Below are 57,671 nucleotides of genomic sequence, written 5' to 3' on the forward strand. Positions count from 1 at the left end.
GGAATCGGTTTCTTGGTGAGTGGGCGGTGTTGACGCGCCAGACGCTGCGGGCGGACACCCCCGTCCCGTCCCCTTGCCGCCGTGGGCGGGTGCGGGTACTCGGCTCGGCCATGGCTTCGATGCCGCTGTGTCAGTCCCTTCCTCTACGGTCTGGCCATGACTCCTGAGATGTGGGACCAGTTACGTCCGTTCCGTGACGAGGCGGTCTCGCGGGGCATACCCGTCGACGACGTGGAGCGATGGCTGGGCACCTGCCGCCCTTGCGCGACGTTGACGCGGGACGGGGACGGCGCGGTCGTGGGTCGGTTCGGCGGTCCGCTCCTGCTTCCGGCTGATGTCCCGGACCCCGCCCACCCGTTCGTCGCTTCCATCGACCTCGCGGCCCTCCCCGCCGACGCGACCGACCTGCCCCTGCCTCCCGACGGCCACCTGCTGCTGTTCGCCTTCCCCGAGACCGCCGAGGACTACGAGACTGCCGGCAGCGTGGTGTACGTCCCCGTCGACGCGGACGTGGCGGAACGGGACAAGAACGCCTGGAACTCCTTCGACTTCGACGATGAGCAGGCGATGTTCGAGGAGTTCCCGCAGGGCCCGCTGCGGGCGACGGCCGGCGTGTCGCTGCCCTACCACCACGCGGTCGAATTCCTCGGGGAGCCGGGGAGCGGGCCGCTTCCGGGGCATCCCCGCTCCGAGGAACTCGTCAAGGTCTGGAAGAGCACCCAGGACGCCATCGCCCCCGAGGGGCCGCTGCAGATCGGGGGATACGCCTGGGAGGAGGCCATCTACACCGATCCGATCGCCCGTGCCGCGTCCAGAGCCGTGAAAGCAGCGGAAGCGGGCCGGTGGGACGGACCGGTTTCGAGTGACGTGTCGGACTGGGTGCTCCTGGCCGACTGGTATGCGGGTATGGACGTACAGGGCTGGGAGAGCGCCAGCGTCCACTGGGTGATCCAACGCGAGGACCTGGCCGCGCGACGCTTCGACCGTGCGTTCACCGACGTCTTCTGGAATCCGTGATCTGTGTCCGGGTGTGTCGTTGGCTGACGCGCAGTGGGCGAGCGCTAGTTGGTGCAGCCGGGGACAGCGCCGGCGGATTGACAGTTGTTGGGGGTGTTGGCCGTCACGGAGCCGCGCACCAGGGTGACCGTGCCGGAGTTCTCGTAGATGCCGCCCGCGTTGGCCGCGCTGTTGCCCGACACGGAGCTGTTGGTGAGAGTCGCCGTGCCGGAGAAGTTGGACAGCCCGCCACCCAGGGAGCCGGCTTTGTTGCCCTTGAGAGTGGAGTCGTTGACGTTGATCGTGCCGCTGTTGGTGATCCCGCCGCCGATGGTGGCGGTGTTGTCGTTCACCGAGCTGCTGTTCAGGGTCACGGTGCCGAAGTTGATGATGCCGCCTCCGAAGGGGCCGGCGGAGTTGTTGCTGATGTGACTGCTCTGCACGGTGAGGGTGGCGCCGCCCAAGTTGCCGATGCCGCCCCCGTCGAACCTGGAGGTGTTGCCCTGCACATAGCTGGCCCGGATGGTCATGTTGCTGGGGCTTTCGTTGCCGATGCCGCCGCCGAAGTCGGCTTCGTTGCCCGAGATGATGGTGGAGACGATCGTGGTGCTCTTGCCGAAGGCGTAGATGCCGCCGCCGGCCCTGGCGTGGTTGTCCCTGAGGGTGCTGGCGGTGATCGTGGCGGTGCCGTTGCTGCGGATGGCGCCGCCGCCCGTCGCGGCGGTGTTGTTGGCCAGGATGCTGGACCTGACCGTCAGGACGCGGTCGTCATGCACGTAGATGGCGCCGCCCTCGCCGCCGCCGGCCAGGTTGCCGTTGCGCAAGGTGACCCGGTTGAGGGTGAGTTCGCCGTTGGTGCCGCCGACCTCGAAGATGCGGAATTCCGGGGTGCCCGGCACGGTGGAGCGTTCGATGACGGAATTGGTGCCGTTGATCGTGATGTCCTCGCGGATCACTGGCAACCCGTTCGGTCCCTTGCCTCCCTCGGCAGGAGTGATCTCCGCGAGGGTGTAGACGCAGTTCGCGGCCAGGTCGATGGTGCCCCCGCCCGCATCATTGGCTGCTTCGATGGCGGACACGAGGACCGCTTCGTCACAGGCGATCGGGGCGGCGGCGTGGGCCGGGGCGGAGAGAGTGGCCGGCCCGAGGGCCAGCGTGAGGGCGCCGAGCGCGCCGCCCGCTGTGGATCTGAATCGCACCGAGACTCCTTGATGTTGTGAGGGAGCCCGGTCGATCACCACCGAGATCCGGTACGACGATTCCCCCGGAAGGGGCGGGTGTCTCACCGGTTCCACTACTTGGAGTAATGAACTGCAGGCAGATGGTGGCGCGGCCATCCTTCCGGTTGCGAAAGGCGCGGATCGGCGGATCGGCGTCCACCCGTTGCCCCCCTTGACCTTGACACGGTGACAAGGTCTTCGCTGTGTCAGGGAGGTGGTCCCGATGACCCTCGCGACATGCTCATCCAGCAGCCGGGACACCTCGTCGGCCCCCGGCGTCGAGGACAGCCTCCACAGCGGCAAGGGGCATAGCGATCTCGCGGAGCTGACGCAGCACGGTCGCCCGCGCTACCTGGTCAGCGCTGTAATAGCGGTAGCCCGAGATCGGGTCGACCTCGGCGGGCTTCAGCAGCCCGGAGTCGGCGTAGAACGGCAACGCGCTGGAGGTCAGACCACTGCGTTGAGCGAAGACCCCGATCGGCATCAACTCAGAATTTGGCACCTCGCCATCATTGAGCTTCAACCAACTCGAAGGTCAACACCAACGAGCAGCGCCATCAACTCATGACCAGCAACAACTGGTGCCGCATCAAGCAATGTTCGCCTGTCGACCACGGCTCATATCCGCTCATCGTCAGCGTGACGGTCTCGCCAGATGATGTAGCGGCGGATCGTGCTGCCCTGCTCCTTGCGGCCGGCATGGTCGGTAGCGTCGAGGATGAAGTAGCGCGGGCCTTGGCCGGCGCGCCCCCGCCCTATCCGGCGCGGGTGATCGTGAACATGTAGCAGCCCCAGGCGACGTTGCGGCTGTGGACCTGCACAACGTCGGGCTCCGCGAGCAGCTCGGCGATGGCTCCCTCTGGATCCTGACCGTCGTGCGCTCTGGTCGCGTCATGGATCCACCCGCGAGCATCGTACGCACGCAGTACCTGCGGACGTCCGCGCCAGTTCGGCGGGTAGCTGTCGACGTCGACGGGCCCCGCGCAGGGGGCAGCGTGTGCGAGTACGGCGCCGACCTCACAGTAGGGGCTGGCCGGGAGCGGCGGCTGGTAGCCGAAGAGCGGCAGGTCTTCGCCGGACTCGGCGTTGCGCAGACAACAGCGGAGGGGATCGCCCCCCTCGGCGGTGAGCGCTCCACACCCTTCCCGAACGCGTCGACTCCTCTGGCACGCACCCTGTCCAGCACCTCAGCGGGCAACGCACGGACGCGGAAGACGACCGTCGATGCCGTAGTCATGCACCCAGATTCTCGACTCGGCAATGACCGCGCTGGCGGATATCAGACGTCACGTTCAATGCAGGACGCGCAACCCCGCCCAAGAGAGCAAAGGTTGCCTGACGCGGCACTTACGGTTCTCGGCCGCATTCACCGCGGTTCTCCGCTGTTCCCGATCGATCTGGTGCGCTTATCGTGCGGTTTTGAGTACACCAGGGGCTGTTGGCACCTCAGCGCGCACACGATGTGCCCGTTTTCGCAGCTTGGCCACGCATCTGCGAATTTCTTCGTAAAGTTGGCAAGCCATCACTGACCAAGGGGGATCTGTGAGCTCAGCCAGCGAACCGTCCGCTATTCCGGAGCTGCCGTTCTGGGTGTCGTCCGACGATCAACTCGGCGACGAGGGCGACTCCATGAGCCTGTTCGGCGGAGGGGATGGGCAGGTACGGCTGAGGAAGGTGCCCCTCGGGCCGTTGCGCAAGAACCTCACTGAAGCCGTTGACGCCTTGCAGCAGGTCTTCACCGAGGCTGCCGCGCGCGGAGGACCTTTGCCACTGCGAGAGGCGCACCTTTCCTTCCAGGTAACTGCGAATGGCGGCATCCAGTTCATCGGTAGCGCGCAGGTGCAGCGGAGCCATGGCATCGTACTGATCTTCAAGCAGTGACCGGGTTATGGGGCGGTACAGAGCGTTGCTCATTGGGGCCAGTGACTACGAAATGCGCGGCGTCTCGGCACTGCCCTTCATCCCTGATGATCTCGCCCGTCTCGGATCGGCACTCCAGACCAGGGAGTTTGACGAGGTCCAGGTCCTGGCCGGGCGGGAAGGCGGAAAGCAGGTCTCGGCAAATTATGTGAACGGCCGCGTGAACGGGTTCCTCAAACGTGCGCGCGCCAACGACACGTTATTCATCCTTCTGAGCGGACACGGTGTCCACGCCAAAGGCGTTGACTACCTCGTGCCGGAGGACATCGACGAGGACACTCACCCTTTCGAATCGGGGTGCGTGGCCATCGATTGGCGTGCTCGTCTGGATGAGACCCACGCTCAACACGTCGTCTTCCTGATCGATGCCTGCAGGGAGGGAATCGACCAGGAGTCGATGGGGCTCGCGAGCGTCAAGCAGTGGAGCCAGCAGAAGGTCAACGCCGCGCTGCGCCGCAAAGTGGCTTATGTCTATGCCTGCTCACCAGCACAGCTCGCACTGTTCGTTCGCCCGCACGATGCGCTCGTCGACCCCTTGAGGGGTGTCCACCCCGGCGAGTCGTTCAGCATCTTCTCTCGGTCAGTGTCGGACGTCATCACAGCCCACCCTGAGAGTGCGGCGCTCACCCTGGCGAAGTTCAAGGAGGCAGTGCAGGAACGGATGACACAGCTGCACCAGGCCTACCGCAAGCACGGGCAGTCCCAGACTCTACGGATCGTCACCGACATCGAACTGGACGACTTCGCATTCCTGCCCCCACCCGCCACGCGGCCGACCCAAGCCCCGCAGCCCCTCTCCGCCGGGGAGCGGACGGCCAGGTTCGAGAACACGGCTATGAACATCGGTGCGCCCACACCGACGCGTCCGTCCCGCAGCATCCGGCACCCGTCCAGTCAACGCAGCCGTCAGCCAAACCAGGCGTCGAGGCCGACGGCACCAGACAAAGCCGCCACCTCACACGAAGACACTGGCCTGGGCAGCGCACCGGTCCGGACCGGCAACCGACAACACACCCCCGAGCGAATCCTTCGAGACCTGGAGCGGAGCAACAAGAAACTTGACCAGGCGATGCGTGGCCTGCACCGTCCCGGCATCCGCTTGGCACGGATCGCCCTGTTGATCGTCACCGCATCAGCCGTCATCGGCGGGATGGGGTACGCACTCTGGGCTTCCCGGACCGAGGGAAACCAACGAGCCGACAGGTCCCCCACCGCGTCCGCATCAGCGCAAACCAGCAGCCGGGAGACCATGCCACCCCCGCGTCAAGACACGTTGCCCGATCTAGGCGATCAGGCCGTTAACACGACGACCATCATGCGCATGCCCAGCTGCGTGGACACCGATTCCCTGGTACCCGTAACACTGCAATTGAAGTCCGAGCGCAACAGCTACGGCTCGAAGGGCACCCCGATCCTCACTCTCAAAATCAAGAGCACATCCGAGTGCAGGATCAACGCATCTCCCAAGCTGGTCAGGCTCACCATCGCACTCGCCAGTGAAGACAAACCACTGTGGCACTCGGCATCCTGCACTCCCCCGCCTCCGGACCGATGGGTGGCCGTATCTCCCAGCGCCCCAGCCACCGTCACCTACCGATGGAACCGCCGCCCCAACACCTCTTGCACCGACACAAAGGCGGCTCCCATCGGCACCTACCTCGCCACCGGTTCCTTCAGCTCCATGTTTGTGCCAGATGCAAAGGCCAGCTTTGTCCTCAACTCGGATGCAACGGTGGCAAGTTCGAGACATGACTCACCGTTGATGCCGCTGCTGTAGCCGCTCTGGAATCACCACCACTCCCCCCGCACAACCAGCCGCCCTACGTCACACGCCCCACCCCCTCCCCCCACAGCCGTGATCAATCCGCAACCAATTCCGGTCTTGACCGAGACCCATCAATCGCGCCCGGGATTACGCTCGCGCTCATGGCCGACTCCCCAGCCTCCGCAAGCCCCGCGGAGCCGACGCACGACGCGACGACCGCAGCGACGACCCACGCGGAACAACGCCCCGTGTACGTCATCGGCGGCGGGCCCGGCGGGCTCGCCACCGCGTACGCCCTGCGCGCCCGGGGCATACGTGCCGTCGTGCTGGAGAGGTCCGACCGTGTCGGGGAGTCCTGGCGGCGCCACTACGACCGGCTGCACCTGCACACCACCCGTCGGCTGTCGGCCCTGCCCGGGCTGCCGATGCCGCGCCGGTTCGGGCGCTGGGTTGCCCGGGACGACGTGGTGCGGTATCTGGAGAAGTACGCCGAGGTCCACGAGCTGGAGATCGTCCCCGGGGTCGAGGTGTCCCGGGTGGAGCGCTCCCCCGACGGTGCCGGCTGGCTGCTGCACGCCACCGGCGGACGGGAGTTGACCGGCGCGGCGGTGGTCGTCGCGACCGGGTACAACCACACGCCCCGGGTGCCTGACTGGCCGGGCCGCGACGCCTACACCGGCGAGTTCCTGCACGCCGGTGACTACCGCGACCCGAAGCCCTTCGCGGGCCGTGACGTCCTGGTCGTCGGCGTCGGCAACACCGGTGCCGAGATCGCCGTCGACCTGGTGGAGGGCGGCGCCTCGCGGGTACGGCTGTCCGTGCGCACCGTCCCGCACATCGTGCGCCGCTCGACGGCCGGCTGGCCCGCCCAGTACAGCGGCATCGCCGTCCGCCGTCTGCCGGTCGGGCTCGTCGACCGGCTCTGCGCGATGCTGGCCAAGGTGAGCATCCCCGATCTGACGACGCACGGGCTGCCCCGCCCCGACACCGGCCTCTACAGCCGGGCCAAGGAGGGCGCGATCCCCGTACAGGACGTCGGTCTCGTCGACGCCGTGCGCAAGGGGCGGGTCGAAGTCGTGGCCGCCGTCGAGGGCTTCGAGGACGGCGAGGCGATCCTCGCCGACGGCACCCGCGTCGCACCGGACGCCGTGATCGCGGCCACCGGCTACGTCCGTGCCCTGGAGGAACTCGTCGGCCACCTCGATGTCCTCGGCGCGGACGGCAACCCGGTCGTCAACGGCGCCCGCGCCCCGCAGACCGCGCCCGGCCTGTACTTCACCGGCTTCGTCACCCCCATCAGCGGCACGTTCCGCGAACTGGCCATCAACGCCGAGAAGATCGCTAAGAGCATCGCCAAGAACACCGCACGTCAGGCCTCCCGGCTGCCTGACTGAGGCGCAGCCGACGGTGCGTCCGGCTGTGCGTCCGGCTGTGCGTCCGACGGCACGTCCAACGGTGCGTCCGGCCTAGACGCCCATCAACTCTCCTACGTAGAACTCTTGTTACTTGTGGGTCAGATGTGACGGGAGAGCTGTACGCCGCCACCGCACGGGGCCAGAATGTGAGCACTGTTCACCTTTCCAGCTCCACCCCCACCTCTCGCTACGACGGAGGATGCACGTGGCACGCGAAAGACAGCACTCCCCGCGCCCCCAGCTCTCCCGGCTCTCCCGGCGCTCCCTGCTCGGCGGTGCCGCCGCGGCTGCGGGCGCCGCGACCCTCACCGCCACCGCCGCCGGTACGGCCGCCGCGGCCACCCGCAGTGTGGACGTCGCCGTCGTCGGCGGCGGCCTCGCCGGGCTCACCGCGGCCCGGGACCTGATCGCCGCCGGCAAGACCGTGGTCGTCCTGGAGGCCCGCGACCGGGTCGGCGGCCGGGTGGTGAACCTGCCGCTGGGCAACGGCCAAGTCACCGAGGGCGGCGGCGAGTTCATCGGCCCCACCCAGGACCGCATCAAGGCGCTCGCCGACTCCCTGGGCGTGGCGACCTTCCCCACCTTCAACACCGGCAAGAACCTCCTCAACAAGGACGGCAAGAAGACCCCCTACGCCACCGACGGACTGCTCGGTTCCGTCCCGCCGATCGACGCGGCCGGCCTCGCCAACGCGGCGATCGTGCAGGCCTCGCTCGACGACATGGCCAAGCAGATCCCGGTGACCGCGCCCTGGACCGCCGCGAAGGCCGAGGAGTGGGACCGGCAGACCTTCGAGAGCTGGCTGCGCGCCAACGCGGTCATCCCGTCCGCCAAGTTCCTCCTGGACGTGGCCTGTACGTCGATCTTCTCGGCCGAACCCCGGGAACTCTCCCTGCTGTTCGTCCTCTTCTACATCGCCGCCGCGGGCAACGAGTCCACCGTCGGCACCCTGGAACGCCTCACCGAGACCGCGAACGGAGCCCAGGAGCTGCGCTTCGTCGGCGGCTCCCAGCTGGTGCCGATCAAGCTCGCCGCCACGCTCGGCGACCGGGTGGTGCTGAACGCCCCGGTGCGCACGATCGCCCGGTCCGGCGGGAACTACGTCGTGACGGCCGACGGCATCACCGTCACCGCCAAGAAGGTCGTCGTCGCCCTGCCCCCGCCCCTCGCGGCCCGCATCTCGTACGCTCCTCTCCTCCCCGCCGCCCGCGACCAGCTCACCCAGCGGCTGCCGATGGCCTCGGTGGGCAAGGCGATCGCGATCTACGACACCCCCTTCTGGCGTGCCGACGGGCTCAACGGCCAGGTCGTCAGCGACACCGGGGTGGTCAGCTCCACCTTCGACAACTCCCCGCCCGACGCCTCGTACGGCGCGCTGATGGGCTTCATCGAGGCCGACGAGGCGCGGGCGCTGGACGCGGCCAGCGAGGCGGAGGTCCGGGCGGCCGTGCTGAAGGACTACGTGACGTACTTCGGCGAGAAAGCGGCCTCCCCCACGTCCTTCGTGCTGCAACGCTGGAACAACGAGGCCTACACCCGGGGCGGCCCCGTCTCCATCGCCGCGCCCGGCGTCCTGACCCAGTACGGCCCCGCCCTGCGCGCGCCTGTGGGCGGCATCCACTGGGCCGGGACGGAGACGTCCACCTACTGGATGGGCTTCATGGACGGTGCGGTGCGGTCGGGCGAGCGGGTGGCGAAGGAGGTGGTGGCGGCGCTGTAGGCGCCTGTGGGCGCTGTGGGCGCTGTGGGCGCTGTGGGAGTCCTTCGCCGGTCCGCCGGGCATTGCCGCGTCAGGTGTCCCTCGTCGAGGAGTCCTCGCCGGGAAACCCGGTCATCCTTTGCGTGCAGGGCCATTCCTGACATCCCGTCAGGTCTGTAATCTGACAGAGCGTCAGTTACTTGCCAGTCACTCAGGAGCGGGCGGACCGATGCTTGGATCAACCCACGGCACCCTCACCACCGACTCCCGCCGGGCCCGGGTCATCGCTTGCGGCGAGCAACCCGGGCCCGCCGTACACGGCCGGCCCGCCGAGGTGGACGACCTCGACGTCAGCGGCCGGCCGCTGTACGCCGCCGTCCCCGATCTGGACCGCTTCTTCCGACCGGAGTCCGTCGCCGTGATCGGCGCCTCGGACACCGAGGGCCGGCCGAACACCGGGGTCACCCGGCAACTGCTCGCCTGGTCCGAGCGGGTCGGGGCCCGGCTGCACCCGGTGCACCCCACCCGTCCGTCCGTCTTCGGCATCCCCTGCTCCCCCTCCGTCGCCGACCTGCCCGAGCGGGTCGATCTCGCCGTACTGCTGGTCTCCGACCCTCTTCCCGTGATCGAGGAACTGGCCGAGACCAAGGTGAGGTTCGCGGTCGTCTTCGCGTCCGGGTTCGCCGAGACGGGCGAGGCGGGAGCGGCCGCCCAGGCCCGGCTCACCGCCGCCGTCGAACGGTCCGGGATGCGGCTGCTCGGCCCCAACACCAACCTCAACGCCTTCGAGGAGTTCCGGGACGACCTGGACGGGCCGGCCATCGCCCTGATCACCCAGTCCGGCCACCAGGGCCGCCCCGTCTTCGCCCTCCAGGAACTCGGCATCCGCCTCTCCCACTGGGCGCCCACCGGCAACGAGGCCGACCTGGAGACCGCCGACTTCCTGTCCTACTTCGCCGAGCGGCCCGAGGTGGGCGCCATCGCCTGCTATGTCGAGGGGCTCAGGGACGGCCGTTCCTTCCTGCTCGCCGCCGACCGGGCCGCCCGGCGCGGGGTGCCCGTGGTCGCGGTCAAGGTGGGCCGCACCGAGACCGGCGCCCGCACGGCCGCCTCACACACCGGCAAACTGACCGGCGCCGACGCGGTGGTGGACGCGGCGATGCGGCAGTACGGGGTGATCCGGGTCGACGGCCTGGACGAACTCCAGGACACCGCCACCCTGTTGGCCCGCGCCCGGCCGCCGCGCGCCGACGGAGTCGTCGTCTACTCGATCTCGGGCGGCACCGGCGCGCACTTCGCCGACTTGGCCACCGAGGCGGGCCTGAGGCTGCCGGAGCTGTCGCAGGGCAAGCAGGCCGAGCTGCACCAGTGGATACCCGAGTACCTGAGCGTGGCCAACCCGGTCGACAACGGCGGTCACCCGGTCGGGGACTGGCGCGGCCGGAAGATCATCGACGCGATCCTCGACGACCCGGCGGTGGGCGTCCTGATCTGCCCGGTCACCGGGCCCTTCCCGCCGCTCAGCGACCGGCTGGTGCGGGACCTGGTGGACGCGGCCGAGCGGACGGACAAGCTGGTGTGCGTGGTGTGGGGCTCCCCGGTCGGCACCGAGCCGGCGTACCGGGAGGTCCTGCTCGGCTCCTCCCGGGTGGCCACCTTCCGCACGGTCGCCAACTGCATCACGGCCGTCCGCGCCCATCTCGACCACCACCGGTTCGCCACCGGCTACCGCTCCCCCTTCGACTCCGCGGCCCGCACCCTCTCGCCCTCCTTCCGCAAGGCGCGGGCGCTGATGCGGCCGGGACAGCAGCTGAGCGAACACGCGGCGAAGCAGTTGCTTCGGGCGTACGGCATTCGCGTACCGCGTGAGCAGTTGGTGACCAGTGCGGCGGCGGCCGTGCGCGCGGCGGGGCTGGTGGGCTACCCGGTGGTGATGAAGGCGTCTGGCGCGCGGATCGCCCACAAGACCGAGCTCGGTCTTGTGAAGATCGAGCTGACCTCGGCCAGCCAGGTCCGGGACGCCTACCGGGAGTTGACCGACATCGCGCGCTACGAGGACGTGCCGCTGGACGGTGTCCTCGTGTGCCAGATGGTCGAGCGGGGCGTCGAGATGGTCGTCGGTGTCGCTCACGACGAGCTGTTCGGGCCGACCGTGACCGTGGGGCTCGGCGGGGTGCTGGTGGAGGTGCTGCGCGACACCGCCGTACGCGTGCCGCCGTTCGGCGAGGAGCAGGCCCGGGACATGTGCGCCGAACTGCGCGGGCGGGCCCTCCTCGACGGGGTCCGGGGGCGTCCGCCGGCGGATCTCGACGCGTTGGTCGAGGTCGTGCTGCGGGTGGAGCGCATGGCCCTGGAGCTCGGGGACGACCTCGCGGAGCTCGACATCAATCCGCTGATGGTGCTGCCCAGGGGGCAGGGAGCGGTGGCGCTGGACGCGCTGGCGGTGTGCCGGTGACGGGGGACGCGGGGGAGTCGGGGGTGACGGGGGTGACGGGGGTGCTGCAGGAGATCGGTGGTCAGGTCTCGCACATCACGTTGAACCGGCCCGAAGCCCTGAACGCCCTTACGGCCCAACTGCGGGACCAGGTCATCGGGTTGCTGTCGGACGCCTCGGCCGATCCGGACGTACGGGCCGTGGTGATCACCGGCTCGGGCCGCGGGTTCTGCGCGGGCGCGGACCTCCGCAAGGCGTCCACCGCCGGGGAACCGGTCGCCGGTGACGTCGCCCGCACGATCCGGCTCGGCGCGCAGCGTCTGATCGCGGCCGTCCTCGACTGCGAGAAGCCGGTGATCGCGGCGGTGAACGGCACGGCGGCGGGCCTCGGCGCGCATCTCGCGTTCGCCTGCGACCTCGTACTCGCCGCCGAATCGGCGAGGTTCATCGAGGTGTTCGTACGACGGGGCCTCGTCCCCGACGGCGGCGGCGCGTACCTCCTCCCCCGCATCGTCGGCCCGCACCGCGCCAAGGAGCTGATGTTCTTCGGCGACGCGCTCTCCGCGCCCGACGCCGCAGGTCTGGGCCTGGTCAACCGTGTCGTACCGGACGCGGAGTTGGACAAGACGGCCCGCGAGTGGGCCGCGCGTCTCGCCACCGGCCCGACCCGCGCCCTCGCCCTCACCAAGCAGCTGGTCAACGCCTCCCTCGACACCGACCGCGCCACCGCCTTCGCCGCCGAGGCCGCCGCGCAGGAGATCAACATGACGACGGCGGACGCACGGGAGGGCGTGCGGAGCTTCGTGGAGCGCAGGAGCCCGGAGTACGGGGGGCGCTAGCGGGGGGTTGCGGAACAGCCATTTCAGATCGTGCCCGGTTGCTCCCAGAGGCTCGCCAGGTGGGCGTGGAGGACGTCGTGTGCCTCTTGCGGGGTGAGGTGGCCGATGAGGACGTGCGCGGTGAGGCCGTCCGCGAGCGCGAGGAGGGTGCGGGCCTCGCGTTGCGGATCGCGGGGCCCGGCGCGGTCAGGGCCCTCGCCGGCTTCCGAGATGAGGCGGGTGAACGCCTCCTGCAGGGTTGCGTAGCTCGCCTTCAACGTCCTTGCGAGCGCCTTGCTGACCGCCGCCTGGGCGACGAAGGCGAGCCAGACCCTGGCGTCGGCGCGGTGCTCTTCCCGGAGCAGTGAGATCTCGGTGGCCGCGTGACCCAGGGCGGTGCCGGCCGACTGGGCCGGGCTCCTGACGAGGCGGGCCTGTACGCGCTCACTGATCCGCTCGCCGATGTGCGCGAGAGCGAACACGAGCATCTCTTCCTTGGTACGGAAGCAACGCTGGACGGCGCCCATCGACACCTGCGCGCGGGCCGCGACGTCGCGAAGGGTCACGCCCTCCAGTCCGCGTTCGTCGGCGAGGTGGCAGACGGCCTCGGCGATGAGGCGGCGTCGGCTCACGTGATCCACCTGCCTGGGCATGCCCGGCCGCCTCCCTGCCTCCCAGCGCCCTGCGTCCCAGCGCACTTTATGCGATGCGCTCGCATCGGTTCCAAGGGTACGGTTCCGATGCAAGCGCATTGGTACGTGGGTGGGGAGGGATGAGCCATGCAGGACGCCCTGTGGAAGATGCCGGCCGCCGCGCAGGCGGAGGCCGTGCGCGGCGCGGAAGTCTCGGCCGTCGAACTGGTCGACAGTCACCTGGATCGCATCGCCGAGGTGAACCCCCGAGTGAACGCGGTCACGCAGCTCCTGGCTGAGCGCGCACGCGAGGCCGCGGCACAGATGGACCGTCGGCGGGCCGCCGGCGAAACGCTGGGGCCGCTCGCGGGCGTGCCCTTCACGGTGAAGGAGAGCACCGCCATCGAAGGCGTGCCGACCACGTTCGGCACTGAGCGCTTCCGCGATGTGGTGGCGCAGGCGGACGCGCCCCCGGTGGCACGGCTGCGCGCAGCCGGTGCCATCCCCATCGGGCACAGCAACATCCCCACCCTGATCCTGGCGGGGATGCACACGCGCAGCGAGCTGTTCGGCGACACGGTCAACCCGTGGGACAGCAGCCGGACTCCGGGCGGCTCCAGCGGAGGCGACGCGGTGGCCGTCGCCACGGGCATGGCAGCGCTCGGGCTCGGCAACGACTCCGGTGGATCGGTACGTATCCCGGCCCAGTTCTGCGGCGTGGCCGGGCTGAAGCCCTCCATGGGCCGCTTTCCCGCCGACCACCGCTTTCTCGGCCCGGACGACCCCGGCCCGGCGTCCCAGATACTGGTCACCGACGGCCCGCTGGCCAGGACCGTGGCCGACCTACGACTGGCTTACGAGGTGCTGGCCGGCACCGATCCGCGAGACCCACGGGCCGTGCCCGTGCCCGCCTACGGCGAACCGCTCGCCGGGCCGGTGAAGGTCGCGGTCGTGGCGGACCCTGGCGGGTACGGCGTCCACCCCACGGTTGGCCAAGCCATCGCGATCGCGACCGATGCGCTCCGCGACGCCGGCTACGACGTGTGCGAGGTGCGGGACGTACCGCGGATGGACGAGGCCCTCGATGCGTACGGCCGGATCACTGTGACCGAGTTCGCCCCGACCTGGCCGGTGGTGCGCAAGCTGCTCGGCAAGGGCGGGGACCGTTATATCGAGATGACGATGGCGCGGACCCCGCCCGCGAGCGTGGACGAGTTCATGAAGTTGATGGGCACCTGGATGAACATCCGCCGCTCATGGGCCGAATTCCTCGATGAATACCCCCTGTTGCTCGGCCCGGTCTTCACCGAGCCACCGGTCGAGCCGGGACTGGAGTCGCGTGACAGGGCGGGCAGGGAGCGGGTCGGGTCGGGAATGCGTCTGTGCACCGTGACCAGCTTCGTGGGCGTACCCGGTGTGGCCGTACCGACCGGGATGATCGACGGGCTCCCCTCCGGAGTGCAGATCGTCGGGCGGGCGTTCCGGGAGGACCTGTGCCTGGGCGCGGCCCAGGCGATCGAGGACCGGGTCGGCGTTCTCACACCGGTCGACCCGCGCGCGGGAGGCCGGGTTGATGGAGCCCATGGGCCGTAGCGGGCACGCACCCTGGCAGCGGCCCTTCGGCCAGGCGTCCATCTGACATGGGTGGTCCTCAAGCCTCTGGACCATCCCTTCCTATCTGACACACCGTCAGCTTCAATGGGAGACATGATGGGACAAGCAGGGATGGCCGAAGCCGCCGTCCGCTACCTCAGGTCGACCGGGACCGAGCCGCTCGCGCGACCCGTCGACGCGCTGCCGCGACCGGAGCTGCGGTGCGTCCGGGAGAACGACCGAGCGCCCCTCGACCAGACCGAGTTCCGTCGCGTACTGGGCACCTTCGCGACCGGCGTGACCGTCGTCACGGCACCCCCCGCCGGTCCCGGCACCTCCCCCGCCGGCTTCGCCTGCCAGTCCTTCTCCTCCCTCTCCCTCGACCCGCCCCTGGTCGCCTTCATGGTCGGCCGCACCTCGACGACGTGGCCGCGCATCGCCCGTGCCGGGGTCTTCTGCGTGAACGTCCTGAGTGCCGGGCAGGGCGAGCTGTGCCGCGCGTTCGCGGTGCGCGGCGCGGACAAGTTCGCGGGCGTCGAGTACACCCCGGCCCCCGTCTCCGGCTCCCCCCGCCTCACCGGCGCCCTCGCCTGGATCGACTGCGCGATCCACGCGGTGCACACCGGGGGCGACCACCTCATCGTCGTAGGCCGGGTCGACGCGCTGGGCGCGGGCGACGACGAGGACGCGGCACCCCTGCTGTTCCACAAAGGGCGCTTCCTCTAGGCCGCGGGGCCGCTGGTGCTGCGACCTCTCCGGTCACGGCACTAGGAGGCGCGCTCCTCGTCGTCGAGGCGGTTGTTGTCCTCGATCCGCGGCATGTTCTCCTCGGCCCAGGTGCGCAGGTGGGCGAGTGGGCCTTCGAGTGACCGGCCCAGTTCGGTGAGCTGGTAGTACACGCTCGGTGGCACCGTCGGCTGTACACGGCGGGCCACCAGTCCGTCGCGGACGAGGCTGCGCAGGGTGGTGGAGAGCATCTTCTGCGAGATGCCCGGAATGCGGCGTCGAAGGTCGGCGAAGCGGACCTCGTCCGGGGCGGCTTCGGCCAGCACCTTGACCGCCATCGATGTCCATTTCGTGCCTATACGGTCCAGCAGTTGGCGGGTCGGACAGTCCGGAGCGAACAAGTCACCGCGGCGGGCCCTGGTCACCTGGAGCTCACCACCTGAGGAGAAAGTGCGTTCTTGGCCCCGAAAGGCTAGTTACCTAGCGTGGGCTTGTCACTTCTGGTCACCTCGGGAGATTCCGTGATCGAGCTCCGCCGCATTCCCGTCAATGGTGTCGACCTCAACGTGGCCGTGACCGGCCAGGGGCCGCCCGTCCTGCTCCTGCACGGCTTCCCGCACACCTGGGAGCTGTGGACCGACGTCATGGCCGGGCTGTCCGGCCAATACCGGCTGATCGCACCGGACCTGCGCGGGTTCGGCGCCAGCGGCCGGACCGAGGGCGGCTACGACGCCGGTTCCCTCGCCGACGACGCCGCCGGCCTGCTGGAGGCGCTGGACGCGGGCCCGGCCGCGGTGATCGGCATCGACGCGGGCACCCCGCCCGCCTTCCTCCTCGCGCTGCGCCGCCCCGACCTCGTGCGACGGCTGGTCGTCATGGAGTCCCTGCTGGGCACACTGCCCGGCGCCGAGGACTTCCTCGCGAACGGTGCTCCGTGGTGGTTCGGATTCCATTCCGTGCCCGGCCTGGCGGAGAGCGTGATCGAGGGTCACGAGGACCGTTATGTCGACTGGTTCCTCGACACCGGCACCCAGGGCGACGGGGTGCGACCGGAGATCCGGGACGCGTTCGTCCGCGCCTACACCGGCCGGGAAGCGCTGCGCTGCGCCTTCTCCTACTACCGGGCCATGCCCATCAGCGCCGAGCAGATCCGGCGGGCCACCGCCTCGGCGCGGCTCACGGTGCCGACGATGGCCGTCGGCGCCCATCCCGTCGGCACCGCGCTGGAGCGACAGCTGCGCCCGCTCACCGACGACCTCACCGGCCATCTCCTGGAGGACTGCGGCCACATCATCCCGCTGCACAGGCCGAACGCCCTGCTCGCCCTGCTCCACCCGTTCCTGGAAGACGCCTCCGATGGACAGCTGAGCCGCTAGCCCGCCGCCGGCACCGGCGCCGGCGTGGTCGTCGGCATCCGCCGGATCACCAGCGATCGTTCTGCGCCCTCCACAACGACGCCCGTTTCACTGGGCATGGCACGAGCCGTGGTTCTCCCCTCGACGTCGGCCGTCGCCCTGCGGACCCTGCGCCATTCGTGTACACCACGTGCTGACACAACTGCCGTGAGCTGGGGGAATACGACGTTCGCCCTGAAGGGCCTATGTCGTCGACCGCCTCATGGTGAAGGCTCCCGTGAGCCAAGCCAAAGCCCACGAGAGGCAGGAAAAACGTGGTATACCCGCGCCGTAGCCGACACGCCAGAGCGGTGATCGGCACCGCAGTGGTTGCCGGAGCCGTGTTCTGCGGTGCTCCCGCAGCACACGCTCAACCGCCCATCCCCGGAATCTCGGGCAGCCTGATCCGCCCGACCATCCCAAGGGCCCCGTTCCTTGCGGGTCCGGAGACCAGCCCGGGATTCCGCCCGGTCATCGTCATCCCGAACGTTCCGTTCCTCCCGGGCACGGGCGGAGGCGGCGGCACGGGCGGAGGCGGCGGCGGTGGCGGCGGCCCCGCGTAGGGGCCGTGGACTCGGCGGCCTGACCGCCGCGCGATGACCGGGGCACTCCACGCCCACGGGGATCGGACCACGACTGCGCATGGTCCGATCCCCGTCATCCGCACACCACGCACCACGCACCCGCCGACGGCGCCGGGGCCGGGGCCGGGGCCGTCAGGCCACCGGAGCCGCTAGCCCGCCGCCGGCACCGGCACCGGCGTGGTCGTCGGCATCCGTCGGATCACCAGCGACATCAGCGCCGCCACCGCGCACAGCGCGCCCGACGCGTACCAGACCATGTCGTACTTCCCGAAGACGTCCCGCACGACTCCGCCGAGGAAGGCCACCAGCGCGGCGCCGACCTGGTGGGAGGCCAGTACCCAGCCGAAGACGATCGCGCTGTCCTCGCCGTACTGCTCCCGGCACAGCGCCACGGTGGGCGGGACGGTGGCGACCCAGTCGAGGCCGTAGAAGACGATGAAGAAGATCATCGGCGGGTGGATGCCCCCGAGCGCGAGCAGCATGGGGAGGAACAGCAGGGAGACACCCCGCAGCGCGTAGTACACCGCCAGCAGCCGGCGGGGGTCGAAGCGGTCGGTGAACCAGCCGGACGCCACCGTGCCGACCACGTCGAACACGCCGATCACCGCGAGCAGCGAGGCCGCCGCCTGGACGGGTATGCCGTGGTCGTGGGCCGCGGGCACGAAGTGGGTCTGGATCAGGCCGTTGGTGGAGGCACCGCAGATCGCGAAGGTGCCGGCGAGCAGCCAGAAGGGGCCGGTGCGGGCGGCCGAGAACAGGACCCGCAGGGTGCGGCGCGCGGCGCCCTGCACCGGAGGCGGCTTCGGTACGAACTCCCGTGCCCCGTACGGCTTCAGGCCCACGTCGGCCGGGTGGTCGCGCAGCAGCAGCCAGACGAAGGGGACGACCGCGAGGGCGGCAAGCGCCACGGTCACGGCCGCCGGGCGCCAGTCGTGGGTCTCCACCATCCAGGACAGAACCGGCAGGAAGATCAGCTGGCCGGAGGCCGAGGCGGCGGTGAGGATGCCGGTGACCAGTCCGCGTCGCTCCGTGAACCAGCGGTTGGTGACCGTCGCGGCGAAGGCCAGCGCCATCGAGCCGGAGCCCAGGCCGACCAACAGGCCCCAACACAGCAGCAGTTGCCAGGCCGCCGTCATCCACACCGTCAGCCCCGAGCCGATCGCGATCACGGTCAGCGCGACCGCGACCACCCGCCGGATACCGAAGCGGTCCATGAGCGCGGCGGCGAAGGGAGCGGTCAGCCCGTACAGCGCGAGGTTGACCGAGACCGCGGCACCGATCGTGCCGCGCGACCAGCCGTACTCCGCGTGCAGCGGATCGATGAGCAGGCCGGGGAGCGAGCGGAAGGCCGCCGCGCCGATGATCGTCACGAAGGTGACGGCGGCGACGAACCACGCGCGATGGATGCGGGGCTTCCTGTCCGACGGGGTGCTCTCTGCGGCGGCTGCGGCTTCGGCTTCGGCTTCGGTTGTCTGGGTCACGGGATCGAGCTTCCGTTACGGAGCGGCCCCGAACGAGTGGCCCGAAGGACAGCATTCGTTAGGATCGGGCCATGCCTCTGAGTCGTGAGCCGGAGTTCCGCCCGCACCGCGTCGTCGTTCTCGCCCTCGACGGCCTGCTCCCCTTCGAACTGGGCATCCCGCACCGCATCTTCGGTCGCCCCAAGGACCTCGAGGGCCGGCCCCTGTACGAGATCGTCACCTGCTCGGTCCGTCCGCCCGGCCCGGTCGAGACCGACGCCGACTTCGTCATCCAGGTCGCCCACGGCCCGGAGGCCCTCGCCACCGCCGACACCGTCGTCATCCCGGCATCGTACGAACTCGGCCCGGTCTTCGACGAGGGCGTACTGACCGACGAACTGGCCGCCGCCCTCGACCACATCCGGCCCGGCACCCGGCTCGCCGCCATCTGCACCGGCGGATACGTCCTGGCCGCGGCCGGCTACCTGGACGGCCGCCGTGCCGCCACGCACTGGTCCCAGGCGGAACACTTCCAGCGGTTGTTCCCGCGCATCGAGGTCGACGCGGACGTCCTGTTCGTCGACGACGGCGACATCCTGACGTCGGCGGGCGTGGCGGCCGGGATCGACCTGTGCCTGCACATGGTGCGCCGCGACCACGGCACGGCGGTCGCCAACGAGGTGGCCCGCCGTACGGTCGTACCGCCGCACCGCGACGGCGGACAGGCGCAGTACATCCACCGGCCCGTGCCCGATCCGCAGTTGGCGTCCACGACCGCCGCCCGCGCCTGGGCACTGGGCCGCCTCCACGAGCCGATCCAACTGCGGGACATGGCCGAGCAGGACGCCATGTCCGTACGCACCTTCACCCGCCGTTTCCGCGAGGAGGTCGGCGTCAGCCCCGGCCAGTGGCTCACCCAGCAGCGGGTCGAACGGGCCCGGTACCTGCTGGAGTCCACCGACCTGCCCGTCGACCTGGTGGCCCGCGACGCCGGCTTCGGCACGGCCCAGTCGATGCGGCAGCACCTACAGACGGCTCTCGGGGTCACTCCGACCGCTTACCGCCGCACCTTCCGGGCCAGCGTCGACGGGTCCGGCGTCAACGGGTCCGGCGTCGACGGGTCCGGCCGAGGCGCTGCCGGCGCCCTGCGCTGAGCGGCTCTCGTACCGCACCTCGCCCCACCACCCGACCGCCGTCAGCACCAGCGTCAGGCCCACGCCGGCCAGGATGGCGGTGGACGGTGCCGCCACCCGCAGCAGGGCGCCCGCGAGCGAACCGGCCGCCGCGTACCCCGCGCCGGCCGCGGCGTACATGACCGAGTAGCCCGCGGCCAGGACGTTCGCCGGAAGCGCCGCGCGCAGGGACAGGTTGCGGGTGATCAGCGCGCCCGACTGGAGCAGACCGCCCACCGCCAGCCCGGCGGCGATCGCGGCCCGGCCCGGTATCAGCGCGACGAGTGTCATACAGACGGACATCCCGCACATCAGCACCGCACTGCGGGTGCGCAGCCGCCCGGGCCAGGCCCTCAGGCCGTAGAGGAAGGCGCCCAGTCCCGCGGCCACCGCCATGCCGGCGAGCAGCGGGCCGGACCAGCCGACCGCGATGCCGCGCTGTTCGAGGAGGGCGGGCAGGACGAGTTCGGCCAGCCCGAGCAGGGTGAGGCTCGCCGCGCCCGTGACGTACACGGGCCACGCGTCCACCAGAAGTCGCAGCCGCGCGCCGCCCGTCCGCTCCGTGCCCTGCGCGTCGTCCGCGTTCCACCCGGCCGGGAGCAGCCACAGGCCCGCGACCGAGGTCGCCATCAGGGCGGCCGCGAGGAGCAGCGGGCCCCGTGGTGCGACGCCGAGGGCGAGAGAGGCGACGGCGACCGGGGAGACGGCCCAGACGCCCGACATCAGTATGGATTCGACGGATAACGCCTGTGCCGCGGCCCGCTCCGGGACCAGGTCGGTGAGCAGCGCGCGCAACCCGCCGGTGGCCGCGCCCGGAGCGGCGCCGGCGAGGAACGCGAACCCCGCGAGCAGCGGCACCGGGGCATCCGGAAGAACCCCGAGACCCGCGAATCCGGCCGCCCCGGCGGCGAGGCCGACGGCCAGCTGCGGCCGGGCCCGCTCGGGACGCATCCGCATGCCGAGGACCGGGGCGCCGACGATCTCACCGATCACATAGGCCGCCGCGAGAACCGCGCCCAGGGCATAGCCACCGGGGCGCTCCCGCACCAGGAAGACCAGGGCCAGCGGGGCCATGGCCACCGGCATGCGGGCACCCACGGCGGTGCAGGCCCAGACCAGGACCTGCTTCGAGGCGACGTCGCGGTAGCTCATGGGACGACGCTAAGGGCCCGCACTGACAACGCCCCAGGGGTTTTCCGGCACCTGTGGAAAACTCCCGCGTTCAGAAGGTCAGCACCCCGCGTGCCACCCGCCCCGCCTCCGCGTCCGCCACCGCCTTCTCGAAGTCCTCGACCGGATACGTCCTGGTCACCAGCTCGTCGAGGAGCAGCCGGCCCTCCCGGTACAGCTCGGCGTACAGCGCGATGTCCCGCTGCGGACGGGACGATCCGTAGCGGCAGCCCAGGATCGACTTGTCCAGGAACATCGACGAGACGAGGAAGGACGCCTGAGCCGTGGCGGGCGGGACGCCGAGCAGGATCGCCTGCCCGTGCCGGTCCAGCGAGTCGATCGCCGCCCGGATCAACTCGACCCGGCCGACGCACTCGAAGGCGTGGTCCGCCCCCGTCGGCAGCACATCCCGCACGCTGTCCGTGGAGGTCAGGAAGTGAGTCGCGCCGAACCGCCGGGCCACCTCCTCCTTCGCCGGGTTCGCGTCCACGGCGACGATCCGCAGCGCGCCCGCGATCCGCGCCCCCTGCAGGACGTTCAGCCCGATCCCGCCCGTGCCGATGACCAGCACGCTGTCCCCGCGGTCCACCTTCGCCCGGTTGAGCACGGCGCCGACGCCGGTCAGCACCCCGCACCCGATGAGCGCGGCGGACGGCAGCGGAATGTCCTCGGGGATCCGGACCGCCTGCACGGCCTTCACGACGGTCCGTTCCGCGAACGCGGAGTTGGCCGCGAACTGGAACACCGGTCGCCCGTCCCGCGCGAACGGCTGCCCCGGCCGCCCGATCGACTGTCGGCACATCGTCGGCCGTCCCCGGTCGCACTGCGCGCACGTACCGCAGTTGGCGAGCGTGGACAGGGCCACGTGATCGCCGGGGCGCACATGCGTGACACCGGCGCCCACCGCCGCCACCACGCCCGCCCCCTCATGGCCGAGCACCACGGGAACGGGGAACGGTATGGTCCCGTCCACCACGGACAGGTCGCTGTGGCACAGCCCCGCCGCCGCCACGGCCACCTGCACCTCGCCCGGCCCCGGGTCCCGTACGACGAGATCGTCCACGACCTCGACCCGCTTGCCGTCGAACAGCACGCCTCGCATCACACGGCCCCCTGTCGGCCCTTGGGTTCCCTCGGCAGGCCGAGCACCCGCTCGGCGATGATCGTGCGCTGGATCTGGTCCGAGCCGCCGTAGATCGTGTCGGCCCGGGAGAAGAGGAACAGGTGCTGCGACACGTCGAGTTCGTACGGCGCCGCGGCCGACCACTCCACCGGCCCCACGGCCGCCGCCGCGCCCCGCACCCGCATCGCCAGCTCCCCCAGCCGCTGATGCCAGCCGGCCCACAGCAGCTTGGACACGCTCGGCGCACCCGCGTCGGCCGAACCCCCCAGGGTGCGCAGGGCGTTCCAGCGCATCACGCGCAACTCGGCCCACTGACGCACCAGTCGCTCCCGTACGACGGGGTCGTGCACCGCGCCGGTGGCCACCGCCGTCGCCACGACCCTGCCCAACTCCTGGGCGAAACCGATTTGTTGGGCGAGGGTCGACACCCCGCGTTCGAAGCCGAGCAGCCCCATCGCGACCCGCCAGCCGTCGCCCTCCGCGCCCACGACATGCTCCACGCGCGCGCGTGCCCCGTCGAAGAACACCTCGTTGAACTCGCTCGTGCCGGTCAGCTGACGGATCGGGCGGACCTCGACGCGGCCCGGTTGGTCCATGGGCACGAGCAGGAACGTCAGCCCGTGGTGGCGCCGGGAGCCGGGTTCGGTACGGGCGAGCACGAAGCACCAGTTGGCCTCGTGCGCGAGCGAGGTCCAGATCTTCTGGCCGGTGATCCGGTAGTACGTCCCCTCCGGTTCGCGTACGGCCGCGGTGCGCACGCCGGCCAGGTCCGAACCTGCGCCGGGTTCGCTGTAGCCCTGGCACCAGAGTTCCTCGCCGGCGGCGATCGGGGGCAGGAAGCGGGCCTTCTGTTCCTCGGTGCCGTGGGCCAGGATGGTGGGGGCGAGGAGGTTCTCGCCGATGTGTCCGGAGCGCGGGGGTGCGGGCGACCGGGCGTACTCCTCGGCCCAGGCGACCTGTTGAGTGAGGGTGGCGGCGCGGTTGCCGTAGCCCTCCTGGGACCAGCCGAGCCCTATCCAGCCGGCTTTGCCGAGGGTGCGTTCCCAGGTACGGCGGTCCTGCGTGCCGTCGGCGTGAGCGGCGAGCCATCCCCTCGCCTCGGCGCGGAAGGCATCGTCCTGCGAGGTGAATGCGAAGTCCATGGGTAGGCCTTCCTGGAAGGTGGCTGGAGCTGGGGCGGGGGGTGGTGCCGGGGGGGGTCGGTGCCGGGGGTTGGTCGGGTTGGGCCACGCGCCCGGCGGTCGCGCATCCCGACGCGTCACGCATCCAGGTGCGTTGACCCCGTGGGCCGGGCCACCCGGTGCTCGGCCCGGTGGATCACGCAGTCGAGTGCTTACGGGCCGGCTGCCGCCTGCCGCCAACCGCCCGACAACACGGGGCCGCCAACCGCCCGGCCGCAGCCCTACGCGTTCGGTCGGCCCCCCTCCCGCGCCGCCCGTTCCATCGCCGCCACCCGCTCCAGCAGCGGCATCGGGTCCATCCCCACCGTCCCCGGCAGGAAGTCCGCGATCCGCTCCGGTGTCCAGGAGCCGTCCGCGTACGCCGCCCGCAGTTCTCTCGGCTGGGCCCAGACCGCGATCTTGGGGCCGGCGATCGTGTACACCTGGCCCGTGATCCCCTGCTCCCGCGCCTTCTGGGACAGCAGGTAGACCACCATCGCGGCCACGTCCTCCGGCTCGCCGATCTCCGTGAGTTCCATGGGGACGTTCGCCGACATCCGGGTACGGGCCACCGGGGCCACCGCGTTGGCGGTCACCCCGTACTTGTGCAGCCCGAGGGCCGCGCTGCGGACGAGCGAGATGATCCCGCCCTTCGCCGCGCTGTAGTTGGCCTGCGACACCGAGCCCTGGTGGTTTCCGCTGGTGAAGCCGATCAGCGTGCCGGACTTCTGCTGCCGCATCACCGCCGACGCCGCCCGGAACACGGTGAACGTGCCCTTGAGGTGGGTCGCCACGACGGGGTCCCACTCCTCCTCGGCCATGTTGAACAGCATCCGTTCGCGCAGGATCCCGGCGACGCACACGACCCCGTCGAGCCGTCCGTACGAGGCCAGCGCCACGTCGACCACCCGCTGACCGCCGGCCATCGTGGAGATGTCGTCGGCCACGGCGACCGCGTCGCCGCCCGCCGCCTCGATCTCCTTGACCACGGACTCGGCGACCTCGCTCGTCGGCGAGGCGCCGTCCATGGCGACGCCGTGGTCGTTGACGACGACCCGCGCGCCCTCGGCCGCCGCGGCCAGCGCCACCGCCCGGCCGATCCCCCGCCCGGCGCCGGTCACGGCGACCACCTTGTCTGCCAAGAAGTTCCCCACGCCGGCCCCTTCCCGCGGTTTCTGACGGTCCGTTAGATTTTTGCCCCGTCGGACAGTCGGAGACAAGCCCCGGGGAGGACGGATGTCACCGCCCGCGCTCCATCCCGCGTTCCACGACATCGCCAAGCGCGTGAACAACTGGGGCCGTTGGGGGGCGGACGACGAGATCGGCACCCTCAACCTGATCACCGACGAGGTGGTACGCCAGGCGGCGACAGAGGTCCGCACCGGCCGCCGCGTCCCTCTCGCGCTCCCCCTGCGACAGGACGGCGTACAGACCGGACTGATCCCCGGGCGGGTCAATCCACTGCACGCCATGGTGCAGATCAACCAGGAGATCTTCGGCCCGGGAACGGTGGCGTGCAGCGACGACGCCGTGACCATGGGACTCCAGGCGGCCACCCACTGGGACGCACTCACCCATGTCTCGCACTCGGGCCGCCTCTACAACGGCCGCCCGGCCGGCACCATCACCCCGCACGGCGGCGCCGAGTTCAGCGGGATCGACAAGGCACGGCACATCGTCTCGCGCGGGGTGCTGCTCGACGTGGCCCGGGCGCACGGCAAAGACCGTCTCGACGGTTCGTACGCCGTCACCCCCGAGGACCTCGACGCCGCCGAGGAACTCGCCGGCACGCGGGTGCGCGCGGGGGACATCGTGCTCGTACGGACCGGGCAGGTGCAGGTGTACCTGGCGGGCGACAGGGAGGGGTACGGCTATCCGTCGCCGGGCCTGTCGATCCGTACACCGGAGTGGTTCCACGCACGCGATGTCGCCGCGGTCGCGAACGACACCCTCACCTTCGAGGTGTTCCCGCCCGAGATCGAGGATCTGTGGCTGCCCGTACACGCGCTCGACCTGGTGGAGATGGGGATGCTTCAGGGCCAGAACTGGAATCTCGAAAAGTTGTCCACAGCCTGTGGACAAGAAAGCCGGTACGCGTTCCTGCTGTCGGCGATGCCCGAACCCTTCGTCGGCGCGACGGGAACTCCGGTGGCGCCCGTGGCGATCCTCTGAGGGAGGCCGATTCACCGGACCGCCCCAGCCCCCGACCGTCGGATGGCGGTGCGCGACACCCGCCCCGAGCACGGCATCGCGCACCGCCGTCCGCCTCCGGCGTACCCGCCCCGGTCCTCCCGGCCCTGAGGGAACCGACGCCGAATCACGACCCACACTCGTCGAGGGCTCCCGTCACCTGAGCCCTCGGCGTCCCCTCGCGGCGAATCGCTGACCACAATCGTGATCAAACGGTCACGTGGCGTCAACACCCGTTCGGGGATTTATTACTTATGCACCATTAGCCGTGGGCGCGCACAGAAGCATGTCCCGGCGCACGGACGCAGCGTCAGTCAAGGGCTCCAGCGCATTCTGCGACCGTGCACCCACCGCGTTCCGCGACCGTGCACCACGGCGTTCCGCGACCACGCACCACCGCGTTACGCCACCACCGCGTTACGCGACCACGCACCCTCAGACCGCCTCGAACGCCAGCCCCTCGTACGCCGACGCACCACCGCCGCAGGCCGCCGCGGTGGACCGCGACTGCGCGTACCGGTCCAGTTCGCACCAGATGCGCTTGCCGGCCCCTTCCGGGTTCCAGCCCCAGCGGTCGGCGAGCCCGTCCACGAGGGCGAGGCCCCGGCCACCCGTCTCGTCGCCGTCCGCACAACGCGGCACGGGAGCGCGGTCGCTGCGGTCGGCCACCTCCAGGCGGACCGTGGCCGCCTCGGCCGCCGCGGCCGGCAGGGAGAGCCGCAGCACGGCCGCACAGCCGGTGTGCACCACGGCGTTGGTGACGAGCTCGGAGACGAGCAGGATCAGGGTCTCGGCGAGCGACTCATCGGCCGCTATCCCGGACCCTGCCAGGCGGGAGCGGGCCCAGCTGCGGGCTCGCCCAACCTCTGCGGGGTCGGGTCGGATCTCCAGCTGCACTTGAAGCACCTGCACCGCTCACACCATCCGAACCGGCGGACACATAACCTCGCGCCTCACGAGGGCCACGATCGTAGCCATTCTTTGCATGACCAGAACAACGGCAACAGTCAGGGTCACCGAACGTGACTCCCTTGTGAGACAGCATGGTTGACCGACAGTCACGCCAACAAGCGCTTCGGGCATATTCCAGCGGGAAGGAGTACCCGTGCGGCATACTGTGCGACGCTCGTCTCCAGGGGTCGAACAAGCAGGGATGACACCGGCATGACTGGCGCTCGGGACCGCTCGCATCTCACACAAGGTACCGGAGCGGACGACCGACTCCGGGACTGACGAGTCACGCGCAGGACACAACCCGATATCAACGCTCCGTGATACCGGTATGCCACGATCCGTGACATCCATCCCGGGCGCTCCGGTGACGTCCCAGCCCAGCGGCGTTCGCGGCCCTCAGTCCACGAGTTCGGCGGCGAGGCTCTCCTCACTCTCCGTATCGCCCCCGCCACGTTGTGCCCGTACCCAGACCCGCTTGAGATGCAGGTGTACCTCGCTCTCCCAGGTGAACCCCATGCCGCCGTGTACCTGCAGGCAGTCCCGCGTGCTACGCAGTGCGGCCTCGTCGGCCAGCAGCCGGGCCGCCGCGATGTCGAGGGGGTCGGCGGTGACGGCGGCGGCGTACACGGCCGCACGGGCCGTCTCCGCCCGCACCAGCATGTCGGCGCAGAGGTGCTTGATCGCCTGGAAGGCGCCGATCGCCTGCCCGAACTGCTCGCGGGTCCGCGCGTGTTGTACGGCCAACTCGCACGCGCGTGTGGCCGTGCCGAGCTGCTCGGCGGCGGTGAGGAGGACGGCGACGGGGTCCGGGGGCCACGCCGCCGCGCCGGTCCACCGGTGCAGCGGCGTCAGCGGGTCCACCGACCGCAGCGGCACCGCCCCTTCCGGCTCTTCGGACTCTTCCGGCTCTTCCGGTCCCGGCAGCGGGACCCCGCCCCCGCGCACGACGTCCGCGTCCGCCAGCCACTCCACCAGTCCGCCGTCGATGTCCGCCACGACCGTCTCTCCGGCCGCCGCCCCCGGTACGCTCCCCGCCGCGAGGTGCGTGGCGATCAGCGGCCCGGGCAGCAGGGCGCGCCCCGCCTCCTCGAACGCCAACACCGCCTCGGGAAGCCCGAGTCCCACCCCGCCGTCCGCCTCGGGCAGCCGCAGCGCGAAGAACCCGGCCTCCCCCAACTGCCGCCACAGCGCACGGTCGAGCCCCGGGCGCTCCACGGCGGCGCGCAGGGCCTCGGCGTCGAAGCGCCGCGCCAGCAGCTCCCGTACGCCCGCCCGTAAGGCGCGCTGGTCCTCCGACAGTTGAAAACGCACGTCAGCGCCCCTTCGGCAGGCCCAGGATCCGCTCGGCCACGATGTTGTGCTGGATCTGCGAGGTACCGGCCGCGATGGTGTACGACAGCGAGGAGAGGCGGTCGAGCACCCAGGGCCGGTCGAGGTCGAGTGCCGCGTCGCCCAGGACGGCGGCGGCGGCGTCGTACAGCTCCTGACGCGCGTGTGAGTACCTCAGTTTGAAAACCGAACCCCCTACGCCGGGCACCCCGCCCGACGCCTGAGCCTCGCTCACGTTCCACTGGGTCAGCCGCCACAGCGCGCGGAACTCGGCGTTCAGCCGCCCGAGGCGCCGACGCAGCACCGGATCGTCCCAGCCGCCGTTTTGCCGCGCCTCCCGGGCGAGTTCGCCCAGCACCCGCCGGCAGGCCACGACCTCGCCCACGAAGGCCGTGCCGCGCTCGAAGGACAGGGTCACCATGGTCACGCGCCAGCCGTCGTTCTCGTCGCCGACCCGGTTGGCGACCGGGACGCGCACCTCGTCGAGGAACACCTCGGCGAACTCCGCCGACCCGGCGAGGGTCCGCAGGGGCCGTACGGTGATGCCGGGCGCGTCCATGGGCAGGGCGAGCCAGGTGATGCCCCGGTGTTTCGCGGCGGCCGGGTCGGTCCGCACCAACAGCTCGCACCAGTCGGCCACTTCGGCGTGCGAGGTCCAGATCTTGGACCCGCTCACCACGTAGTCGTCGCCGTCCCGCCACGCGCGGGTGCGCAGTGCCGCGAGGTCGGATCCGGCGTCCGGTTCGCTGAAGCCCTGGCACCACACCTCCTCGCCGCGCAGGATCGGCGGCAGCCAGCGCGCCCGCTGCCCGGCCGTCCCCTCGGCGGCGATGGTGGGTCCCGCGTGCAGCAGTCCGACGAAGCCCGCCCCCACATAGGGCGCGCCCGCCTTCTCCGTCTCCTCCAGGAAGATCAGGTGCTGGGCGGGGGTGGCGCCCCGGCCGCCCGCGTCGGCGGGCCAGTGCAGCCCCGCGTACCCGGCGTCGTACAGCATCCGCTGCCAGCCGAGGTCATGGGCGCGGCGGCCCGGCCAGTTATCCGGGGACGGCTTCGGCGGCAGCGTGGGGAGCACTTTGGCCAGCCACTCCCGCAGGCGCGCCCGGAACTCCTCCTCCTCGGGTGTGTCGGCGAGGTCCACTAGCGGTCCAGGTCGAGGCCCAGCATGCGGATGGCGTTGCCCCGCATCAGCTTGTACACCGTCTCGTCGTCGAGGCCCTTCACATGGTCGAGGGCGACGTCCTTGGTGTGCGGGAAGGTCGAGTCGACGTGCGGGTAGTCGGTCTCGAAGGTCGCGTTGTCCCGGCCGACGACGTCCAGCGAGGCGACCCCGTGCTTGTCGCGGAAGAAGCAGCAGAACATCTGCCGGTAGTAGTACGTCGACGGCGGCTCCGGGATCGTGTCGCGGACGCCGCCCCACGCGCGGTGCTCCTCCCAGACGTCGTCGGCGCGTTCGAGGGCGTACGGGATCCAGCCCATCTGCCCTTCGGAGTACGCGAGTTTGAGCCGCGGGAACCGCACCAGGACGCCGCTGAAGAGGAAGTCCATCATCGAGGCCATGGCGTTGTTGAAGCTGAGCGCGGCCTGCACGGCGGGCGGGGCGTCGGGGGAGGCGGCCGGCATCTGGGAGCTGCTGCCGATGTGCATGTTGACGACCGTCCCGGTGTCCTGGCAGACCGCGAAGAACGGGTCCCAGTAGCCGGAGTGGATGGACGGCAGGCCCAGGTGGGTGGGGATCTCGGAGAAGGTCACGGCCCGTACCCCGCGGGCCGCGTTGCGCCGGATCTCCTCGACCGCGAGCTCGATGTCCCACAGCGGGATCAGGCACAGCGGGATCAGCCGGCCGCCGCTGTCCCCGCACCACTCCTCGACCATCCAGTCGTTGTAGGCGCGCACACAGGCCAGCGCGACCTCCTTGTCGTGCGCCTCGGCGAAGGTCTGCCCGCAGAAGCGGGGGAAGGAGGGGAAGCAGAGGGACGCCTCGACATGGTTGAGGTCCATGTCCGCGAGCCGCGCGACGGGATCCCAGCAGCCCCGCCGCATCTCCTCCCGGGTGATCCCCTCCAGGGTCATCTCGTCCCGGTCGAAGCCGACGGCGGCGATGTTGCGCTTGTACGGGAACTTCAGGTCCTCGTAGATCCACCAGTCGGTCTGCTGGCCGTCCGGGTCCATCGTGATCTGGTACTTGCCGCCGACGTAGGCGAGTTCGCCGATACCGGCGGTGAGGGCCTTGGGGCCGCGGTCCCGGTACTTCTGCGGCAGCCAGGTCTCGAAGAGGTGCGCGGGCTCGATCACATGGTCGTCGACGCTGATGATGCGGGGCAGTTCGGTCATGGGGTCCCCTCCGCCTGGCACACGGTCACCTGACAGCACAGTTCAGTTCAGTTATCTGATGGATCGTCAGATTTAGCTTGCCCAGCAGGCTAGTCGCGCACCCCTGGACCGACAAGGCGCCGAGCCCTACGCTCTGCCCACCATCTGACTGTCCGTCAGCTACACAGGGGGCCGCCGTGACCGACACCGCCCACGCGCTCAGCACCTCCCGCACCCTCTGGGACCTTCTGGCCCGCCGCGCCGACCTCACCCCCGACCGCCCCGTACTCCTCCAGGACAGCCGCTCCCTGACCTTCGGCGAGCTGCGCGGGCGGGCCGAGCGGGTCGCGGCGGGGCTGTACGACATGGGCGTCCGGCCCGGCACGGTCGTCGCCTGGCAGCTGCCCACCCGGATCGAGACGGCCCTGCTGTCCTTCGCGCTGGTCCGCCTGGGCGCCGTACAGACCCCGGTCATCCCGTTCTACCGGGACCGCGAAGTCGGCTTCGCACTGCGCGAGTCGAAGGCGGAGTACTTCGCGGTGCCGGGCGAGTGGCGCGGCTTCGACCACACGGCGATGGCCCGGCGGCTGGGCGCGAAGGGCGTCTTCGAGGCGTACGACCTGCTGCCCGACGGCGATCCGTCCATCCTCCCCGCCCCGCCCTCCGAGGGCACCTCGGTGCGCTGGATCTACTGGACCTCCGGAACCACCTCCGCCCCCAAGGGCGTTCTGCACACGGACCGTTCGCTGATCGCGGGCGGTTCGTGTCTCGCCCACGCGTTGCGTCTGTCGGCGGACGACGTGGGCTCGATGGCCTTCCCGTACGCGCACATCGCCGGCCCCGACTACACGGTGATGCTGCTGCTGTACGGCTTCCCCGCGGTGATGTTCGAGCAGTTCGCGCTGCCGGGCGCGCTGGAGGGGTACCGCCGGCACGGGGTGACGGTGGCGGGCGGGTCCACGGCGTTCTACTCGATGTTCCTCGCCGAGCAGCGCAAGCAGCCGGGGGTGCCGGTCATTCCCTCGCTACGGCTGCTCGCGGGCGGCGGGGCGCCCAAGCCGCCGGAGGTCTACCACGCCGTCGTACGGGAGATGGGCGTGCAACTGACGCACGGGTACGGCATGACCGAGGTGCCGATGATCACGATGGGGGCGCCCGACGACACCCCGGAGAACCTGGCCACGACGGAGGGGCGACCGCCCGAGGGCATGGAGATTCGGATCGTGGACGGGGAGGTGCGGCTGCGCGGGGAGGCCGTCTGCCAGGGGTACCTGGATCCGGCACAGACGGCGGAGGCGTTCGACGCGGACGGGTTCCTGCGCACCGGGGACCTCGGGCACGTCACCGGCAGCGGGCATCTGGTGCTGACCGGACGGCTGAAGGACGTGATCATCCGCAAGGGCGAGAACATCTCGGCGAAGGAGATCGAGGACCTGCTGCACGCGCTCCCGGCCGTCGGGGACGTGGCCGTGATCGGGCTGCCGGACGCGGAGCGCGGGGAGCGGGTGTGCGCGGTGGTGGAGCGGGCGCCGGGGGCCGAGGGGCCGACCCTGGAGGCGTTGACGTCGTATCTCCGCACGGAAGGGCTGTCGACACACAAGCTGCCGGAGCAGCTGGAGGTGGTGGACGCCCTTCCACGGGGCGAGACGCTGCGGAAGGTGCTCAAGTACCAGCTGCGGGAGCGGTATTCGGGGGCGTAGGGGCGGGTCGGGTCGGTCGGGTCGGTCGGGTCGGTCGGGTCAGGGGGCCGGGGCGCTCTCGGAGGGGCCGTGCGGGGACGGATTCACTCGGGGACGGTGAAGTAGCGCGCGAAGGCCGTCACGATCTCCGTCTCGCCGACCTTGCCGTCCGTGTCCGTGTCGAGGGCGGCGGCGGCCGAGCGGGCGGCCTCCTCGCTCGCGCCGAGGGCCTTCAGTACCCGTGCGGTGTCCTCGACGGTGGCCCGGCCGTCCGCGTCGGCGTCCGCCACGGCGAGGGCCGCGTGCAGGAAGGGGCGGGCGATCTCGGCGAACCGCTCCGGGTTGTCGCGCAGGCGCTTGACCGCGCCGTTCACGAACTCCTCGCGGGTGATCCGCTGATCCCCGTCCCGGTCCGCGATGCCGGCCATGCCCTGCCAGAACGCCTCGGCGCCGATGTACAGGGCCTGCCCCTTGTCGGAACGGGCCGTGGTGCCGAACTCCGCGAGCAGCGCCTTGGCCGCCACGTTGAAGTCCGCACGGTCGATATAGCCGTTGCCGTCCTGGTCGAAGGTGGCGAACCGGGCGGCGATCCTGCGCTCGTACTCGCTGCTGACCATGTCTGTTCGGACCGCCTCACGTCACGTCGGGTGCATCTGCCACGGAGCGTACGACGGGAAGGCCTGTCCGGGCGCGCGAAAGCGACGCTTGTGCCAAGACCGAGGGAATTTCGGGACAACGGTGTGGCACTCACCTCGCCCGGACCCGGACGAACCGGGTACCGCTCACGTCGACTCGCGTCCGGCTCACGCCGAGAGCGGGTCCGCGTCCTCCCGTACGGCCGACGCCACGTCCGGGTGGACGTCGAACAGCCGGCGGACCCCCAGCGCGCCCAGTACCCGGTTGACGTGGGAGCCGTCCTCCGCGCCCTTGGCCGGGAGAATCAGGCGCAGCCGGCCCTGGCAGGAGCTCATGAGGCGGCGGGAGGCGATCAGCACGCCGACGCCGCTGGAATCACAGAAGAACACATCGGAGAGATCGAGGACGAGACTGTGGCGGCCCTCGGCCACCTCGTCGTGCACCCGCTGACGCAGCACCGGGGACGTCACCAGGTCCAGCTCGCCCGACACCTGGAGCACGGCCCAATCGCCCTGCCCGTTGCCGGTCACATTGAACGCCACCACCATGCCCTTCGTTCGCCGGAAAGCAAACGGAAGCCTTCCCTACGCTTCCTTGCAGCGCGGCTGCCCAGCGCCCGTTCCCTGAAACACGGGCCGAAAAACGGATGACGATCGGGAGAGGCTTGTTTTAGTCACCTTCGATCCTGTTCGATCGAGTCTGGCCGGCAAGTGGACGGGTAGCCGCACGCCCACTACCACCCTTGGCTCCGCGGGGGGCGCACATTGCGACAAAGGGGCGTGCGCCGTCAGAGGTGCCGACTACATTCGAGAAGCAGGTGGGCACAGGCTTGACAAGGACACGGGCCGGGACAAGGGCAGGCTGAGGGGGCCGCATGGTGAAGAAGGACGCACCGCCCCGCTGGGACCGCAAGATGCAGCAGCGGCTCGCACGCGGTGAGGCGGCCGCCCTCGGTGAGCTCTACGACCGTTTCGCTTCACTCGTGCACGGTCTCGCCCACCGCGTGCTCGGCGACGAACGCGCGGCCGACGGCATCACCCGCGAGGTCTTCGCCCATGTCTGGGAGCACCCGGACGCCTACGACCCCAAGCAGGGCCCGCTGCGTTCCTGGGTCGCCACCCTGACCCACCACCTCGCCGTGCAGCGGCTGCGCGCCACCGAGACCGCCGCCCTCGCCGCGGAGGGCCACGGCACCACCGAGGACCTGGAGCGCAAGGTCCGCCACGCCTCGGTCGCCGCCCGCGCCGACTACATCGTCCAGTCCATGCCCGCGCCACTGCGTGCCGCCCTGGAGCTGGCCTATTTCCAGCGCCGCGACTACCGCCAGACCGCCGTCGACCTCGGCGTCACCGAGGACGAGGCCCGCCGCCGCCTCCGTCTGGGCCTGCAACTGCTGTCCACGGCCCACGACGTCGCCCCACCCGGGGCTCCGCCCGGATACGGGGGTGCGGCGTGAACGACCCCGAGCGCTTCGAGGCCCACGACGACGGGGACGACAAGAGAGACCAGGGTGACGCTGACGGTAGCTGGGACGGCGGCTCGGAAGGTGGCTCGGACGGCGGCTCGTTCGGCAACCGCCGCCCCGGCGGCAACGGCGAACCCTCACCGCCCCGCATCCCCATGCCCCGCGCCTCCGTCGAGGACGGCGGGCGCCCTCTGCCCGCGCTGGGGGACCTGGGTGACCTGACGCCCCCGCCCCCGCCCGTGCCCCTGCCCGCTCCGCTGGTCCTGGAGCACCACGTCCTGAAGTCGATGCTCGGGGCGTGGGCGCTGGCCGCCTGCTCGTCGGCGGAGACGGCGGCCGTCGAGGAACACCTGGGCGACTGCGGAACCTGCGCGGACGAGGCACTGCGGCTGCGCGAGGCGGTCGGCCTGCTGCACCGGCCGGAGAGCCTCGACGTGGACCCCGGTCTGCGTACCCGGGTCCTGGAGAGCTGCCTCGACCGGCGCCCGCCGCGCATCCCGGTGCCCAGGTGGGCGACGCCGTACGACGCGGAGACCGCCCGGCTCGACGCCCTCCTCCAGGACATAGGCGACGCCGAGTGGCACGCGCCTGTGCGGCTGCGCTGGTTCGAGGGCGACGGCGCGACAAGCCGTCGTACGACGGTCGCCGGGGTCATCGCGCATCTGCTCACGGTCGACGGCCTGGTCGCGGTCGCGCTCGGCCTCGACGACCCGCTGGGCGAGGTGGCCGTCCAGGCGCCGACGCCGACCGCGCGCACCGAGGCGTACTGGCGGGCCTCGCACTTCCCGCCCACCCGCGGGGTGCGGGCCCCTTGGCGGGAGCAGAGCCACGACCTGGTGCGCACGGTGTCCTTCACGGGCGACGGTACCGGGGGTCTGGCCGTGCCCTACGGCGACTTCGAGCTGCCGCTGCACGACGCGATGCTGGACCGTGCCTTCGAGTGCTGGGTGCATGCGGAGGACATCGCCGAGGCGGTGGACTACCCGTACGAGCCGCCCGCCCCGCGCCACCTGAACCGGATGATCGACCTCGCGGCCCGCACGTTGCCGGCTGTCCTGGCCGGGCGACGACAGAAGGGGCTGGCCTCGCCTGCGCATGGCCGCCACCTGGTCTCCGCGGGCGGCCCTGGGCGCAGCCTGCGGCTGGAGATCGAGGGGCTGGGCGGAGGCGAGTGGCTGATCCCCCTGGACTCGCCCGCCGCGGTGGGCTCCGCGGACCACGAGGTGGCCCATGTCGCCCTGGACGGCGTGGAGTTCTGCCGCCTGGCCGCAGGCCATGTGTCTCCGACGGAGGCGGCGGCCGGGCAGGTGGGTGACCGCGAGGCAATCAGGGACGTACTGTTCGCGGCGGCGTCCTTGAGCCGGATGTAGGGACGGGTCGCGGTTTCGCGGGCGGCTGCGGGTCCGCGGGGGCTGGTCGCGCAGTTCCCCGCGCCCCTAAAAAGTTCGGGTCCGTGGGAGCCGTTTCGCGCAGTTCCCCGCGCCCCTAAAAACGCCGGTCCACCGCACGTACCTCAGGGGCGCGGGGAACTGCGCGAACAACCACGACGATCCCGCACCCGCCCGACGGACAGAACCCACCCCAGGGGCGCGGGGAACTGCGCGAACAACCCCCACAGACCCGCACCCAACCGACGGACAGAACCCACCCCAGGGGCGCGGGGAACTGCGCGACCAGCCCCCACAGACCCGCACCCACCCGCCGGCGGAGCCCCCCGCGCTAGGCGAACACGACCGTCCGTCGACCGTTCAGCAGGATCCGACGCTCGGCATGCCACTTCACGGCCCGCGCCAGCGCCTGGCACTCGACATCCCGCCCGATCGCGACCAGCTGGTTCGGCGTGACGTCATGCTCGACCCGCTCGACCTCCTGCTCGATGATCGGCCCCTCGTCGAGGTCGGCGGTGACATAGTGCGCGGTCGCCCCGATCAGCTTCACGCCCCGCGCGTGCGCCTGGTGGTACGGCTTCGCGCCCTTGAAGCTCGGCAGGAAGGAGTGGTGGATGTTGATGATCCGCCCGCTGAGCTGCTTGCACAGGTCGTCGGAGATGACCTGCATGTAGCGGGCGAGCACGACCAGCTCGACGCCCAGCTCGCGCACCAGCTCCAGCAGCCGCGCCTCGGCCTCCGACTTGGTGTCCTTCGTCACCGGGATGTGGTGGAAGGGAATGTCGTACGACCCCACGAGCTCGGCGAAGTCCGTGTGGTTGGACACCACGGCCGCGATCTCCACCGGCAGCGCGCCTATCCGCGCACGGAACAGCAGGTCGTTCAGGCAGTGGCCGAACTTGCTGACCATCAGGACGATGCGCATCTTCTCGTCGGCCCGGTGGATCTGCCAGTCCATCTGGAAGGCGTCACCGATCGCCGCGAAGCTCGCCCGCAGCTTGTCCACGGTCACCGGAGGCTCCGCCGAGAAGTGGACGCGCATGAAGAACAGTCCCGTGTCGTGGTCGCCGAACTGCTGACTGTCCTCGATGTTGCAGCCCGTCATGAACAGGTAGCTCGACACGGCGTGCACGATGCCCTGCTTGTCGGGGCAGGAGAGCGTGAGGACGTACTGGTCAGCGGGGGCGGCGGCGCGCGTGGACGGCTCGTTCATGCAGGACAGGGTCCCATATGCGGGAGCGGGGCCGTCCTGCCGTCTCGCTACGCAGACCGCGTCAGGATCCGCAGCACCTCCAGCGTGCGCGGCGGCGCGTCCGGGTCCTCCCCGTCGGCCACCGCCAGCCGTACGTGCGCGTCGCGCGCCGCCCGTACCGCGTCCGGCCACCCCTGGTGGTCGACGTATGTGGAGACCGGGGCGTCCGGCCCGACCTGGTGCATGATCCGCAGCACCCGCAGGACGGCGGTGTCGACGAGCGCCGCCTCCTGGGAGTCCCGGAAGAGCGTGCCGATGTACTTCTCGGCGGACCAGTTGTCCAGCCAGGTGTCCTCGACGAGGCGGTACACGGCGTCGGTGACGTCTCCGTACCCCTCCACGCCCGCCAGCCAGACATCCCTCTGGAACACCGGGTCGGAGAGCATGTGCAGCGCGGAGCGCACATTGGTGCGCCAGCGCCACCACGGCATGTCGTTCTGTGGCATGTCACCCATGGTGGACGAGTGACGGCCGCGACGGGAAGAGTTCTCCGAACCTTGCACGGTCATCGATCGTACGTTCCGTCTGTCGGGCGTCTCACCACCCCCCGCTGTTCACCCTCACGACACCAGCCAATAACCAAGGGTCAGGGCCTGGTTAGTGCTGTGGCGGAAGCGTGTCCGACATGACCGGCAGGCGACACTTCCGCAGCACCGTCCTCCCCACGTGCACCCGGCCCGACAGAGCAACCGCCGTTTCGGCGGCGGCCCTGGTGGCGTGTGTGTCGCTCATCGCCGGCTGCGGGGTCATCCCCGGGGTCACGGGGGGCTCCGGGGATGACCCGATCAAGGTCATGACCTGGGCCCCGGAGAACACCAACGCCACCAACAAGGCGGGCATGCCCGCCTTCGCGAAGGCCTACGCCCGCTGGGTGAACGCCCAGGGCGGCCTCAACGGCCACAAGATCACCGTCCTGACCTGCAACGACCGTAACGACAGCGTGGCAGCGGCGAGGTGCGCCCAGCGCGCGGTCTCCGAGGGCGTCGTCGCGGTCGTCGGCTCCTACAGCCAGTACGCCGACTCCTTCCTCCCCCCGCTGGAGGGCGCCGGCATCCCCTACATAGGCGGCTACGGCGTCACCTCCGACGAGTTCACCAGCCCGCTCTCCTACCCCGTCAACGGCGGACAGCCCACCCTCCTGGCCGGCCTCGGCAAGGCCCTCTCCGACTGCGGGCCCGTCACGCTCGTCCGCCCCGACACCGTCGCGGGCGACGAACTCTCCCCCCTGCTCGACTCCGGCCTGACCGCCGGCGGACACTCGGCCACCAAGGACCTGCGGGCACCGGAGGACGCGACCGAGTACTCGAGGCAGTCCGAGCGGGCACTCCAGCAGACGACCACCGACCCGGCCACGAAGGGCTGCGTGGTGCCCGCGCTCGGCGACCGCACCGACACCTTCATGGACTCCTTCCGGCGCGCCCGCGACACCTATCCCACGGTCCGGACCGCCATGGTGCTCGGCAACGTCGACCAGACGGAGATCAACGCCTCCGGCGGGCAGTCCGGGCCCTACGAGGGGTCGTACATCACCGGCTGGTACCCGGTGGAGACCGACTCCCGCTGGAACCCGATGAAGAAGGTCATCAGCGAGGAGGCCTTCGGCGACAACCGCATCGACGCCGCGGACACCGGTGTGCAGACCACCTGGATCGCGTACTCCGCCTTCAAGGAGGTCGTCGAGTCACTGACCGGCGAGGTGACCGCCGACGCCGTACGGGAGGCCCTGGACGACGGGATGAAGGTCGCCACGGGCGGGCTGACCCCGACGCTCCAGTGGAAGTTCCAGGGCCCGCTCGCGGCCGTCGGCTTCCCGCGCCTGGCCAACACCGACGTGTCCCTTCAGATCGTCAGGAAGGGCAGGCTGGTGCTGGCCAAGAAGGGCTTCACCGACGTCACGGACACGTTGAAGAACGCCGACCTGAACTGAGGGGCCCGGTCGGCCGGGCCCCTCAGTTCAGGTCACAGCTGGGTCGGCTGGCGCTCGGTCAGGCCGTACGACTTCGCGATCGCGTTCCACAGCTTCGCCGCTTTGACCTTCTCGGTGCTGGCGGTGCCGCTCGCGCGGTTGGCCGCCTGGGTCTGGCCGGTGGTGCGGGCCTGGCCCTTCTTACAGCCCTTCTTGCCGGCCGTCTGGTCCGCCCAGGCCGCGTAGTGGTTGTCGGCCGACGCGGACGCCTGCCACGCCTTGGTGAGGGCGTCGGTCAGCGCGGCGTGGTCGGGCAGCTTGTCGACCGCGAGCTTGGACAGCTGGGTCACCAGACCGGTGCGCTGCTGGGCCGCGCCCCGCAGGTCCTTGGCCGCCTGGCCCAGGTTGTCGCAGGACTTCACGTCCTCCACGGCGTTGATCACCGTCGTCCGGCTGCCGCCGCTGTCCGCGAGCAGCTTGTCCAGGGCGACGGCCTGCTGCTCGGCCGGATCGGCGGACGGCGAGGCGGAACCGTCGGACGCGGGCGCCGTCGCGGAGACGGGCTGGTTCTTTTCGTCTTCCTTGCTGTCACTACCGCCACCGGCGAGCAGCGCGCCCGCCCCGATACCGAGGACGGCGATACCGATGCCGACGGCGGCGATCACCGGCACCCGCGATCCGCGCCGACCGCCCCGGCCACCGCGACCGTCGTCCCCGTCGTCGTACGTGCCGTGCCGTCCACCGCCGGGCGGGGCGTACGACGGCTGCGGGGACTGTCCGTACGGCGGCTGCGCGCTGGGCGTGGCCTCGGGCTGCTGGAAGCGGGGCATCTGCTGGGTCGCGCCGGCCGGCTCGTCGGCCGGGCCGCCGCGGAAGAGGTTGTCGAACTCGGCGGGCGGCTGCCGGTCCCCGCCCTGCGGTCCGCCGTAGGGCGCGCCTTGGGGCTGGTGTCCGGGCACGGGTGCGATGTACTGCGTGGCCTCGGCGTCGGCTCCGGCGGCGGGCGGGAGCGGTCCGGCGCCCCGCCCGGAGTTGCCGCCCTGGGGTGCGCGGCCGAGGAACTGGGTCGCGTCGGCGGGCGACTCGGACCCCGCCTCGGGCGGCAGCGCCCCGGGCCCGACCGCCGGGATGTACTGGGTGGCGCCCTCGTCGGCCGACGGAAGGGGCGCGGCGCCGGGAGCCTGGTAGCGGACGGGCGACTGGGCGGAACCAGGGGTGTCGTGGGCCGCGGGCGGCAGGGGCGCGGCGGCGGGTGAGCCGTAGGCGCCGGCGGGGGGCGGCGGGGTGCCCTGGCCGACGGGCGGCAGGTAGTACGAGGTGGGCGGGTCCTGGGCGGGTCCCGCGGGCTGCGCCGGGGCGGCGGCGGAGCCGTAGGCCGCGGACTGCCCGCCCTCCGGAGGAAGGGCCTGGGACGGCGCTCCGCCGGGTGACTCCGGCGCTCCCCAGCCGGCGGACGGTGCCGAGTGGCCGGAGTCAGGGGTGTTCCAGGGCTGGGCGGGCGGAGCCGACCAGCCCTGTTCCGGCTGCGCGGCCGGGGCCTGGGCCTGCTGCTGGTCCGGGCCCCATGGCGTGCCCCAGGCCTGGCCACCGGCCGGCGCCGAGGCCGGACCAGGACCCTGACCCGGCGTCTGTCCCGGCGCCTGCCCCGATATCCGACCGTGCGACGGATCGTGCGGCTGACCGTACGTCTGGCCGTATGTCTCGCCGTACGTCTGATCGTGCGGCTGCCCGTACGCCTGCCCAGGTGCCTGCCCGTACGCCGGTCCGGGGGCCGCACCGGGCGCCTGGCCGTACGTCGATCCCGACGCCTGCCCGTACGCCTGTCCAGGTGCCTGCCCGTACGCCTGTCCAGGGTCCGCACCGGGCGTCTGGCCGTGCGCCGAGCCCGGTGCCTGGTCGTACGGTTCACCGGACGTCCGGCCGTACGCCGCGCCGGGTGCCGGAGCGGCGGGGTTCGGCCGCCTGTCGCCGTATCCGCCTGTCATGCCCGGCAGCAGGGGTTCCCCACCGTCGGAGGGCAGCACGATGCCTTCACGCGCTTCGCGCGCTACGGGCTCCTCGCCCTGTCCACTCTGCGTCACCGGGACTCCTACGAATGGGGGACTTTCGGAATCGTCGGCTCACGCTACCGGGTCCTCAGAGCACGGTGCTACGCAGCTCAGGCCGTGACCTGGGTCCCTGTGACCGCCGTAACAGATCCACGCACACATCCCGATGTCCGCGGTGACGGAAACCTGCCCCCATCCGCTGTATTCAGCCCCCTTTCCCCACCTGTACCTTCGTTTCCCGTCCGTTCACCCCCTCGTACCGCCGCGTTTCACGCCGCCACCTGCAGATCCAGCCGCGCCCCGAACTCCCTCACCACCGGCTCGTCCCGGAACGGCTCCAGGCGCTGCTGGAAGTCGTCCAGGTACTCGGCGCCCCGGTTGGAGCGGAGGCTCTCCAGCAACTCGATGGCCTTCAGGCCGGTGTTGCACGCCTGCTCCACCTCCCGCTGCTGCACCTGCGCGGTGGCGAGCAGCACATAGCCGATCGCCCTGCGGCGGGCCCGCGACTCGGGGTGCCCGTCCAGGGACTCCCGCGCACACCGCGCCGCCGCCTCGGCCTGTCCCAGGTCCCGGTGGCAGTGCGCCAACTCGTCGGCCAGATAGGCCTCGTCGAAGTGCGCGATCCACGCCGGGTCGTCCCCGGCGGACGGGTCCGCCTGCTCCAGCGCGCTCACCGCGCGCCCGGACGCCGACTGGGCCGACCGCGCGTCACCCAGCAACGCGTGCCCGCGCGCCTCGGCCGCGTGGAACATCGCCTCCGCCCGCGGGGTCACACGTCCACGCGCCCCCTCCTGCGCCGCTCGCGCCAACTGCGCGATCTCCCGCGGGTTTCCGAGCTGCGCGGCGAGGTGACTCATCGACGCGGCGAGGATGTACCCGCCGTAGCCGCGGTCGCCGGCCGCCTGCGCGAGACGCAGCGCCTGGATGTAGTACCGCTGCGCGAGGCCCGGTTGGCCGGTGTCGACGGCCATGTAGCCCGCGAGTTCGGTGAGTCGGGCCACCGCCGCGAACAGGTCCCGGCCGACCGCCTCGCGGTACGAGCCCGCCAGCAGCCCGGAGACCACGCTGTTGAGGTAGTGCACCACGACCGGGCGCACATGCCCGCTGCCGTACTGGTGGTCCAGGTCGACCAGCGCCTGGGTCATCGCCCGCACCGCCGCCACGTCGGACTGCCCCACCCGGGGCCCGGCCGCGCGCGAGACCTGCGAGTCGGGCGCGGAGATCAGCCAGTCGCGGCTGGGCTCGACGAGCGCCGACGCGGCGACGGAGGAGCCGGACAGGAAGTCCCGGCGGCCCACATCACTGCGCCACAGCTCACACACCTGCTCGATGGCCCCCAGCACCGTCGGCGAGAACTGCAGGCCGACGCCCGAGGCGAGGTTCTTGCCGTTGGCCATGCCGATCTCGTCGATCGTGACCGTACGGCCGAGTTTGCGCCCGAGTGCCTCCGCGATGATCGCCGGAGCGCGTCCGCGTGGCTGCTGGCCGCGCAGCCAGCGCGCCACGGACGTCTTGTCGTAGCGCAGGTCGAGACCGTGCTCCGCGCCGCACATGTTGACCCGGCGGGCGAGCCCGGCGTTCGAGCAGCCCGCTTCCTGGATGAGCGCCTGCAACCGTTCGTTCGGCTGACGCGCGACGAGAGGCCTTGCGGCCATGGCGTACCCCCTGTGGCTGCGGTGCCTGCCCACGCACCGAGTTGACGTGTCTTCCACGGACGGACTCCCTGAACTCGCTGCACTCGTCAGGAACGAAAAGATCCGGCCGTGAAGATCAATGCCCCACAAACGCGACGAAAATGCGAGACATGCGAGGATTGCCGGGGTAAAGGCAGTTGCCACCCCCGTACCTGGCTACCCACGCCACGCCTCGGTTCCTCCTGCGCGCCCCCACACATGCCCCCATGCGCCCCGGCTGCGGAATCGATGCTCCTCCCCCGCGCACGGCCCCTGGCTCCGGACTGGCCGTAACTCCAGGTGGGCGCGGGAGTTGAGTGGAGCGTGGAAGAGACGATCGCGGGTACGCAAGCCGCTCAGATTCCGAAGCAGCGCGGGGAATCGCTGCTGGACACAGCCGTACGCTACGCCGAGGAACGCCACTGGGACGTCTTTCCCGGGACCTGGCTGGAAGCCGTCGAGGGGGAGCAGCACTGCTCGTGCGAGGACGCCGCGTGCGCCGCCCCCGGCGCGCATCCGACACGCGCGGACTGGGCGTCGCAGGCCACGGGCAGTGCGACCGTCGTGCGCCGGATGTGGCAGAGGCAGCCGACGGCGTCGATCCTGCTGCCGACGGGGCGGACGTTCGACGCCATCTCCGTGCCGGAGACAGCCGGGTTCCTCGCGCTGGCCCGGATGGAGCGGATGGAGTCGACGCTGGGGCCGGTGACGCTGACGCCGGACCGGCGGATGCAGTTCTTCGTGCTGCCCGGGGCGTCGGTGAAGGTGCCGGATCTGGTGCGCAAGCTGGGCTGGTCTCCGTCCTCGCTCGACCTTGTCGCGCTGGGCGAGGGGGCGTACGTCGCCGGGCCGCCCACGCGGTTCGGGTCCTCTCGGTTCGGGTCCTCGGGGGCCGTGCAGTGGGCCTGCCGGCCGACGCCCGCGAACCGGTGGCTGCCGGACGTGGAGGAGTTGATCTCGCCGCTGGCCTATGCGTGCGGGCGGGACCGGTAGGACGGGCGGCCCGCTGTCCGGCCCCTTCTCCCCCGCGTTTTCCGCACGTTCCCCGGTCTCCTGAGACGCGGTCCCGGACCGTAGGGTTCAGGCATGACGTCGGGAGCAGTGGTGGGTTCAGCCGCCGTACGTGTGCAGGGGCTCTGGAAGCGGTTCGGGCAGCAGGTCGCCGTGGCCGGGATCGATCTGGCGTTGCCCGCGGGGAAGTTCATCGGGCTCGTCGGGCCGAACGGAGCCGGGAAGACCACCACCCTGTCGATGGTGACCGGGCTGCTCAGGCCCGACCAGGGGTCCGTGGAGGTCGTCGGGCACGACGTGTGGCGGGACCCGGTCCAGGTGAAGGCACGGATCGGGGTACTGCCCGAGGGACTGAGGCTGTTCGAGCGGCTGTCGGGGCGCGAACTGCTCAGCTACAACGGGCGGTTGCGCGGCCTGCCCGGAGCCGAGGTCGACAAGCGGGCCACGCAGCTCCTCGACGTCCTCGATCTCGCCGGGGCCCAGCACAAACTCGTCGTCGACTACTCGACCGGCATGCGCAAGAAGATAGGGCTCGCGACCGCGCTCCTCCACAATCCCGAGGTCCTCTTCCTCGACGAGCCGTTCGAGGGCGTCGATCCGGTGTCGGCCCAGACCATCCGAGGGGTGCTGGAGCGGTACACCGCGTCCGGCGCCACCGTCGTCTTCTCCTCCCATGTGATGGAGCTCGTCGAGTCGCTGTGCGACTGGGTGGCCGTCATGGCCGCAGGTCGCATCCGCGCGCAGGGAACGCTCGCCGAAGTGCGCGGCGACGCGCCCTCGTTGCAGCGGGCGTTCCTCGAACTCGTCGGTGCGGGCGCCCGGGACACGGGTTCCCATCTGGACTGGCTGGGCGGCGGGGCGGCCCGGTGAGCGCCGAGAGCACCCCCGTCGCGGACATCACCCCTGTCGTCGTACGACTGAAACTGTCGCTGCTGAGGAACGGACTGAAGCAGTCCGCCGGGCGGCGTGCCGCGTACATCGGTTCGGCCGTCGCCGTGCTGCTGTTCTCCGTGGTGCAGCTGATCGGCCTGGTCGCGCTGCGCGGGCACGCGCACGCCGGGTCGCTGGTGGTGCTGCTGGTGGCCGTACTCGCGGGCGGCTGGGCGGTGATGCCGCTGTTCTTCCCCAGCGGCGACGAAACCCTCGACCCGACCCGGCTGGTGATGCTGCCGCTGCGGCCCCGCCCGCTGGTCCGCGCGCTGCTCGTGGCCTCACTGGTCGGGATCGGGCCGCTGTTCACGGTGTGCATGCTCGCCGGTTCCGTCGCGTCGGTCGCGCACGGCGGTGTGGCGTACGTCGTCGGCGTCATCGGCGTGGTTCTCGCGCTGCTGGTGTGCGTGGCCCTCGCGCGGACCGTGGCCGTCGCCAACCTCCGGCTGCTGACCAGCCGCAAGGGCCGCGATCTGGCGGTGCTGAGCGGGCTGATCATCGCCGTCGGGGCGCAGGTCGTGAACTTCGGCGCGCAGCGGCTGGGTTCGGGCGGGCTGGCCCAGCTCGACGGCCCGGCCGACGTGCTGAAGTGGGTACCGCCCGCTTCGGCGATCGGGGCGGCCGCCTCCGTTAGCGAGGGGTCGTACGGTGTCGCCGTCCTCCAACTCGCGCTGACTGCCGCAGCCCTGGTGGCGCTGCTCGTCGTGTGGTCCCGGCATCTGACCCGGCTGATGACCGCGCCGGACGGCTCCACCCTCCAGGCCGCCGACTCCAGGGCCCGCGGCCGGAACTCGGCCGGGCTGTCCCGGCTGCTGCCCGGCGGACGGACCGGCACGGCCATGGAGCGCAGCCTGCGCTATGTGTGGCGCGACCCCAAGACCAAGGCGGCCTGGGTGACCTCCCTCGCCATCGGTCTGATCGTGCCGGTGTTCAACGCGCTGCAGGGCACCGGCTCGATCTACTTCGCGTGCTTCGCCGCCGGGATGCTCGGCGTACAGATGTACAACCAGTTCGGACAGGACACGTCCGCGTTCTGGATGGTCGCGATGACGATCTCGTCGACCCGGGACGCGTACGTCGAGCTGCGCGCGCGGGCGCTCGCGCTGCTGGCGATCACCCTGCCGTACGCGACTGTCGTGACCGTCCTGACGACCGCGCTGCTCGGTGACTGGCCGAAGCTGCCCGAGGTGCTCGGCCTGTCGTTCGCGCTGCTCGGGGCGATGCTGGCGACCGGTGCGTGGACGTCGGCGCGGTTCCCGTACTCCATCCCGCAGGAGGGCTACAAGAACGTGGCCCCCGGGCAGTCGGGGCTGGCCTTCATGGCCATCCTGGGCGGCATGGTCTCGGCCGCCCTGCTGTGCGCCCCCGTCATCGTCGGGACGATCTGGCTGAGCGTCAGCGAGGGCGGCGACGAGTGGAGTTGGCTGCTGTTGCCGCTGGGGGCGGTCTACGGGGCGGCGGTCACGGAGGGAGGCCTGCGGCTGGCGGCGCCCCGGACGGCTCGGCAGCTGCCGGAGATCCTGCAGGCGGTCAGCAAGGGGTGAGCCAGGGTCTGTCGTTCGGATCAGGCCGCAGGAAGGCAGCGGTGCCTCCTGGCCGACCTGAGCGGGGTCAGATGTGCGTGCCAGACCCCGCGTCTGCGGCGTGATCCAAACGGTAGGCCCTAGGGGTCGGGTCAGTTCTTGAAGTCGGTGCGGATGCCGTCCAGGAAGGGTTCGATGGCGCCCCGCCAGGCCTGCGGCTGGTCGTAGTGGACGAGGTGGCCGGCGTCCGCGACTTCCGCGTACTGGCCGCGGGGCAGTACGCGGACCATCTCCTGGGCCTCGGCGCGGCCGAGCTCGCCGTCCAGGCCGCGGACCACCAGGGCGGGGCACCGCACCTGGGTGAGCTCCTCCCAGTGCGCGTCGTACACCCAGGTCTCGCGGGACTCCAGCATCTGTTCCGGTTCGAAGACCGGGCGCCAGCCGTCGGGGGACTCCTGCATGGCCTCGGCGTAGAACTCGCCGCGGGACGGGGTCGGGCGCTCCACCCAGGGGTCGTCCTCGCCGAACCACTTGCGGACGTCGGCGAGCGTGGCGAAGGGGACGGGCCAGGCCTTGAACCAGTTCTCCCATTCGCGCTGCGAGGCGGCGCCGAGGGCGGAGGCCCGCATGTCGCAGATGATCAGCCCGCGGACCAGGTCGGGACGCTTGGCGGCGAGCTGCCAGGCGGTCAGGGCGCCCATCGCGTGCCCGATGAGGACGGCCGGGCCGAGGCCGAGCTGTTCGAGGGCGGCCTCGACGTCCTCGATGTAGGCCTCGCGGGTGAAGGCCGCCCGCGGGGGCTTGTCGCTCTGGCCGTGGCCGCGTTGGTCGAGGGCGACGGCTCGGTGCCGCTCGGAGAGCCAGCGGGCGGTGGACGCCCAGTGGGAGGCCCGTCCCATCAGCCCGTGCAATAACAGCACCCCCGGGCCCTGCTCGGTCTCCCTAGGACCGTCGATCTCCCTGGAACCGTCCGTCTCCCTGGGTCCGTCCGTCACCGGATCGGTCTTGGGAGGGTCACCGAACTCCCAGGCCGCAAGGCGTACGCCGCCCGCCCCGGTCACGTCGATTCGTCGCGCCATAGGTCTGGCACCCCCCTAGCTCCGCTCGGACCGCTCGCTCCCGCTCGGGCGGACGGTCCTGTGAACCGCGTCCTGCCTGCCGTGTCTGTCGTGCCCACACCCCTGAAGCGCAGATTCCGCGTGATGCGTCACCCGCAGATTATCGAATGCCCATTCGAGAAACGCGATCTCGCCGGCAAGACCCCTCGTTCGAGTGACCCTCCTCCAGGAATGATCGCCGCCACCGAGGGGAGATCTTCAGCGGGAGGCGGACCGCTCGGGGAAATCGGTCCGGAGGGGATGACCCTGGGAGCTCGGGGCTCCGGGTCAGCACAGGGGAGGACAGGCCCCGGCGCCACACGGTGCCGGGGCCCTCTCCATGTTCACGGCACATCATCCCCGCCCCCTCCCCGGCCGGACGGCAGCACCGCCGCCCCACGCCAAGAGCCCCTCAGGTCATATGCCTCACGCGACAGCGTCGCACGCGAAGCGTCCGAACGCTGCGATTCGGCGCACAGAATCTCGGATTCGACGAGATCGCCGGAGCGCCACAATCACCTCCCCGTCACCAGGAGTTGACGACCCCGCAGCGGAATGCCCCACTCCGCTCGGCCGACGCGTCCCGCTCAGCGCTTGGCGACGAACACGTGCGAGGCGACGTCCGACACCAGCTCGGCCGCCTCGCCGCCGCTGCCCACGAGCACCCCGCCCGCCGACTCCGTCACGCTCACCACCGAGCCGGGCTGCACGCCCGCCCGACGCAGCGTGTACATCAGCTGCGCGTCCGTCTGGATCGGCTCGCCGATCCGGCGCACCACGACCGTCTTGCCCTCCAGGCCGGGATCGAGGTCGGCGAGCGACACCATGCCCTCGTCGAGGAAGGGATCGGCGCCGTCCTTCTCGCCGAGCTCCTCCAGACCCGGGATCGGGTTGCCGTACGGCGACTCGGTGGGGTGCCGCAGCAGCTCCAGCACGCGCCGCTCGACAGCCTCGCTCATCACGTGCTCCCAGCGACACGCCTCGGCGTGCACCTGCTCCCACTCCAGACCGATCACGTCGACGAGCAGGCACTCGGCGAGCCGGTGCTTGCGCATCACACGGGTGGCCAGTCTGCGCCCCTCGTCGGTGAGCTCCAGGTGGCGGTCGGTGGCGACGCCCACCAGGCCGTCGCGCTCCATCCGCGCCACCGTCTGGCTGACCGTCGGCCCGCTCTGGTCGAGTCGCTCGGCGATCCGGGCGCGCATGGGGACCACACCTTCCTCCTCCAGCTCGAGGATGGTGCGGAGATACATCTCCGTGGTGTCGATCAGTCCGGACATACGTGCCCCTTGATGAGATCTGCCCGAAGCACGACAGCTTCGCGGCTCGTGCGCTGGCCCTGCACCCAATTCTGCCGGATACCACTGACAACCGTGCCGCGCCGTTGGAACCAAGAGGTTACGAAGGGGGCGGCGCGACCGTATTGACATCCCACTGGTCCAGACCGCACGGTGATCCGCGGCACAGGCACCTCGCGCCCGCACCGAGACATGCACACGACACGCACACGACACGCACCTCGATATCCACATGACGCTCCGAAGGGGCCCGCATGAGCGACGGCACGCTGTCCGGTCAGTTCCTCGACGCCGCGATCGACCTGCTGCGGCGGGTCCGGGACGAGGAGGCCTCGTCCGTCGAAGCGGCCGGGAACCTCCTCGCGGACACCGTGACCTCCGGCGGACGTCTGTTCGCCTTCGGCGCCGGTCACTCCTCGCTCGCCGCGCAGGACGTCGTCTACCGCGCCGGCGGCCTGGCTCTGATGAACCTGCTGGCGGTCCCCGGTGTCGTCGGCGTGGACGTCATGCCGGCCACCCTCGGCTCGGCCCTGGAACGCGTCGACGGCCTCGCGAGCGCCGTCCTGGACTGCTCACCGCTCCGCGCGGGCGACGCCCTCGTCATCATCTCGCTCTCCGGTCGCAACGCGCTCCCGGTGGAGATGGCCATGGCCGCCCGCACCCTGGGTGTGAAGGTCATCGGCGTGACGTCGGTGGCGTACGCCTCACAGACGGAGTCCCGGCACGCCTCCGGCACGTATCTGAAGGACCACTGCGACGTCGTCCTCGACTCCAAGATCGCGATCGGCGACGCGGAACTCACCCTCGACACCGTCCCGGCGCCCTTCGCCCCGGCCTCCACGGTCGTCACGGCGGCCATCCTCCAGGCGGTCATGGCCACGGCCGCCGGCGCCCTGGCCGACCAGGGCATCGAGCCGCCGCTACTGCGCTCGGGGAACGTGGACGGAGGCCACGAGTGGAACGGGCGGGTGTTCGAGAAGTACGGCGAACGCATCTTCTACCTGCGCTGACGCCCGCGGCCCGCTACCACCGCCCTCCTCCCTCTTCACCCTCCACCGCTACCCCCGGCCCAGCACCTCGCCCAGATCCAGCGCGCCCGCGATCCGCACGGCCACATCCTCCGCGTACACCGCGTCGCCCCGCTCGAACTGGCTCCGCCCGGCGCCCCGCAGAAACGTCACGGCTCCCAGCGTCCGACCCCGGCTCCGCAACACCGTGCACAGCGCGTGCACCGCGTCCTCCGGCCACTGCCGGGCCAGCGCCCACTCCCGCGCCTCCTCGGCCCGCACCGCCCCCACGCTCGCCCGCACCGACCCGACCCGCTCCACACACTGCAACGCCGGATGCCCCTCCGCGTACCGCACCGGCAACCCCGCCTGACCGGTCAGCGGGCTCGGCCCCGGCGCGCCGGAGGGCGTCGCGGCGACCCGTACCAGCCGCTGCGGCTCCGTGGCCTCGCCGTCGGCCACCGAACCGCCCGCCACCCGGTCGATCAACGCGTGGTCGGCGAAGCCCGCGAGCGCGAAGTCGAGATGGACGGTGGCCGCCTCCAGGGGGTCCTCGCACTCGGCGGCCGCCCGCGCGGCCCGGTGCAGCTGATTCGTGCGGAACCTCAGCAGCGACGTCTCCTGCTCGCCCTGCTTGGCCTCCGTGACGTCATTGAAGAGCCAGCCCACCCCCAGCGGCACGGGCTCCTCCGCGAGCGGCGAGGCCAGCCGCACGAACCCACAGCGCCAGCAGCGCCGCTTCTCGCCCTCCGGGGTGCGCACGCTCACCCAGATCTCGGCGGGCGCCGGCGGCGCGCCCTCGGCCAGCACATGGGTGAGCGCGCTCTCCAGCTCCTCCACGCCCTGCACGAGCAGATCACCGAGCGGCCGCCCCAGCGCGGACGTACGCCCGATGCCGAGCGCCCGGGCCGCGTGCGCGTTGACCACGGCGGGCCGCAGATCGACGTCCACGAGCACGACACCCCAGGAGGCGTCCTCGAACAGCGCCTCACTCAGCGCGATGGACCGCTCCAGGTCGATCTGCGTGTGCACCTCGCTGAACGCGCAGTACACCCCGGCCGGCTTCCCGTCGGGCCCGCGCACGGCCGCCGACTGCGTCCGTACGAGCACCCGGCCGCCGTCCTTGGTCAGCAGGGCGAACTCGTGCACCTGACGGCCCGGAGCGTGCATGACGGACAGCAGCCGTCCCTCGACCTCCTCGGCGTCGGCGCTGCGCACCGCCCACCCGGCGAAGCCGCGTCGCCCCACGGCCTCGTCCGCGCTCCAGCCGAGGATCCGCTCCGCCTCCCGGTTCCAGTGGGTCACCACCCCGTCCGCGTCGAAGGCGCACAGGGCAGCGTCCATCCCGTCGAGAAGCGCGGCCAGCAGATCCGAGCCGTCCGAACCCTCCGGACCGTCCCGCTCGGGCTCGTCCGGCCCGATCTCGTCGGTGGTCCCACTACGCCGGGAAGCACTCACCTGGACCCCCTGCAGGCTGCCGCGTCCGCGTGCACCGCACGCCGGTTCGCTCACTAACAATCATTCAACTCGAACGTGACGCAGCACACACCGGGTTCCCACAAGATTGAAGGAATCGTTGTACGCCGGACACGCGCCCGCGTCCGCTCCGACGCCGACCCTGGCAGTCCAACACCTACGGAAGTCGCAGGTCAACCCAGAGATCACCGCCACCCACCACCACATACCGCCCGGTATCGCCGAAACCACGGGCCCAGACGAACCCCAGGCCTCTCCACAATCGCGGCCAACACATTCGCCTCGACCACCGGGCACCCGGCACACGCGCGATCACGCCGGTCAGAACCAGCGCGGACAACTTCCTGAAAAACCGGTTGATCGACCGTCGACCGGTTCCTAAGGTGTCGTCCACACGAGAAGGGAGGTGGTTCTGCCGATGTACAAGAACCGGACGCGTGAGGTGGCTGCGGGCTAGCGGCCCGTCACCACATCAGTGCGGTGCCGGACCAGTGCGTGCGAGACACGTGCAGCCGGCCCAATCTCAAGCAGTCACCCGACCCGCGAGCTCGCCGGTACGTCCGGCCGGCTTCTCCGCCGTGAGGTGGAGAGACCCGAGCTCGCGGGTCGTCTGCGTGTGGAGGCGGTGGGGGTCAGCGGGCGATGCCGTCGTAGCCCTCGATCTCCTGTGGGTCGCGGGTGCCCGGGCCGATGTAGCGGGCGGAGGGGCGGACCAGGCGGCCGGTGCGTTTCTGTTCCAGGATGTGGGCGGACCAGCCCGCTGTGCGGGCGCAGGTGAACATCGAGGTGAACATGTGGGCCGGGACCTCGGCGAAGTCGAGGATGATGGCGGCCCAGAACTCGACGTTGGTGGCGAGGACGCGGTCCGGGCGGCGGGCGTGGAGTTCCGCCAGGGCGGCCTTCTCCAGGGCCTCGGCGATCTCGAAGCGGGGGGCGCCGAGTTCGCGGGCGGTGCGGCGCAGGACGCGGGCGCGGGGGTCTTCGGCTCGGTAGACGCGGTGGCCGAAGCCCATGAGGCGTTCGCCGTTGTCGAGGGCCCGCTTGACGTAGGCCTCGGCGTCGCCGGTGCGTTCGATCTCCTCGATCATGCCGAGTACACGGGAGGGGGCGCCGCCGTGCAGGGGGCCGGACATGGCTCCCACCGCGCCGGACAGTGCGGCGGCCACGTCGGCGCCCGTGGAGGCGATGACGCGGGCGGTGAAGGTGGACGCGTTCATGCCGTGCTCGGCCGCCGAGGTCCAGTAGGCGTCCACCGCCGCCACGTGTTTCGGGTCGGGCTCGCCGCGCCAGCGGATCATGAAGCGTTCGACGACGGACCGGGCCTTGTCGATCTCGCGCTGCGGGACCATGGGCAGGCCCTGGCCGCGGGCGGACTGGGCGACGTAGGAGAGGGCCATGACGGCGGCGCGGGCGAGGTCCGCGCGGGCCTGCTCGGCGTCGATGTCGAGGAGCGGTTTGAGGCCCCAGACGGGGGCGAGCATGGCGAGGGCGGACTGGACGTCGACCCGGATGTCGCCGGAGTGGATGGGGATCGGGAAGGGCTCGGCGGGCGGTAGGCCGGGGTTGAAGGCGCCGTCGACGAGCAGGCCCCAGACGTTGCCGAAGGAGACGTGGCCGACCAGGTCCTCGATGTCGACGCCCCGGTATCGCAGGGCGCCGCCTTCCTTGTCGGGTTCGGCGATCTCCGTTTCGAACGCGACGACTCCTTCGAGTCCGGGTACGAAGTCGGACATCAGGCGGCTCCCTCGTGATGTGTGCGACAGGTGGCGCCCGATGGATCCACGGTCCTGTACGGGGACTCGCGGTCCTGGGCGGTCACCCCGGTGGTGCCCCGTGCGGCCGACGGTCGCCCCACCGGAATGGCCTCTGCACCATATCGCCGAGTGCCACCTTTGGGGAGAGTTCGCGGCACTCAGTGCCACCTCCCGTGCGGCGCTCCCACGTACGGCAGGATGACCATGTGACCGACGCAGACGCCGTCTCCCCCGGCCCCGACCACCCTCACCCCGCCTCGATGCGCCAGCAGTACCGGGCTGAGGGATTCGCCGAGTCCGACCTGGCCGCCACCCCTGTGGAACAGTTCGCGCGCTGGTTCGGGCAGGCGGCGACGGAGGGCCGGTTGTTCGAGCCGAACGCCATGGTCGTGTCCACGGCGGACGCGGAGGGCCGGCCCAGTTCCCGGACGGTGCTGTTGAAGGCCTTCGACGAGCGGGGCTTCGTCTTCTACACCAACTACGGCTCCCGCAAGGCCCGCGACCTGGCGGCGAACCCGTACGTCGCGCTGCTGTTCCCGTGGCATCCGATGGCCCGCCAGGTCATCGTGACGGGCGTCGCGCGGCGCACTGGCCGGGACGAGACCGCCGCCTACTTCCGTACCCGCCCGCACGGCTCCCAGCTGGGTGCCTGGGCGAGCGCGCAGTCCTCGGTGGTCGCGGACCGGGCCGAGCTGGAGTCGACGTACGCGGAGCTGGCCGCCCGTTATCCGGAGGGTGAGCAGGTGCCGGTGCCGCCGCACTGGGGCGGTTTCCGAGTGGCGCCGCAGGAGGTGGAGTTCTGGCAGGGCCGCGAGAACCGGCTGCACGACCGGTTGCGGTACGCGGCACAGGCGGACGGGAGCTGGCGGGTGGAGCGACTGAGTCCGTGAGTCATGGTCCGTGAGCGTCGGTCCGTGAGCGTCGAGTGAGTGTCGGTCCGTGAGCCTCAGCTCAGCGACTTCCTCAGCAGTCCCGCCCACTGCGCGACGACGCGCTCCCGGCGGCCGGTGTCGTCCGTGAGGAGGTTCGCGAGGCCGAGGCCCCGGGCCATGTCCAGCAGGCCCTGCACGGTTTCGCGGACGCCGGGGCGGGACTCGTCGGCGTCGAGCAGTTCGACGGCTATCCGGTGTGTCTCGCGGCCGACGCGGGCTTCCAACTCCGTTACCTGTGGCCGTAGTTGATCCTCGTTGGAGGCGGCGACCCACAGGTGGAGGGCGGCTCGGAAGAGGGGGCCGGTGTAGAGGTCGACCAGGGCGGACACGACCGCCCGGTGGTCGCCCGCCGCGCCCTGCGGGAAGAGGGCGCGCAGGGCGGTGGACCGTTCCTCGGCGACGTACTCGACCGCTGCCGTGAAGAGGTCCTCGCGGGTGGGGAAGTGGTGTTGTGCGGCGCCGCGGGAGACGCCGGCGCGTTCGGCGACGACGGCGACCGTGGAGCCCGCCCAGCCGTGTTCGGCGAGACAGGCCACGGCGGCTTCCAGGAGCCGCTGCCGGGTGGCGCGGCTGCGGTCCTGCTTGGGGACGCGCTCGCCCGGCCCGTGTTCGGCCGTGCTCACAGCACCCATGGGGGATCCCGTCGTTCGAGGAAGGCCGTCATGCCCTCGCGGGCGTCGGCGGAGGCGAAGAGGCGGGAGGAGAGCCGGGTCAGGCGGCCCGCGTCCTCGTCGTAGGCCTCCAGCACCTTGGCCGTGAGCAGCCGTTTCGTCTCGGCGAGGGCCTGCGGGGCGGCTCGGCGCAGTCCGTCGAGGACGGGGGCGAGGGTCTCGTCGACGTTCTGGTGCCCGCTCGTCGCCGTGAGGAGGCCGACGCGGGCCGCCTCGGCCGCGCCGAAGGTCTCGCCGGTGAGGAAGTAGCGGGCGGCGGCGCGGGGCTCGACGCGGTGCAGGAGGGGGAGGCTGATGAGGGCGGGGGCGACGCCGATGCGGACCTCGGTGAAGGCGAAGGTGGCCGTGTCGGAGGCGATCGCGATGTCGCAGGCCCCGATCAGTCCCAGGCCGCCGGCCCGTGCGTGACCGGTGACCCGGGCGACGACGGGTTTGCGCAGTGCGACGATCTGCCGCAGGAGGGCGGCGAGGGTCTCGGGCTCGGGCGGGTCGCGCAGGTCGGCGCCCGCGCTGAAGGTGGTGCCGGTGTGGGTGAGGACGATCGCGCGTACGTCGTCGTCCTCGCCGCCCTGCTTCAGGGCGTCGGCGAGTTCGCCCACGAGGGCGGCCGAGAGGGCGTTGCGGCGGTGCGGCGCGTCCAGGGTGAGGGTGGTGATGCCGCGTTCGTGGGTGGCGTGGACGAGGGTTGTCACGTGCGCTCCCTGAGCCGGCGGCGGAGGATCTTGCCGGAGGCGGCCCGGGGCACGCCGTCGATGAAGGTGACCTGGCGGACGCGTTTGTACGGGGCGACGCGTTCGGCGACGTGCATCATGATCTCGCCCTCGGAGAGGTCGGTGGCGGTGGGCTGGCGGACCACGTACGCGTGCGGGACCTCGTTGCCGTCCTCGTTGTAGACGCCGATGACGGCGGCGTCGGCGATGCCGGGGTGGGTGAGCAGGAGGGCCTCCAGTTCGGCGGGGGCCACCTGGAAGCCCTTGTACTTGATGAGTTCCTTGACCCGGTCGACGACGAACAGCCAGCCGTCGGCGTCGACATGGCCGACGTCGCCGGTGTGCAGCCAGCCGTCGGGGTCGATCATGGCGGCGGTGTCGTCGGGGCGGCCCAGGTAGCCCTTCATGACCTGGGGGCCGCGGATGAGGATCTCGCCGGACTCGTCGATGCCGAGGTCGTTGCCGAGGTCGTTGTCGGGGTCATTGCCCGGGCCGTCGAGGGAGATGATCCGCATCTCGGTGCCGGGGATGAGCCTGCCGACGGTTCCGGGGGGTGCCGTGCGCATGGCGTTCAGGGGGACGACATGGGTGCCCGGGGACAGTTCCGTCATGCCGTACGCCTGGCCGACCGGGGGCAGGCCGAGGCGCTGTGAGCAGGCGGCGGCGAGCCGGGCGTCCAGGGGTGCGGCGGCGCTGACGATGTACTTCAGGGACGACAGGTCGTACTGCGCGACCAGCGGGTGCTTGGCGAGGGCGAGGACGATCGGCGGGGCGACGTACAGGCCGGTGATGCGGTGGTTCTGGATGGCCGCGAGGAAGGTCTCCAGGTCGAAGCGGGGCAGTACGACGACGGTGGCGCCGTTGCGCAGGGGCCCGTTCATGAGGGCTGTCAGGCCGTAGATGTGGAAGAAGGGCAGCACGGCGAGGATGCGGTCGCCGGGGCCGTTCGAGAGGACGGGTTCGAGCTGCGCGAGGTTGGTGGCGATCTGGCGGTGCGTGAGCATCACGCCCTTGGGGATGCCGGTGGTGCCCGAGGAGTAGGGGAGGGCGGCCACGTCCTCGGCGGGATCGATGGTGAGCTGGGGTTCGGGGGCGGTCGAGGCCAGCATGTCGATGAGGGAGCGGTGTCCGGGGGCGCTGTCGCAGACGAAGATCTCCTGGACGCCGCCGGCGAGTTCGGCCGCCCCGCGTGCCGCCTCCAGCAGCGGCGAGACCGTGATGATCCAGCGGGCGGCGGAGTCGGTGAGCTGCTTGGCGAACTCCTCCGGGGTGGCGAGCGGGTGCACGGTCGTGACGGAGGCACCGGCGCGCGTGGCGGCGTAGAACGCGGTCGGGAAGGCGATCGTGTTGGGGCTGTGCAGGGCGAGGACGTCACCCTTGCGGACGCCCGCCTCGGCGAGGGCGGCGGCGACGCGGCGGTGGAAGCGGTCCAGTTGGTCGTACGTGAGGGTGGTGCCGTCGGTGCCGTCGATCAGGGCGGGGGCGTCGCCGAACTCGGCCGCGCGGCCCAGCACCGCCTCGTGGATGGGCAGGGCCACGGGCGGGACGTCTGGGTAATCGCTGCGGAACATGGTTCCTCCTCGCGCGACACGGCGCCCGGTCAGTACGACTTGGGCAGGCCGAGGGTCTGGTGGGAGACGTAGTTGAGAATCATCTCCCGGCTCACTGGAGCAATACGAGCCACGCGGGCTGCCGTTATCAACTTGGCGAGCCCGAACTCGCGCGTGAGGCCGTTGCCGCCGAGGGTGTGCACGGCCTGGTCGACGGCCTTCACGCAGGCCTCCCCCGCCGCGTACTTGGCCATGTTGGCGGCCTCGCCCGCGCCGGCGTCGTCACCGGCGTCGTAGAGGTGGGCGGCCTTCTGCATCATCAGGCGGGCCATTTCCAGGTCGATGTGCGCCTGGGCGAGAGGGTGGGCGATGGCCTGGTGGGCGCCGATCGGGGTGTCCCAGACCGTGCGGTCGCGGGCGTACGTGATCGCTTGCGCGAGGGCGTGGCGGCCCATGCCGATCGCGAAGGCGGCGGTCATGATGCGTTCGGGGTTGAGGCCGGCGAAGAGCTGGAGCAGGCCCGCGTCCTCGTCGCCTACGAGGGCGTCGGCGGGGAGCCGTACGTCGTCGAGGGTGAGCTCGAACTGCTTCTCCGTGGCCTGGAGTTCCATGTCGATCTGGCGCCGTGAGAAGCCTTCGGCGTCGCGCGGGACGATGAACAGGCAGGGCTTGAGGCGGCCGGTGCGGGCGTCTTCGGTGCGGCTGACTATGAGGGTCGCGTCCGCGATGTCGACGCCGGAGATGAAGACCTTGCGGCCGGTCAGGAGCCAGTCGACTCCGTCGCGGCGGGCGGTGGTGGTGATGCGGTGGCTGTTGGAGCCGGCGTCGGGTTCGGTGATGCCGAAGGCCATGGTGCGGGTGCCGTCCGCCAGGGCGGGGAGCCACTCCTGTTTCTGGGCGTCCGTGCCGAAGCGGGCGATCACTGTGCCGCAGATGGCGGGGGAGACGATCATCATCAGCAGGGGGCAGCCTGCGGCGCCCAACTCTTCTAGGACGATGGAGAGTTCGGCTATTCCTCCGCCGCCGCCTCCGTGTTCCTCGGGGAGGTTGACGCCGAGGTAGCCGAGTTTGGCCGCCTCGGACCAGAGGGTTTCTCGGTCGAAGTCGCGGCCGTGGCGGTTGCCGAGGGCGGCTACGGCTGCTCGGAGGGCCTTGTGCTCTTCGGATTCGAGGAGGGTCATCACGACTCCTTCGGGGTGCGGGTTGTGTGTGGCTGGTCGCGCTCACGCGGCGGAGCCGCATATTCAATGCAGCCCCGCGCCCCTCAGGTGGGCTGTACTACGGCGAGTAGAGAGCCGACCGTTACCTGTTGGCCAGGCGTGACGTCCAGGGCGGCCAGCGTGCCCGTCACCGGTGCTGTGATCTTGTGTTCCATCTTCATCGCCTCCAGCCACAGCAGGGGCTGACCGGCTTCTACGGCCGATCCGGGCTCCAGGCCCTCCGCCACTCGCACCACCGTTCCCGGCATGGGGGCCACCAGGGAGCCGGGGGCCAGTTGGGTCGTCGGGGCGGGGAAGCGGGGGAGGGTCCTGAGCGCGGTGGTGTTCACGTACTGGTCGTCGCCGTAGCGCGCGACCTGGAACTTCCTTCGTACGCCGTCC

General features: G+C 71.0%; 48 protein-coding genes and 3 pseudogenes (1 of these 51 running past the window's edge). 21 read left to right on the top strand and 30 right to left on the bottom strand.

The genetic code is table 11. The annotated features are described in order from the left end of the window. Positions 1–156 precede the first annotated feature (156 nt). Positions 157–1,017 (top strand): DUF1963 domain-containing protein, encoded by an 861-nt coding sequence (locus tag AB0H86_RS37460; RefSeq protein WP_362449390.1) that lies wholly within the window; start codon positions 157–159, stop codon positions 1,015–1,017. 44 nt (positions 1,018–1,061) lie between these two features. On the opposite strand, the gene AB0H86_RS37465 is transcribed toward AB0H86_RS37460, so the two are convergent. The 4 genes and pseudogenes from AB0H86_RS37465 to AB0H86_RS37480 all read right to left on the bottom strand — a co-directional run bounded on the left by AB0H86_RS37465 (position 1,062) and on the right by AB0H86_RS37480 (position 3,310). After that, complete coding sequence (locus AB0H86_RS37465; RefSeq protein WP_362449587.1) at positions 1,062–2,195, bottom strand: hypothetical protein; 1,134 nt, start codon at positions 2,193–2,195, stop codon at positions 1,062–1,064. A gap of 240 nt (positions 2,196–2,435) precedes the next feature. Next, a pseudogene (locus tag AB0H86_RS37470) lies at positions 2,436–2,718 on the bottom strand (MerR family transcriptional regulator); the annotation flags it as partial. A 116-nt stretch (positions 2,719–2,834) separates the two neighbouring features. Beyond that, a pseudogene (locus AB0H86_RS37475) lies at positions 2,835–2,945 on the bottom strand (transposase); the annotation flags it as partial. Positions 2,946–2,971: 26 nt separating this feature from the next. Continuing rightward, positions 2,972–3,310, bottom strand: a complete 339-nt coding sequence (locus AB0H86_RS37480; protein ID WP_362449575.1) for a DUF1203 domain-containing protein — start codon at positions 3,308–3,310, stop codon at positions 2,972–2,974. A gap of 448 nt (positions 3,311–3,758) precedes the next feature. On the opposite strand from AB0H86_RS37480, the gene AB0H86_RS37485 reads away from it, so the two are divergent. The 6 genes from AB0H86_RS37485 (at position 3,759) to AB0H86_RS37510 (ending at position 12,288) form a co-directional block, all read left to right on the top strand. Further along, positions 3,759–4,097, top strand: a complete 339-nt coding sequence (locus AB0H86_RS37485) for a hypothetical protein (protein WP_362449392.1) — start codon at positions 3,759–3,761, stop codon at positions 4,095–4,097. A 7-nt stretch (positions 4,098–4,104) separates the two neighbouring features. Then, complete coding sequence (locus AB0H86_RS37490) at positions 4,105–5,913, top strand: caspase family protein (RefSeq protein ID WP_362449394.1); 1,809 nt, start codon at positions 4,105–4,107, stop codon at positions 5,911–5,913. 149 nt (positions 5,914–6,062) lie between these two features. Further along, positions 6,063–7,295, top strand: a complete 1,233-nt coding sequence (locus AB0H86_RS37495; RefSeq protein ID WP_362449396.1) for an NAD(P)/FAD-dependent oxidoreductase — start codon at positions 6,063–6,065, stop codon at positions 7,293–7,295. 220 nt (positions 7,296–7,515) lie between these two features. Further along, positions 7,516–9,036 (top strand): FAD-dependent oxidoreductase, encoded by a 1,521-nt coding sequence (locus tag AB0H86_RS37500; protein WP_362449398.1) that lies wholly within the window; start codon positions 7,516–7,518, stop codon positions 9,034–9,036. Positions 9,037–9,244: 208 nt separating this feature from the next. Next, positions 9,245–11,470: an acetate--CoA ligase family protein gene (locus AB0H86_RS37505; protein ID WP_362449400.1), complete on the top strand. Its 2,226-nt coding sequence runs from the start codon at positions 9,245–9,247 to the stop codon at positions 11,468–11,470. Between the two features lie 23 nt (positions 11,471–11,493). Then, positions 11,494–12,288, top strand: a complete 795-nt coding sequence (locus tag AB0H86_RS37510) for an enoyl-CoA hydratase-related protein (RefSeq protein ID WP_362449402.1) — start codon at positions 11,494–11,496, stop codon at positions 12,286–12,288. Positions 12,289–12,311: 23 nt separating this feature from the next. Here AB0H86_RS37510 and AB0H86_RS37515 read toward each other — a convergent pair whose 3' ends face one another. Next, positions 12,312–12,920 (bottom strand): TetR/AcrR family transcriptional regulator, encoded by a 609-nt coding sequence (locus AB0H86_RS37515; protein WP_362449404.1) that lies wholly within the window; start codon positions 12,918–12,920, stop codon positions 12,312–12,314. A gap of 126 nt (positions 12,921–13,046) precedes the next feature. Here AB0H86_RS37515 and AB0H86_RS37520 point away from each other — a divergent pair, with 126 nt between their 5' ends. Together AB0H86_RS37520 and AB0H86_RS37525 are read left to right on the top strand one after the other, a co-directional pair. Further along, on the top strand, positions 13,047–14,492 hold the full coding sequence (locus AB0H86_RS37520) for an amidase (RefSeq protein WP_362449406.1): 1,446 nt from the start codon (positions 13,047–13,049) through the stop codon (positions 14,490–14,492). 117 nt (positions 14,493–14,609) lie between these two features. Then, positions 14,610–15,218, top strand: a complete 609-nt coding sequence (locus tag AB0H86_RS37525) for a flavin reductase family protein (protein WP_362449577.1) — start codon at positions 14,610–14,612, stop codon at positions 15,216–15,218. 41 nt (positions 15,219–15,259) lie between these two features. On the opposite strand, the gene AB0H86_RS37530 is transcribed toward AB0H86_RS37525, so the two are convergent. Then, a complete protein-coding gene (locus AB0H86_RS37530) occupies positions 15,260–15,643 on the bottom strand; it encodes a helix-turn-helix domain-containing protein (protein WP_362449408.1) in 384 nt (127 codons plus the stop codon). Positions 15,644–15,739: 96 nt separating this feature from the next. Between AB0H86_RS37530 and AB0H86_RS37535 the strand changes: the two genes are divergently transcribed. Further along, on the top strand, positions 15,740–16,594 hold the full coding sequence (locus AB0H86_RS37535; RefSeq protein WP_362449409.1) for an alpha/beta fold hydrolase: 855 nt from the start codon (positions 15,740–15,742) through the stop codon (positions 16,592–16,594). Between the two features lie 751 nt (positions 16,595–17,345). Here AB0H86_RS37535 and AB0H86_RS37540 read toward each other — a convergent pair. Further along, a complete protein-coding gene (locus AB0H86_RS37540; RefSeq protein ID WP_362449411.1) occupies positions 17,346–18,677 on the bottom strand; it encodes an MFS transporter in 1,332 nt (443 codons plus the stop codon). 71 nt (positions 18,678–18,748) lie between these two features. Between AB0H86_RS37540 and AB0H86_RS37545 the strand changes: the two genes are divergently transcribed. Further along, entirely contained in the window at positions 18,749–19,810 is a 1,062-nt protein-coding gene (locus AB0H86_RS37545; protein WP_362449413.1) for a helix-turn-helix domain-containing protein, read from the top strand. A gap of 12 nt (positions 19,811–19,822) precedes the next feature. Here the strand turns inward: AB0H86_RS37545 and AB0H86_RS37550 are convergent. From AB0H86_RS37550 to AB0H86_RS37565, 4 genes and pseudogenes are all read right to left on the bottom strand, one after another. Continuing rightward, a pseudogene (locus AB0H86_RS37550) lies at positions 19,823–20,980 on the bottom strand (MFS transporter); the annotation flags it as partial. A 70-nt stretch (positions 20,981–21,050) separates the two neighbouring features. Beyond that, positions 21,051–22,100 (bottom strand): Zn-dependent alcohol dehydrogenase, encoded by a 1,050-nt coding sequence (locus AB0H86_RS37555; RefSeq protein ID WP_362449415.1) that lies wholly within the window; start codon positions 22,098–22,100, stop codon positions 21,051–21,053. Next, positions 22,100–23,263: an acyl-CoA dehydrogenase family protein gene (locus tag AB0H86_RS37560; RefSeq protein ID WP_362449417.1), complete on the bottom strand. Its 1,164-nt coding sequence runs from the start codon at positions 23,261–23,263 to the stop codon at positions 22,100–22,102. Before AB0H86_RS37560 ends, AB0H86_RS37555 begins: the two co-directional genes overlap by 1 nt. A 260-nt stretch (positions 23,264–23,523) precedes the next feature. Then, the gene (locus tag AB0H86_RS37565; protein WP_362449419.1) at positions 23,524–24,435 is read right to left on the bottom strand and encodes an SDR family NAD(P)-dependent oxidoreductase; all 912 of its coding nucleotides are present in this window, start codon (positions 24,433–24,435) and stop codon (positions 23,524–23,526) included. Between the two features lie 82 nt (positions 24,436–24,517). Here AB0H86_RS37565 and AB0H86_RS37570 point away from each other — a divergent pair, with 82 nt between their 5' ends. Beyond that, on the top strand, positions 24,518–25,453 hold the full coding sequence (locus tag AB0H86_RS37570) for a cyclase family protein (RefSeq protein WP_362449421.1): 936 nt from the start codon (positions 24,518–24,520) through the stop codon (positions 25,451–25,453). 453 nt (positions 25,454–25,906) lie between these two features. Here AB0H86_RS37570 and AB0H86_RS37575 read toward each other — a convergent pair whose 3' ends face one another. The 4 genes from AB0H86_RS37575 to AB0H86_RS37590 all read right to left on the bottom strand — a co-directional run bounded on the left by AB0H86_RS37575 (position 25,907) and on the right by AB0H86_RS37590 (position 30,085). Beyond that, positions 25,907–26,368 (bottom strand): ATP-binding protein, encoded by a 462-nt coding sequence (locus tag AB0H86_RS37575; protein ID WP_362449579.1) that lies wholly within the window; start codon positions 26,366–26,368, stop codon positions 25,907–25,909. 453 nt (positions 26,369–26,821) lie between these two features. Beyond that, the gene (locus tag AB0H86_RS37580; RefSeq protein ID WP_362449423.1) at positions 26,822–27,736 is read right to left on the bottom strand and encodes an acyl-CoA dehydrogenase family protein; all 915 of its coding nucleotides are present in this window, start codon (positions 27,734–27,736) and stop codon (positions 26,822–26,824) included. A 1-nt stretch (position 27,737) separates the two neighbouring features. Next, positions 27,738–28,892 carry an acyl-CoA dehydrogenase family protein gene (locus AB0H86_RS37585; RefSeq protein WP_362449425.1) on the bottom strand — a complete coding sequence of 385 codons (1,155 nt, stop codon included), beginning with the start codon at positions 28,890–28,892 and terminating at the stop codon, positions 27,738–27,740. Next, complete coding sequence (locus AB0H86_RS37590) at positions 28,892–30,085, bottom strand: amidohydrolase family protein (protein WP_362449427.1); 1,194 nt, start codon at positions 30,083–30,085, stop codon at positions 28,892–28,894. Before AB0H86_RS37590 ends, AB0H86_RS37585 begins: the two co-directional genes overlap by 1 nt. Before the next feature lie 176 nt (positions 30,086–30,261). Here AB0H86_RS37590 and AB0H86_RS37595 point away from each other — a divergent pair, with 176 nt between their 5' ends. Next, positions 30,262–31,764 (top strand): AMP-binding protein, encoded by a 1,503-nt coding sequence (locus AB0H86_RS37595; RefSeq protein ID WP_362449429.1) that lies wholly within the window; start codon positions 30,262–30,264, stop codon positions 31,762–31,764. An 83-nt stretch (positions 31,765–31,847) separates the two neighbouring features. Here the strand turns inward: AB0H86_RS37595 and AB0H86_RS37600 are convergent, their stop codons facing one another. Then, positions 31,848–32,360: an EF-hand domain-containing protein gene (locus AB0H86_RS37600; protein WP_362449431.1), complete on the bottom strand. Its 513-nt coding sequence runs from the start codon at positions 32,358–32,360 to the stop codon at positions 31,848–31,850. Between the two features lie 186 nt (positions 32,361–32,546). Continuing rightward, the gene (locus AB0H86_RS37605; RefSeq protein ID WP_362449433.1) at positions 32,547–32,927 is read right to left on the bottom strand and encodes an STAS domain-containing protein; all 381 of its coding nucleotides are present in this window, start codon (positions 32,925–32,927) and stop codon (positions 32,547–32,549) included. Positions 32,928–33,253: 326 nt separating this feature from the next. Here AB0H86_RS37605 and AB0H86_RS37610 point away from each other — a divergent pair, with 326 nt between their 5' ends. Both AB0H86_RS37610 and AB0H86_RS37615 read left to right on the top strand, forming a co-directional pair. Beyond that, positions 33,254–33,835: a sigma-70 family RNA polymerase sigma factor gene (locus AB0H86_RS37610; RefSeq protein WP_362449434.1), complete on the top strand. Its 582-nt coding sequence runs from the start codon at positions 33,254–33,256 to the stop codon at positions 33,833–33,835. Continuing rightward, a complete protein-coding gene (locus tag AB0H86_RS37615; protein WP_362449436.1) occupies positions 33,832–35,214 on the top strand; it encodes a maleylpyruvate isomerase N-terminal domain-containing protein in 1,383 nt (460 codons plus the stop codon). The genes AB0H86_RS37610 and AB0H86_RS37615 overlap by 4 nt, the downstream gene beginning before the upstream one ends. A 349-nt stretch (positions 35,215–35,563) precedes the next feature. Here the strand turns inward: AB0H86_RS37615 and purU are convergent, their stop codons facing one another. Continuing rightward, complete coding sequence (purU, locus tag AB0H86_RS37620; protein WP_362449438.1) at positions 35,564–36,445, bottom strand: formyltetrahydrofolate deformylase; 882 nt, start codon at positions 36,443–36,445, stop codon at positions 35,564–35,566. 47 nt (positions 36,446–36,492) lie between these two features. Beyond that, positions 36,493–36,993, bottom strand: coding sequence for a hypothetical protein (locus tag AB0H86_RS37625; protein ID WP_362449440.1), 501 nt, complete (start codon positions 36,991–36,993; stop codon positions 36,493–36,495). Positions 36,994–37,109: 116 nt separating this feature from the next. Between AB0H86_RS37625 and AB0H86_RS37630 the strand changes: the two genes are divergently transcribed. Continuing rightward, positions 37,110–38,411 carry an ABC transporter substrate-binding protein gene (locus tag AB0H86_RS37630; RefSeq protein ID WP_362449442.1) on the top strand — a complete coding sequence of 434 codons (1,302 nt, stop codon included), beginning with the start codon at positions 37,110–37,112 and terminating at the stop codon, positions 38,409–38,411. A 32-nt stretch (positions 38,412–38,443) separates the two neighbouring features. Here AB0H86_RS37630 and AB0H86_RS37635 read toward each other — a convergent pair whose 3' ends face one another. Next, complete coding sequence (locus AB0H86_RS37635) at positions 38,444–40,471, bottom strand: hypothetical protein (RefSeq protein WP_362449444.1); 2,028 nt, start codon at positions 40,469–40,471, stop codon at positions 38,444–38,446. Between the two features lie 236 nt (positions 40,472–40,707). Then, positions 40,708–42,093 (bottom strand): transcriptional regulator, encoded by a 1,386-nt coding sequence (locus tag AB0H86_RS37640; RefSeq protein WP_362449446.1) that lies wholly within the window; start codon positions 42,091–42,093, stop codon positions 40,708–40,710. Between the two features lie 342 nt (positions 42,094–42,435). Between AB0H86_RS37640 and AB0H86_RS37645 the strand changes: the two genes are divergently transcribed. The 3 genes from AB0H86_RS37645 (at position 42,436) to AB0H86_RS37655 (ending at position 45,596) form a co-directional block, all read left to right on the top strand. After that, the gene (locus AB0H86_RS37645; protein WP_362449448.1) at positions 42,436–43,104 is read left to right on the top strand and encodes a bifunctional DNA primase/polymerase; all 669 of its coding nucleotides are present in this window, start codon (positions 42,436–42,438) and stop codon (positions 43,102–43,104) included. Between the two features lie 93 nt (positions 43,105–43,197). Beyond that, complete coding sequence (locus AB0H86_RS37650; protein WP_362449450.1) at positions 43,198–43,992, top strand: ABC transporter ATP-binding protein; 795 nt, start codon at positions 43,198–43,200, stop codon at positions 43,990–43,992. Next, a complete protein-coding gene (locus AB0H86_RS37655) occupies positions 43,989–45,596 on the top strand; it encodes a transporter (protein ID WP_362449452.1) in 1,608 nt (535 codons plus the stop codon). The genes AB0H86_RS37650 and AB0H86_RS37655 overlap by 4 nt, the downstream gene beginning before the upstream one ends. A gap of 131 nt (positions 45,597–45,727) precedes the next feature. Here AB0H86_RS37655 and AB0H86_RS37660 read toward each other — a convergent pair whose 3' ends face one another. Then, positions 45,728–46,654 carry an alpha/beta hydrolase gene (locus AB0H86_RS37660; RefSeq protein WP_362449454.1) on the bottom strand — a complete coding sequence of 309 codons (927 nt, stop codon included), beginning with the start codon at positions 46,652–46,654 and terminating at the stop codon, positions 45,728–45,730. A 605-nt stretch (positions 46,655–47,259) separates the two neighbouring features. After that, positions 47,260–47,952 (bottom strand): metal-dependent transcriptional regulator, encoded by a 693-nt coding sequence (locus AB0H86_RS37665; RefSeq protein ID WP_362449456.1) that lies wholly within the window; start codon positions 47,950–47,952, stop codon positions 47,260–47,262. Positions 47,953–48,224: 272 nt separating this feature from the next. On the opposite strand from AB0H86_RS37665, the gene AB0H86_RS37670 reads away from it, so the two are divergent. Further along, entirely contained in the window at positions 48,225–48,980 is a 756-nt protein-coding gene (locus AB0H86_RS37670) for an SIS domain-containing protein (RefSeq protein ID WP_362449458.1), read from the top strand. Between the two features lie 48 nt (positions 48,981–49,028). On the opposite strand, the gene AB0H86_RS37675 is transcribed toward AB0H86_RS37670, so the two are convergent. Further along, entirely contained in the window at positions 49,029–50,435 is a 1,407-nt protein-coding gene (locus AB0H86_RS37675) for a PAS domain-containing protein (RefSeq protein ID WP_362449460.1), read from the bottom strand. A 650-nt stretch (positions 50,436–51,085) separates the two neighbouring features. Next, positions 51,086–52,186 carry a citrate synthase 2 gene (locus tag AB0H86_RS37680; RefSeq protein WP_362449462.1) on the bottom strand — a complete coding sequence of 367 codons (1,101 nt, stop codon included), beginning with the start codon at positions 52,184–52,186 and terminating at the stop codon, positions 51,086–51,088. Between the two features lie 281 nt (positions 52,187–52,467). Between AB0H86_RS37680 and pdxH the strand changes: the two genes are divergently transcribed. Next, positions 52,468–53,097 carry a pyridoxamine 5'-phosphate oxidase gene (gene pdxH / locus AB0H86_RS37685; RefSeq protein WP_362449581.1) on the top strand — a complete coding sequence of 210 codons (630 nt, stop codon included), beginning with the start codon at positions 52,468–52,470 and terminating at the stop codon, positions 53,095–53,097. Between the two features lie 56 nt (positions 53,098–53,153). Here the strand turns inward: pdxH and AB0H86_RS37690 are convergent, their stop codons facing one another. From AB0H86_RS37690 to AB0H86_RS37710, 5 genes are all read right to left on the bottom strand, one after another. Further along, positions 53,154–53,771 (bottom strand): TetR/AcrR family transcriptional regulator, encoded by a 618-nt coding sequence (locus tag AB0H86_RS37690; RefSeq protein WP_362449464.1) that lies wholly within the window; start codon positions 53,769–53,771, stop codon positions 53,154–53,156. Then, complete coding sequence (locus AB0H86_RS37695) at positions 53,759–54,502, bottom strand: enoyl-CoA hydratase family protein (protein ID WP_362449466.1); 744 nt, start codon at positions 54,500–54,502, stop codon at positions 53,759–53,761. Before AB0H86_RS37695 ends, AB0H86_RS37690 begins: the two co-directional genes overlap by 13 nt. Beyond that, the gene (locus tag AB0H86_RS37700; RefSeq protein ID WP_362449467.1) at positions 54,499–56,091 is read right to left on the bottom strand and encodes a 4-coumarate--CoA ligase family protein; all 1,593 of its coding nucleotides are present in this window, start codon (positions 56,089–56,091) and stop codon (positions 54,499–54,501) included. The genes AB0H86_RS37695 and AB0H86_RS37700 overlap by 4 nt, the downstream gene beginning before the upstream one ends. Before the next feature lie 29 nt (positions 56,092–56,120). After that, complete coding sequence (locus AB0H86_RS37705) at positions 56,121–57,251, bottom strand: acyl-CoA dehydrogenase family protein (protein ID WP_362449469.1); 1,131 nt, start codon at positions 57,249–57,251, stop codon at positions 56,121–56,123. An 83-nt stretch (positions 57,252–57,334) separates the two neighbouring features. Then, positions 57,335–57,671: the 3' end of a biotin carboxylase N-terminal domain-containing protein gene (locus tag AB0H86_RS37710; protein WP_362449471.1), read on the bottom strand. The gene runs 1,505 nt beyond the window's last position; the window shows 337 of its 1,842 coding nt (coding positions 1,506–1,842); its start codon lies beyond the right edge, outside the window — the gene reads right to left on this strand; it ends in the stop codon at positions 57,335–57,337.

Source organism: Streptomyces sp. NPDC050997 (assembly GCF_040660135.1).
GTDB lineage: Bacteria > Actinomycetota > Actinomycetes > Streptomycetales > Streptomycetaceae > Streptomyces.

Bases quoted from the DNA above. Each gene is read 5' to 3' on its own strand.
- AB0H86_RS37690 (WP_362449464.1), bottom strand. From the start codon at position 53,771: ATGGGTGCTGTGAGCACGGCCGAACACGGGCCGGGCGAGCGCGTCCCC.
- AB0H86_RS37570 (WP_362449421.1), top strand. From the start codon at position 24,518: ATGTCACCGCCCGCGCTCCATCCCGCGTTCCACGACATCGCCAAGCGC.
- AB0H86_RS37500 (WP_362449398.1), top strand. From the start codon at position 7,516: ATGCACGTGGCACGCGAAAGACAGCACTCCCCGCGCCCCCAGCTCTCC.
- AB0H86_RS37590 (WP_362449427.1), bottom strand. From the start codon at position 30,085: ATGACCGAACTGCCCCGCATCATCAGCGTCGACGACCATGTGATCGAG.
- AB0H86_RS37560 (WP_362449417.1), bottom strand. From the start codon at position 23,263: ATGGACTTCGCATTCACCTCGCAGGACGATGCCTTCCGCGCCGAGGCG.
- AB0H86_RS37490 (WP_362449394.1), top strand. From the start codon at position 4,105: ATGGGGCGGTACAGAGCGTTGCTCATTGGGGCCAGTGACTACGAAATG.
- AB0H86_RS37650 (WP_362449450.1), top strand. From the start codon at position 43,198: ATGACGTCGGGAGCAGTGGTGGGTTCAGCCGCCGTACGTGTGCAGGGG.
- AB0H86_RS37625 (WP_362449440.1), bottom strand. From the start codon at position 36,993: ATGACCGTGCAAGGTTCGGAGAACTCTTCCCGTCGCGGCCGTCACTCG.
- purU (WP_362449438.1), bottom strand. From the start codon at position 36,445: ATGAACGAGCCGTCCACGCGCGCCGCCGCCCCCGCTGACCAGTACGTC.
- AB0H86_RS37610 (WP_362449434.1), top strand. From the start codon at position 33,254: ATGGTGAAGAAGGACGCACCGCCCCGCTGGGACCGCAAGATGCAGCAG.
- AB0H86_RS37670 (WP_362449458.1), top strand. From the start codon at position 48,225: ATGAGCGACGGCACGCTGTCCGGTCAGTTCCTCGACGCCGCGATCGAC.
- AB0H86_RS37600 (WP_362449431.1), bottom strand. From the start codon at position 32,360: ATGGTCAGCAGCGAGTACGAGCGCAGGATCGCCGCCCGGTTCGCCACC.
- AB0H86_RS37545 (WP_362449413.1), top strand. From the start codon at position 18,749: ATGCCTCTGAGTCGTGAGCCGGAGTTCCGCCCGCACCGCGTCGTCGTT.
- AB0H86_RS37460 (WP_362449390.1), top strand. From the start codon at position 157: ATGACTCCTGAGATGTGGGACCAGTTACGTCCGTTCCGTGACGAGGCG.
- AB0H86_RS37605 (WP_362449433.1), bottom strand. From the start codon at position 32,927: ATGGTGGTGGCGTTCAATGTGACCGGCAACGGGCAGGGCGATTGGGCC.
- AB0H86_RS37660 (WP_362449454.1), bottom strand. From the start codon at position 46,654: ATGGCGCGACGAATCGACGTGACCGGGGCGGGCGGCGTACGCCTTGCG.
- AB0H86_RS37665 (WP_362449456.1), bottom strand. From the start codon at position 47,952: ATGTCCGGACTGATCGACACCACGGAGATGTATCTCCGCACCATCCTC.
- AB0H86_RS37515 (WP_362449404.1), bottom strand. From the start codon at position 12,920: ATGCCCAGGCAGGTGGATCACGTGAGCCGACGCCGCCTCATCGCCGAG.
- AB0H86_RS37700 (WP_362449467.1), bottom strand. From the start codon at position 56,091: ATGTTCCGCAGCGATTACCCAGACGTCCCGCCCGTGGCCCTGCCCATC.
- AB0H86_RS37705 (WP_362449469.1), bottom strand. From the start codon at position 57,251: ATGACCCTCCTCGAATCCGAAGAGCACAAGGCCCTCCGAGCAGCCGTA.
- AB0H86_RS37680 (WP_362449462.1), bottom strand. From the start codon at position 52,186: ATGTCCGACTTCGTACCCGGACTCGAAGGAGTCGTCGCGTTCGAAACG.
- AB0H86_RS37495 (WP_362449396.1), top strand. From the start codon at position 6,063: ATGGCCGACTCCCCAGCCTCCGCAAGCCCCGCGGAGCCGACGCACGAC.
- AB0H86_RS37520 (WP_362449406.1), top strand. From the start codon at position 13,047: ATGCAGGACGCCCTGTGGAAGATGCCGGCCGCCGCGCAGGCGGAGGCC.
- pdxH (WP_362449581.1), top strand. From the start codon at position 52,468: ATGCGCCAGCAGTACCGGGCTGAGGGATTCGCCGAGTCCGACCTGGCC.
- AB0H86_RS37555 (WP_362449415.1), bottom strand. From the start codon at position 22,100: ATGCGAGGCGTGCTGTTCGACGGCAAGCGGGTCGAGGTCGTGGACGAT.
- AB0H86_RS37505 (WP_362449400.1), top strand. From the start codon at position 9,245: ATGCTTGGATCAACCCACGGCACCCTCACCACCGACTCCCGCCGGGCC.
- AB0H86_RS37630 (WP_362449442.1), top strand. From the start codon at position 37,110: ATGACCGGCAGGCGACACTTCCGCAGCACCGTCCTCCCCACGTGCACC.
- AB0H86_RS37525 (WP_362449577.1), top strand. From the start codon at position 14,610: ATGGGACAAGCAGGGATGGCCGAAGCCGCCGTCCGCTACCTCAGGTCG.
- AB0H86_RS37640 (WP_362449446.1), bottom strand. From the start codon at position 42,093: ATGGCCGCAAGGCCTCTCGTCGCGCGTCAGCCGAACGAACGGTTGCAG.